The 45,617-nt window shown below is 40.1% G+C and carries 40 protein-coding genes; 7 read left to right on the top strand and 33 right to left on the bottom strand.

The annotated features are described in order from the left end of the window. Positions 1 to 694 precede the first annotated feature (694 nt). From ppiC to L1272_RS16185, 9 genes are all read right to left on the bottom strand, one after another. Positions 695 to 973: a peptidylprolyl isomerase PpiC gene (ppiC, locus tag L1272_RS16225; protein ID WP_055021968.1), complete on the bottom strand. Its 279-nt coding sequence runs from the start codon at positions 971 to 973 to the stop codon at positions 695 to 697. A gap of 70 nt (positions 974 to 1,043) precedes the next feature. Next, a complete protein-coding gene (locus L1272_RS16220; protein ID WP_235373862.1) occupies positions 1,044 to 1,382 on the bottom strand; it encodes a hypothetical protein in 339 nt (112 codons plus the stop codon). Positions 1,383 to 1,430: 48 nt separating this feature from the next. Next, positions 1,431 to 4,481, bottom strand: coding sequence for a S8 family serine peptidase (locus tag L1272_RS16215; protein ID WP_235373861.1), 3,051 nt, complete (start codon positions 4,479 to 4,481; stop codon positions 1,431 to 1,433). 339 nt (positions 4,482 to 4,820) lie between these two features. Then, positions 4,821 to 5,450 (bottom strand): lysoplasmalogenase, encoded by a 630-nt coding sequence (locus L1272_RS16210; protein WP_235373860.1) that lies wholly within the window; start codon positions 5,448 to 5,450, stop codon positions 4,821 to 4,823. Positions 5,451 to 5,508: 58 nt separating this feature from the next. Continuing rightward, complete coding sequence (locus L1272_RS16205) at positions 5,509 to 5,907, bottom strand: thiol-disulfide oxidoreductase DCC family protein (protein ID WP_268841511.1); 399 nt, start codon at positions 5,905 to 5,907, stop codon at positions 5,509 to 5,511. Between the two features lie 2 nt (positions 5,908 to 5,909). Continuing rightward, a complete protein-coding gene (locus tag L1272_RS16200) occupies positions 5,910 to 6,932 on the bottom strand; it encodes a zinc-binding dehydrogenase (RefSeq protein WP_235373858.1) in 1,023 nt (340 codons plus the stop codon). Positions 6,933 to 6,945: 13 nt separating this feature from the next. Next, the gene (locus L1272_RS16195) at positions 6,946 to 8,352 is read right to left on the bottom strand and encodes a TolC family protein (protein WP_235373864.1); all 1,407 of its coding nucleotides are present in this window, start codon (positions 8,350 to 8,352) and stop codon (positions 6,946 to 6,948) included. Next, positions 8,345 to 11,491 carry an efflux RND transporter permease subunit gene (locus L1272_RS16190; protein ID WP_054552138.1) on the bottom strand — a complete coding sequence of 1,049 codons (3,147 nt, stop codon included), beginning with the start codon at positions 11,489 to 11,491 and terminating at the stop codon, positions 8,345 to 8,347. The genes L1272_RS16195 and L1272_RS16190 overlap by 8 nt, the downstream gene beginning before the upstream one ends. 6 nt (positions 11,492 to 11,497) lie before the next feature. Further along, positions 11,498 to 12,664, bottom strand: coding sequence for an efflux RND transporter periplasmic adaptor subunit (locus L1272_RS16185; protein WP_054552137.1), 1,167 nt, complete (start codon positions 12,662 to 12,664; stop codon positions 11,498 to 11,500). Between the two features lie 118 nt (positions 12,665 to 12,782). Here L1272_RS16185 and L1272_RS16180 point away from each other — a divergent pair, with 118 nt between their 5' ends. Continuing rightward, positions 12,783 to 13,727 (top strand): LysR family transcriptional regulator, encoded by a 945-nt coding sequence (locus L1272_RS16180; RefSeq protein ID WP_235373857.1) that lies wholly within the window; start codon positions 12,783 to 12,785, stop codon positions 13,725 to 13,727. Positions 13,728 to 13,738: 11 nt separating this feature from the next. On the opposite strand, the gene L1272_RS16175 is transcribed toward L1272_RS16180, so the two are convergent. Both L1272_RS16175 and L1272_RS16170 read right to left on the bottom strand, forming a co-directional pair. Continuing rightward, a complete protein-coding gene (locus tag L1272_RS16175; RefSeq protein WP_054552135.1) occupies positions 13,739 to 14,782 on the bottom strand; it encodes a GGDEF domain-containing protein in 1,044 nt (347 codons plus the stop codon). Between the two features lie 199 nt (positions 14,783 to 14,981). After that, complete coding sequence (locus tag L1272_RS16170) at positions 14,982 to 15,830, bottom strand: DUF6279 family lipoprotein (RefSeq protein WP_235373856.1); 849 nt, start codon at positions 15,828 to 15,830, stop codon at positions 14,982 to 14,984. 545 nt (positions 15,831 to 16,375) lie between these two features. On the opposite strand from L1272_RS16170, the gene L1272_RS16165 reads away from it, so the two are divergent. Continuing rightward, a complete protein-coding gene (locus tag L1272_RS16165; RefSeq protein WP_054552133.1) occupies positions 16,376 to 17,098 on the top strand; it encodes a tetratricopeptide repeat protein in 723 nt (240 codons plus the stop codon). Positions 17,099 to 17,117: 19 nt separating this feature from the next. Here L1272_RS16165 and L1272_RS16160 read toward each other — a convergent pair whose 3' ends face one another. From L1272_RS16160 to L1272_RS16100, 13 genes are all read right to left on the bottom strand, one after another. Further along, on the bottom strand, positions 17,118 to 18,530 hold the full coding sequence (locus L1272_RS16160; RefSeq protein ID WP_235373855.1) for a coniferyl aldehyde dehydrogenase: 1,413 nt from the start codon (positions 18,528 to 18,530) through the stop codon (positions 17,118 to 17,120). 139 nt (positions 18,531 to 18,669) lie between these two features. Then, positions 18,670 to 20,100, bottom strand: a complete 1,431-nt coding sequence (locus tag L1272_RS16155) for an SLC13 family permease (protein ID WP_235373863.1) — start codon at positions 20,098 to 20,100, stop codon at positions 18,670 to 18,672. 57 nt (positions 20,101 to 20,157) lie between these two features. After that, a complete protein-coding gene (locus L1272_RS16150; RefSeq protein ID WP_235373854.1) occupies positions 20,158 to 21,117 on the bottom strand; it encodes a porin in 960 nt (319 codons plus the stop codon). 213 nt (positions 21,118 to 21,330) lie between these two features. Further along, positions 21,331 to 22,701, bottom strand: a complete 1,371-nt coding sequence (locus tag L1272_RS16145; RefSeq protein WP_054552130.1) for a sigma-54-dependent transcriptional regulator — start codon at positions 22,699 to 22,701, stop codon at positions 21,331 to 21,333. Next, positions 22,698 to 24,437 carry a sensor histidine kinase gene (locus L1272_RS16140; protein ID WP_138617388.1) on the bottom strand — a complete coding sequence of 580 codons (1,740 nt, stop codon included), beginning with the start codon at positions 24,435 to 24,437 and terminating at the stop codon, positions 22,698 to 22,700. Before L1272_RS16140 ends, L1272_RS16145 begins: the two co-directional genes overlap by 4 nt. 22 nt (positions 24,438 to 24,459) lie before the next feature. After that, complete coding sequence (locus tag L1272_RS16135; RefSeq protein ID WP_235373853.1) at positions 24,460 to 26,442, bottom strand: TonB-dependent receptor plug domain-containing protein; 1,983 nt, start codon at positions 26,440 to 26,442, stop codon at positions 24,460 to 24,462. Positions 26,443 to 26,636: 194 nt separating this feature from the next. Then, positions 26,637 to 26,906 (bottom strand): CBU_0592 family membrane protein, encoded by a 270-nt coding sequence (locus tag L1272_RS16130; RefSeq protein ID WP_054552127.1) that lies wholly within the window; start codon positions 26,904 to 26,906, stop codon positions 26,637 to 26,639. A 147-nt stretch (positions 26,907 to 27,053) separates the two neighbouring features. Then, positions 27,054 to 27,305 carry a hypothetical protein gene (locus tag L1272_RS16125; RefSeq protein WP_054552126.1) on the bottom strand — a complete coding sequence of 84 codons (252 nt, stop codon included), beginning with the start codon at positions 27,303 to 27,305 and terminating at the stop codon, positions 27,054 to 27,056. Between the two features lie 38 nt (positions 27,306 to 27,343). Then, on the bottom strand, positions 27,344 to 27,748 hold the full coding sequence (locus L1272_RS16120; RefSeq protein ID WP_054552125.1) for a DUF1761 domain-containing protein: 405 nt from the start codon (positions 27,746 to 27,748) through the stop codon (positions 27,344 to 27,346). A 152-nt stretch (positions 27,749 to 27,900) separates the two neighbouring features. Beyond that, positions 27,901 to 28,434 (bottom strand): response regulator transcription factor, encoded by a 534-nt coding sequence (locus tag L1272_RS16115; protein WP_054552124.1) that lies wholly within the window; start codon positions 28,432 to 28,434, stop codon positions 27,901 to 27,903. Further along, the gene (locus L1272_RS16110) at positions 28,431 to 29,642 is read right to left on the bottom strand and encodes a sensor histidine kinase (RefSeq protein WP_166340917.1); all 1,212 of its coding nucleotides are present in this window, start codon (positions 29,640 to 29,642) and stop codon (positions 28,431 to 28,433) included. Before L1272_RS16110 ends, L1272_RS16115 begins: the two co-directional genes overlap by 4 nt. Before the next feature lie 17 nt (positions 29,643 to 29,659). Then, on the bottom strand, positions 29,660 to 30,064 hold the full coding sequence (locus L1272_RS16105; protein ID WP_054552122.1) for a nuclear transport factor 2 family protein: 405 nt from the start codon (positions 30,062 to 30,064) through the stop codon (positions 29,660 to 29,662). 8 nt (positions 30,065 to 30,072) lie between these two features. Next, positions 30,073 to 31,383, bottom strand: a complete 1,311-nt coding sequence (locus tag L1272_RS16100) for a metal-dependent hydrolase family protein (RefSeq protein ID WP_235373852.1) — start codon at positions 31,381 to 31,383, stop codon at positions 30,073 to 30,075. Between the two features lie 151 nt (positions 31,384 to 31,534). Here L1272_RS16100 and L1272_RS16095 point away from each other — a divergent pair, with 151 nt between their 5' ends. Both L1272_RS16095 and gloA2 read left to right on the top strand, forming a co-directional pair. After that, the gene (locus L1272_RS16095; protein ID WP_235373851.1) at positions 31,535 to 32,608 is read left to right on the top strand and encodes a ketoacyl-ACP synthase III; all 1,074 of its coding nucleotides are present in this window, start codon (positions 31,535 to 31,537) and stop codon (positions 32,606 to 32,608) included. Between the two features lie 68 nt (positions 32,609 to 32,676). After that, complete coding sequence (gene gloA2, locus L1272_RS16090) at positions 32,677 to 33,063, top strand: SMU1112c/YaeR family gloxylase I-like metalloprotein (protein ID WP_209328366.1); 387 nt, start codon at positions 32,677 to 32,679, stop codon at positions 33,061 to 33,063. A 1-nt stretch (position 33,064) separates the two neighbouring features. On the opposite strand, the gene L1272_RS16085 is transcribed toward gloA2, so the two are convergent. Together L1272_RS16085 and L1272_RS16080 are read right to left on the bottom strand one after the other, a co-directional pair. After that, complete coding sequence (locus tag L1272_RS16085; RefSeq protein WP_209328365.1) at positions 33,065 to 34,426, bottom strand: leucyl aminopeptidase family protein; 1,362 nt, start codon at positions 34,424 to 34,426, stop codon at positions 33,065 to 33,067. 86 nt (positions 34,427 to 34,512) lie between these two features. After that, positions 34,513 to 34,923: a hypothetical protein gene (locus L1272_RS16080; RefSeq protein ID WP_054552118.1), complete on the bottom strand. Its 411-nt coding sequence runs from the start codon at positions 34,921 to 34,923 to the stop codon at positions 34,513 to 34,515. A 106-nt stretch (positions 34,924 to 35,029) separates the two neighbouring features. Between L1272_RS16080 and L1272_RS16075 the strand changes: the two genes are divergently transcribed. From L1272_RS16075 to L1272_RS16065, 3 genes are all read left to right on the top strand, one after another. Further along, entirely contained in the window at positions 35,030 to 35,182 is a 153-nt protein-coding gene (locus L1272_RS16075; protein ID WP_082389209.1) for an oxidoreductase-like domain-containing protein, read from the top strand. 297 nt (positions 35,183 to 35,479) lie between these two features. Then, a complete protein-coding gene (locus tag L1272_RS16070) occupies positions 35,480 to 38,065 on the top strand; it encodes a TonB-dependent receptor plug domain-containing protein (protein ID WP_235373850.1) in 2,586 nt (861 codons plus the stop codon). A 145-nt stretch (positions 38,066 to 38,210) separates the two neighbouring features. Beyond that, on the top strand, positions 38,211 to 39,695 hold the full coding sequence (locus tag L1272_RS16065) for a tetratricopeptide repeat-containing sulfotransferase family protein (protein WP_235373849.1): 1,485 nt from the start codon (positions 38,211 to 38,213) through the stop codon (positions 39,693 to 39,695). On the opposite strand, the gene L1272_RS16060 is transcribed toward L1272_RS16065, so the two are convergent. The 7 genes from L1272_RS16060 to L1272_RS16030 form a co-directional block, all read right to left on the bottom strand. Then, positions 39,628 to 40,530, bottom strand: a complete 903-nt coding sequence (locus L1272_RS16060; protein ID WP_187490871.1) for an alpha/beta fold hydrolase — start codon at positions 40,528 to 40,530, stop codon at positions 39,628 to 39,630. The genes L1272_RS16065 and L1272_RS16060 overlap by 68 nt on opposite strands. 435 nt (positions 40,531 to 40,965) lie before the next feature. After that, a complete protein-coding gene (locus tag L1272_RS16055; protein WP_235373848.1) occupies positions 40,966 to 41,928 on the bottom strand; it encodes a hypothetical protein in 963 nt (320 codons plus the stop codon). Positions 41,929 to 42,015: 87 nt separating this feature from the next. Then, on the bottom strand, positions 42,016 to 42,414 hold the full coding sequence (locus L1272_RS16050) for a hypothetical protein (protein WP_235373847.1): 399 nt from the start codon (positions 42,412 to 42,414) through the stop codon (positions 42,016 to 42,018). A gap of 269 nt (positions 42,415 to 42,683) precedes the next feature. Beyond that, positions 42,684 to 43,139, bottom strand: a complete 456-nt coding sequence (locus L1272_RS16045; protein WP_235373846.1) for a hypothetical protein — start codon at positions 43,137 to 43,139, stop codon at positions 42,684 to 42,686. A gap of 117 nt (positions 43,140 to 43,256) precedes the next feature. Beyond that, positions 43,257 to 43,424, bottom strand: coding sequence for a hypothetical protein (locus L1272_RS16040; protein ID WP_165385119.1), 168 nt, complete (start codon positions 43,422 to 43,424; stop codon positions 43,257 to 43,259). Between the two features lie 64 nt (positions 43,425 to 43,488). Continuing rightward, on the bottom strand, positions 43,489 to 43,947 hold the full coding sequence (locus tag L1272_RS16035) for a hypothetical protein (RefSeq protein ID WP_138617418.1): 459 nt from the start codon (positions 43,945 to 43,947) through the stop codon (positions 43,489 to 43,491). A 276-nt stretch (positions 43,948 to 44,223) separates the two neighbouring features. After that, complete coding sequence (locus L1272_RS16030) at positions 44,224 to 45,423, bottom strand: DUF642 domain-containing protein (protein WP_235373845.1); 1,200 nt, start codon at positions 45,421 to 45,423, stop codon at positions 44,224 to 44,226. Positions 45,424 to 45,617: the final 194 nt, after the last annotated feature.

Raw genomic sequence — 45,617 nt, 5'->3', positions numbered from 1 at the left:
ATGCTATGTTTGTTCATGCTAGCCTCTGCTGTTTAGTTATTTGACAAACTAATTATGGCTCTGGCTTTGTCATTAAGCTAACCCACGAAAAGCGGAGGCTAGCACCGTGTGGGAGTCATTATGTCTATATGCCTATGATATTTTTGAGCCGTTCTACAGCTTTGGTGTTTCTTCTTATAAGTTTTATCATGCTATATGGTGTAGGTGAGCGCTTTTTAAGTGCATTATGGATGCTCTATAAGTTTTATGGGAGCAATGGAGAAGGGATTTCGCTTGGTGTCTCAGTGACACTTACTACTTACCTTGTCTCATTTGGTTTAATAGCTGTTTCAAGAGTTCTGTTCACCAAATCTGGTGATAAGGTTGTTTTATCACTATCCAAAGTTACGGGCTACATAGTGTGGTCTGGGCTAATACTTTTAACTATTTTGCTTGTTACACCACTAGCTCACCTTTACTCGAGATAGCGGCATATAACAAAGCAAATTAAAAGTGCGGACAAAAAACAGTTGGCTTTGTTCGTGCCTCACAAATTATAGCCAACTATTTTTAGCCGTTTATTTGCGGCGTTACTGATTAAATACTCTAACGTGTTTTTGTCCAAAAATGAGTTAAAACCACAGGCTTCAACTCACTAAAAATAAATATTTAGGGCTAACGACGTGTCTTATTAGTTTTAAGCTGGCTTTAATTTTTAAGTTCTGTATAGCACTTTAATTACATGCCAACCAAAGCGCGTTTTCACTAGATGTGGTTCTAAGATTTCGCCGCTGAATGCTACTTTGTCAAACTGTGGCACCATTTGCCCGCGTCTGAATTCCCCCAAATCGCCGCCTTTTTTACCCGACGGACAGGTTGAATGTTTTTTAGCTAAAGTCTGAAACTTAGCACCTTTTTTAAGTTGCTTGATAATGTCTTCAGCTTGTTCTTTGTGCTTAACAAGAATGTGCAGTGCGTGCGCTGTATTTGCCATGGAAAATCTCGAAAATTAAAACGCGCGTATAATAACATAAAAAACGCATAATCACTGATATGTTATCTAGTTAATCAACCTGGCTTGCAGGTAAGTAATGAACTCTTTTCACTCCTTTGATACTGCTAAGTGCTTGAATGTGAAATTTTAATAAGTTTGGCTCTATGTTTTTATCGAACTCAATGATTACACGCCCGAGCTCAGGGTCTTCTAATCTTAAATAGCCACTATTCACTTTTGAAAAATCAGCTAACTCAGCAGACTCAACATATTCTTTTGCTACAGACAAAACGAGTACACCACATTCATACTTTAAACCTTCGTAAACGCACTCATTTTGATTTTGCTTACAAGCACTTATAAAGCTCGTAAACATAAGGGTTTGTAAAATAAAAAAACGCTTAAACATTATTGCCCCTAAAAAAGCGGGTATTTACTAAAAATACCCGCTATTACTTTACTCTGCTACAGGAACTGTAATAGGTAGAACAACCCTTCTTAGAACAGCACTTTCATCACCTCTAACCCATAAAATAACTTCATAGTTTAGTGGTTCTATTGATGCACTTTTAACGCCTTGCAATGTTACATCAAAAGTTACTGTGTCACCTGGTTTAGCCGCTTGGATGACTTCTGGTGTGATATTAGCTACCCACTCTTCTCCAGAGATATGTTCAATCGAAATATCAATCTCTTTCAGCGCTTCATCTAATGCTTCAGAGATTCTATCCGCGATTTCATTACTGTCTGTTGATAGCATAAATGATACACCGCCCGTTGCGCTTACAACACGGTTAATATCTTCTGTTGTATCACTGTTACTACCACTTTGAAGTCCAAACACCGTGATGCCGTTATCTTGAAGCTCGCTAATAACTTGTGTAAAACCTGCACCTGGATAGTCAGTTTCGAGATCAGAATCATGGAAAGCGGCATCGGTCGCAAGTAGCACAACTTTTAATGCCCCTTCACGCCAACCAATGCTAGAAGGCGATATTTCACCCGCGTCTGTGTATTGACCGTCGTCGTTAATATCGCGTCCTGCACCTGTTGCTACTTGATAAAGGCCTTCAAGTTGTGACTCTTGATAATCACCACCATAAAAGGTCTCTAAACTAGTAATACCTGATTTCACATCATCAACATTAGTCGTGACTTCTTGAAGTAAATAAAACGCTTCATCACCACTTCCTGCACTACCATAGCCATCAATTGGAAAATCAGAAAATGCCGATACACCAAAGGCTACGTTAATACCCCGACCAGTTAAGTTATCAAGGATTGCATCAGCTTGTGTTTTTAAATTACTAATATCATCGTCATAGCTACCGCTAACATCAATTAGAAACATAATATCTAATGCATTTACAGTTGTTTCTGGTAAAGAAAACTCGATGGTTTTATTAATTTCGGAGCCTTTGCTCAATGAAGTAGCTGCCATAACTTCAAGATCAGAGTCCACTGTTAATTGCGCTGTTTTAACTGCAGAATTAAGGTTTAATAATTTCGTGGGTGTTGTTGTACCTACATCTTTAGACTCATCAGATAAAACAACAGTATTACTTGCAGTTGAAAGTAAAATATCACGAACTTCAGCTGCTTTTAACGATGAGTTGATACCTTTGATCAAACCAGCAGAACCTGTGACTAAAGGCGCAGCATATGATGTACCGCTTCCAACTTCACCATTACCCCAACCTAAATCCACACCAGGCGCGGCAATATTTACCACTTCTCCCATACGTGAAAAAGTAGCATCCATATTACTACTATCAGTCGCAGCAACAATTAGCGCGTTTGTTTTCCACGCATCAGCGCCAATATCATCTTCAGATAGTAAAAGTTGGTGATCAGCTTTTTCGCAGTTGTTACCTGCAGAATATATAAGTAACGCATCTTTTGATTTTGCATATTCAACAAGGTTAGTTTGATTTAATCGCCAGCTGCGACGACTTTGTAACCTTACTTCTGTTGGATCTGAGCACTTACTTGTATCACCCCAAGATAAGTTAACAATACTTGCGCCATTATCGATTGTTGCTTTAGCACCAGCAATTAAGTCAGTTACGAATGTTTTCTCGCCTATGCCAAATGGGCAATCAGCCGCACTTAAAATTCCATCACAACGTCTAAAGTAGACATCGGCATGAATTACATTTGCATACGGGTTAACCCCCGAATAACTTTTACCCTCTGTCATATTATGCGCTGCAACAAAGCTAGTAACCCACAAACCATGCTCTGAATCAGTATCGTCAGTATCTGTGGTTACATAACCTCCGTCTGCTAATATCTGTAATCGAGATAGTCGTGACTCATCTAAACTAGTTTGTGTATCTGAAATACCTGTATCAACAACCCCTACTTTTACTGATTCTAAACTGTCTTCTTCAATAGCTTGCCATGCTTTATCTGCAGCAATGATGCTGTGCCAATAATCCCCTGTGTAAGTCGCTTCATCTTCAACACTTGCTACTTTCTTAGCCATTGTCAGCTGCATCGATTTATTCGATTTTGGCTTTTTAAATTTTATCGGATTTTCACGTAGGCTATCTGGCACTACAATTTCATTTAATCCAGAGTGACGAACCCCTTCTAGGTTTGCTAGGTCATTAATTAATACAGACTCTTCAGCTGTATCTCTTACCCTTACTTGCATTAATTTTAATTTTTTGTCGTAGCTATTTAATGAGCCACCCAATGAATCAATTTTATCGAGCACTGCCTGTTGCTCTTCAAGAGTAATATCTTCTTTTAAATGTACTAGTAGTTCATCTTGAGCTGCTTCGACGCTTCTTCCGTTAACCTCAATGGTTTCTAAGCCTTTAGGTGAACCAAGCGCATCTGTAGGTACATTGACAACAATTACATCAAGCGTTTGAGTAAATGTTTGACCATCGTTGTCAGTAACAAGAAGCTCAAATTGAAGCTCTTCATCAAAGTCTACATCTGGGGCTGTGAACTCAAGGTTAGTGGTTGAACTATCAGCTATTTCTACCTCAACGCCACTTACTTGCGACCAAGCATAAGAGATAATTTCACCATTTGGATCAGATGCCTCAAGATTTAAGGTGGCCGCTGTATTTTCATTGATTTCTTGAGGATCTTTAGCATCAATTACAGGAGCAATTAATACATTCTTAATAGTCAATGTTGTTGTATGTTTAGTCGAAGCACCTTGGTTATCTGTTGCTGTTAATTCAATTTCAACAGTCGTATCTTCATCTACCTCGGGGGCGGTAATTGAAAAAGTAGCGTCAGTCGTATTTGATAAATCCATTTCTGGGCCTGAAAGTTGTGCCCATTGATAACTGCTGATAGTGCCATCAGAATCCATTACTTCAGGTTCAAGAGTTAAAGTTGTAAGTTCATCGAAGCTAACTTGACTCTCTGCGCTTATAACAGGTGCAATATTTTGTTTTTCATCATTACTGTCATTATCGCTACCACATGCTGCTAACAATGAAGTAGCAATTAAGGTAAGCGCAAAATTGCGAGGGTGTTTCATTATTTAATCCTTAAATAATTTAATCGTTATTACGAATAAAAGAACACTTTGGAGATATAAGCCTTTCCATGGTTTATTAACTAGAAATGCTAGGAAATATAACAATGGGCTATATATCCAAAACATAAGCACGCTAACATCTTGTCAGTGCGCTCTAGGTGGGAAAGTTTAATACAAAGGAACTAGAATGCAACAATCACCAAACAACTTTTTTCATTTAAATACAGTGTTTTAACAAATAAAACCCATTTAAACCCACTAATAGCAACAATACAAAAAGACGAACTAAGATCATTTTGTCCGCTAAAAGCTTACTACATAGCTAGTAAAGTCTTGCAGTTACTTATTTGAATAATAATTTAAAAAACCAGTAATTAACAAAAGCTGTGCAATGTAATACGTTGTCATTATTGCAATATCTGCATGCGCTATTTCTAAATAAAAACGGTTAAGGCCAAGAATAGAGTCTGATATAACAAACACAGCTCCACCTAACACTAAAAAGCCGTTCGATTTATCTGTCATCCAAGTAAAGCTTGCCATTATGGTGAGCACCAACATATAGAAAATTACCGGAACAAGCATGTCATTTAAGTTTGGATAGAATAAGCAAAAAACGATGATGGCCAAAAATAGATAAAGAAGTACAACGTCTAGTCGCCAGTTTTTGATTGGCAACATGGTAATGATATAAAAAGCGTGGCTGACAAAAAATGCCGCTAAACCGCCTATAAACAGTTGCCCCGTATCAAGGGCTAGCAACACATCACCTAGTGCTGAAAAACTAAGAGCGAATAATAAAGTGATAAAAGTGCGACTTTGTAACTGACTGCGTGCTTTTAACACCATCACAATCAATAGGCCGATTGGTAATGTTTTAAATAGCGCCAAAAAAGGCTGAGGAAATAATGGTTGTAATAGCAATGAAGCAATGTAGACCGAACTAAAGATTAGAAAGAGGATGTTCATATTCTTATTATTGTTATTTGTTCCCAATAATGAGAATAGCAAGCTTTACTTAAAATGTTTATAAAAAGTGCTGCTTTTGTTCTTCGGTCAGTAACTTACACTGTGTTTGCTTGCCAAAAAACCGATAACGATTACGACCAACCCAATCATATATACGATCGCGATAACCTTTTGGCAGTAGCTTAAACACCTTAGCCAAAGAGAAAGGAAAACCTAATTGTGTCGCGATAAATAACACAGCGTCACTTTGTTTATATAGCTGGTTTTTATCAATTACTAACATGGAGGAAAGTGGATCTTTAACTTTATAAGCCTTTAATAAACGCTCACCTTTATCGCTTTGCATTGGGCATAACTTAAAGGTTATTTGCTTATCAAAGCGAAGAATGAACTGCACACAAAAATGGCACAGATTGCACTGACCATCAAACAGTATGATTGGGCAGTGAGTTTGCAAGATTAACCGCTTACCTGCACAACTTGTTTTCCGGTAAAACCACCAGCAAGTTGTTTATTAAAAGCTGCTGAAACAGCTTCTGCGGTAAAATCAACGGCATGAATTTGTGGCAGTTTTATCTCGCCACGGGCTGCATTATCGAGTAATAAGTTACCCATAAAGCTTAGCTTTTGCTGCGCACATAAGCTATTTGCAAGCCACGCTCCGCCTAACGATACAATGCCAATATTTGGTGCGCGTCTAAACATTAGTTCTTGTTCAAATTTAGGTAATTCATTTAAACAAGCAATACGGCCACAAAAGCGCATTAGCTCAACGTTACGAATAGTGGTATCGCCACCAATACAATCAAGCACCGCATCAAAACCTTGCGGGCCTAATTCACGGCGAATTTTATCTTCAAGTTTTGGGTCTTTGTAATCAAATACAACATCAGCACCTAATTGCTTAAGTAACTTATGATTGTGTTTGCTGGCAGTGGTAAACACGGTTGCACCACGTTGCTTGGCAAATTGAATAGCGAATTGGCCAACGCCGCCTGCACCTGCATCAATAAACAGTGAATCCCCTTCGCTTAGCTGCAACTTATCAAGAGCAATTAATGCCGTCATACCTGAACAAGGTAAGGTTGCAGCGTCTGCAGGTGAAACGTTATCTGGCACAACCGATACTGCATAGTTTGGTACCGTTGTGTATTCAGATAACACACCTTGGTCACCAAGACTGGCGTGCCATACAACACGCGCGCCAACACCAGGGAATACACCTTTATTTGCCTGAACAACCACCCCAACTGCATCATGGCCTAATACATGCGGGTAATGCCATTTACAAAAACCTTGTTTTGCAAAGTTGGCATCACCATGATTTAAGCCCACATATTCAACTTTAATCAAGAGCTCATTGCCTTCAGGGCTCGGTACTGGCACAGAGAGCTCAGATAACGCAATCGCGTCATTTGGCTCAAGCAGTGCGAGCGCGCGCATTGTTGACGGAAGATCTGTAGTTTGTTGAATATGTGACATTGAATACTCTGGGTTAAAGGTTGTTTAGTTCAAAGCTCCAGCGACCATTAAACGCTTGATAAGCACTTACTTTGGCCTGTAATGAAGCAATTGTTGAATCAACAGCGTTCTCTTGCGCTATTAAAACATCCTGTCTCGCATCTAACAACTCTAAGTAAGGAATTTGTCCTTCTTGATACATTGCTTGAGCTTGACCAAATGCTTTATTCGCATAATTAAAACGCTGATCAGCATAACTTAACTGTTGCTGCTGTTTGACTAGCCTTTGTAAAGTAAGTTCACTATCGCTAATGGCTTTTAATACTTTACTTTGATAGTCACTGTAAGCGGCTTCACTTAAAAACTGCTGTGCATCACGCTGCGCTAATAATGCAGGATAGCTGAGTAATGACCATTCAACTTTTGGCGTTACTTGCCATTGTTGCACGGTATCTTCTAAGCCATTGCTGGTTAAGCTCACCACACCTGCAAACCCGGCCAGACTAATATCTGGCAGTAATGCTTTTGAGGCGGCAACACTTAGCGAATAAGCCTGACTAAACTGATACAAAGCACTGGTGATATCTGGTCTGAGTGCCATTGCTTCACTGGCTTTATTAAACGACACGCTAAATTCTTGGCTGAGTAACTCAGGCTCTTCTATCAAGGTTATGTCGCTTGCAAGTCGCCCGGTTAGTACCGCAAGGGTTGCGAGGTCACGATATTGCAAATAACTAAACTCAGGAATAAGCGCTTGTTGCTGCTTTAACTGCGCAAGAGTACGGTTAAGATCAAGCTCATTTGCAACCCCCTCTTCTACTCGCGCTTTGAGCACATCAATACTTTGCTCGAGCGCCTCGATTTGCATTTCAATGATAGCTTGCTTTTGCACATTACCTTGATAGCTTACATAGCCTTGCACCACGGCTGAGACCACTTCAACCTGCAATGCTCTTAACTGCTCTGCTTGGTTTAGCGCGCCCGCATTAGCAGCATCGACAAGTGCGGTAATACGACCAAACAAATCAAGTTGCCAATTAACATTAACACCTGCGTTTGATTGGCGCGTAATAACACCATCTAAACTGCTGCGCTCTGCGCCTACGCTTAGGCTGCCCTGCTGATAATAATCCGCGCGGGCTGCACCTAAACGGGCAATGGCTGCATCAAGCTGAAGTTGACTGGTTTTTAAGTCGTGATTCATTGCTAATGCATCAGTTACTAAATTGTTTAACTGCGGCGAATCTAAACGGCGCCACCAATTATTTTCGCTCGCACCTTCGTTTTGTTCACCAATTTGTGTATCGCTAACAAATTTTGTCAGGCTCACTTGTTGCTCTTGCATATCGACGCTTTGTGCGCAGCCAGCCAGTGCTCCAGCTAACAGCATTGCACTAACTAGTTTGCCGTGTTTAAAGATTGCATGAAGAGGCTTATGCATCATGTTGCTCCTTCTGCGATTTTTTAGTGACTAACATATAAAACACCGGGGTGAACAATAAGCCGAACACGGTTACACCAATCATACCTGAAAACACCGCGTTACCCATGGCATGACGCATCTCTGCACCTGCACCTGTGGCTAAAACAAGAGGTACAACGCCTGCCGTAAAGGCAATTGACGTCATTAAAATTGGGCGAAGTCGTAAGCGACACGCTTTGATGATAGCTTCAAGATGAGACAACCCCGTTTTATGCTGATCTCGTGCAAATTCAACCATCAAGATGGCATTTTTACTTGCCAGTGCAACCAGTACGATTAATGCGATTTGCGTGAAAATGTTGTTGTCATCACCAACAAACCACACACCTAACAGTGCCGAGAAAATCGTCATAGGTACAATCAGAATAATAGCCAGTGGTAATCTTAAGCTCTCGTATTGCGCTGCAAGTACCATAAAAACAAGCAATACAACAAGTGGGAAAACATACACCATGGTATTACCCGCTAATATTTGCTGATAAGTTACTTCTGTCCACTCAAACTCAATACCATTTGGTAATGTATCGGCAAGGATTGCTTCAATCGCATGTTGCGCTTGATCAGAGCTATAACCTGGTGCTGGGCTACCATTTAATTCAGCTGTAGGGTAACCATTGTAGTGCATTACACGATCAGGGCCTGTTGTTGGTGTGACCGTTAATACAGAGCCTAATGGCACCATTTCACCCATGCGGTTACGTACTTTAAGATTCAAGATTTGCTCAGGATCTTGGCGGTAATCAGCATCAGCTTGCGCATTAACCTGGTAAGTACGACCAAACAAGTTAAAGTCATTCACATACACAGAACCTAAGTACACTTGTAATGCATTGAATACTTCATCAAGTGGAATACCTTGGATAAGCGCTTGCTCACGGTCAATGTCGATATCCATTTGCGGTACTTGAATTCTAAAGCTTGAATAAAGCCCCATTAATGCAGGGTCTTGCTGCGCTTTCGCAATGGTTGCTTGTAAACTGTTAAAGAGTGCTTCAAAGCCTTTGTTTGCACGGTCTTCAATTTGCAGTTTAAAGCCGCCCGTTGTACCTAAACCTTGAATTGGCGGTGGCGGGAATACCGCAACAAATGCTTCATCAATACTAGCAAACTTTTGATTTAACTGAGCCGCAATCGCCATTGCCGACATGCTCGGATCTTGACGCTCCTCAAAAGGGGCAAGCGGTGTAAATACAATGCCGCTATTAGGGCTATTTGTAAAACCATTCACCGATAAACCAGGAAACGATACTGTGTTTGCAACACCCGGTACTTGTAATGCAATTTTTTCCATTTCTTGCACGACTTCTTGAGTTCTGTCTAAACTTGCCGCATCAGGCAACTGTGCAACAGCCACTAAATATTGCTTATCTTGCTGTGGGATAAAACCACCTGGTACTGCGTCAAACAATTTTACTGTGCCACCAACAAGTGCAACATAAGCAACTAATACAATCACACTCATACGAATTAGCTTTTGTACCAGCTTTTCGTAGCCATTGGCGCCTTTATCAAATAAGCGGTTAAAAGGTTTAAATAACCAGTTACCAAATACACGGTTTAATAGTTTAGTTAAACGATCTGGTTTTGCATCATGACCTTTTAATAGTAACGCCGATAACGCAGGCGATAGTGTTAACGAGTTAAACGCAGAGATAACCGTCGAAATAGTAATGGTTAAAGCAAATTGCTTATAAAATTGACCAGATAAACCCGTAATAAATGCCGTTGGAATAAATACCGCACACAATACAAGTGCAATGGCGATAATTGGCCCTGTTACTTCTGTCATTGCAACACGGGTTGCTTCAAGTGGTGATAAACCCTGCTCGATATTACGCTCTACGTTCTCAACCACAACAATGGCATCATCAACAACAATACCAATGGCAAGAACCAAACCAAATAGCGATAAGGTATTAATCGAAACCCCCAACCATTGCATAACCGCAAACGTACCAATTAAAGATACCGGTACTGCAATCAGTGGGATTACTGATGCACGCCAAGTTTGTAAGAACACCACAACAACGATTACAACTAATGCGATTGCTTCTAGTAGCGTTTTAATAACAGCATCAATTGAACCGCGTACGAATACAGTTGGGTCATAAACAATGTCGTATTCAACACCTGCCGGAAAGTCTTTTGATAATACTTTCATGGTTTCACGCACTTGATCAGAAAGCTCAATCGCATTTGAACCTGGGCGCTGGAAAATCGGCATTGCAAGTGCAGGTTGACCATCTAACATCGCTCTTAATGCATAGGTGTTTTGGCCTAATTCAAGGCGTGCTACATCACTTAGGCGTGTAAGCTGACCTTGCTCACCTACTTTGATGATCACATTTTCAAATTCTTCTTGTGAGCTTAAGCGCCCTTTTACATTCATCAGAATTTGAAATTGATTACTTTTCGAGGTAGGTTGCGCACCTAAACTACCCGCAGCAACCTGTTGGTTCTGAGCGCGTAATGCATTTACTACGTCCATTGCTGTTAAATCGCGAGCAGAGAGTGCATCAGGGTTAAGCCAAACACGCATTGAATATTGACCCCCACCAAACATTTGCACATCACCCACGCCGCCTAAGCGAGCAATTTGGTCTTTGATATACAAATCAGCATAGTTCGCTAAGTAAGTTGTATCATGCGTTTTTTCAGGTGAATACAAATGCACCACCATGGTTAAATCAGGTGATGATTTTTCGGCTACAACACCTAAACGCTGAACTTCTTGTGGTAAGCGTGGTAGCGCACTGTTAACACGGTTTTGCACTTGAACTTGTGCACGGTCTAAATCAGTACCTAATGCAAAAGTAACTGTTAAAGTCATGCGGCCATCACTGGTTGCTTGTGAAAACATATACAACATGTTTTCTGTACCATTGATTTCTTGCTCAAGTGGCGTTGCCACTGTTTCGGCAATCACCGTTGGGTTAGCACCCGGGTAATTTGCTGTAACTACAACCGTTGGCGGTACAACCTCAGGGTACTCACTCACTGGCAATTGAAATAGCGAAATTGCCCCTGCAATGAGAAATATAAGCGACAGCATCGCTGCGAAGATGGGTCGCTGGATAAAAAAGTGTGAAAATTTCATTTTGACCTACTGTTTAGCAACCAAATCTGAGTGATTATTTGAAAGAGTAAATGCAATTCCGTCGCTATTGATTGTGACTGTGTTTGGTGAAATTGGCATACCAGGGCCAACACGCGCCGGGCCATTCACAGCAATCACATCGTTTTCGTTTAGTCCTGATGTAATCGCACGTAAACTGCCGTAACGCTCACCCACCGTTACTAGCTTGTATTCAAGAACATTGCCTTCACCCACAGTGAGTACAAAGCGATTCTTTAAATCAGTCCCAATTGCACGCTCAGGCACAATGACTTTTTCACTTACTTTATTGGCAGCAAGCTTAATACGTGCAAATGAGCCCGCACGTAATTGTTGTTCATCGTTTTCGAACACCGCACGTACACGAAGAGTGCCGGTAGTTTCATTAATTTGGTTATCAATGAAGTTGATTTTGCCATTGTAGTTAAAGCTGGTTTGACCCACTTTTTGCATCACAACCGCTTGTTCACTTTGCGCTGTCACATCAGTAAAAGACTGATTCCATGTACGCTCATCAATATCAAAATAAGCATACATTTGCTGGTTTGAAACAATGCTTGTTAACACGCTTTGACCAGCAAGCACGTTATTACCTTTGGTAATATTCGCACGCGATACAACGCCATCAATGGGTGAACGCACTTGAGTAAATTCTAAATCAAGCTCTGCGGCCGTAAGTTCAGCCTGTAGCGCTAGCAATTGCGCTTCGCGTTGTCTTAGCGTTGATTTACGAGACTCCGCTTGCTCCGTTGAAATTGCTTTACGCTCAGTTAAGCGCTCTGCACGTTTTGCTTCACTTTTAGCCTGCTCTAATGCGGCCTTGGCGCTCTCTATCTGCGCTTTTAAGCTATCTACTACTGCTGCAAAAGGGCGTGCATCAAGGGTGAAAAGCAAGTCACCTTCTTTAACACTGTCACCTTCTTTAAAGTTAATTTTATCGATCACACCTGAAACACGCGGCATAAGTGCAACCTCTTGCGGTGCCTCTAAACGCGTTGTGTAGGTGTGCCAATTTTGTACTGGCTTTACAAGTACTTGCGCTACATCGATAGGTTGTAATTGTTGCTGTTGCGCTGATTGGCTAGCTTCGCTACCACATCCTGCCAACGTTAAGCTCGCAATGGTCACAGCCACTGCAAGAATAGATTTGTTCATAACGACTCTCCTGTATTTAGATAGGAGACAATGTTACGCAACTAATTAGTGGATAAAAATGATAGATTTTTAAATTCATTAATGCCAGAATTGCACCAATAGAATTTAAGGAACTGCTATGGATACCACCAGCCGCTTATTAATGTTGCTTGAAGTAATTGAACGAGGCTCATTTGCCAAAGCCGCCGAATCTAGAAATATAGATCGCTCAGTTATTTCAAAACAAATTAACCGCCTCGAAGATGAATTAGGTGTGCGTTTACTAAATCGTACTACACGTTCTTTTTCGTTGACTGCCGCTGGTGCTGAAATGGTAAAAAAAGCAGCTGAACTGAGAGATTTGTTATCAGATACCGTCAGACTTGCTGAAAATTACCACCAAGAACCCCGTGGTACGTTAAAAATTACCTCATCAAGTATTATTGGTAAACGCTATATTCAACCAGTCATTAACGACTTTCAAAAACGCTTTCCGCAAGTTGAGGTGGAACTTCGTTTAGACGACAGGCTGATTGATTTAGTATCAGAAGGCTATGATTTAGCGTTTCGTGTTGGCGAACCAAAAGACTCGTCATTTATTGCCCGTAAAATTGCCCGCAACCGTATGTTGCTGTTGGCATCACCGGAATTTATTGAAACTTACGGTATGCCAAAACAGGTTGAGGATTTAAAAGAACTACCTGCCGCTAGCTATTCAAGCCCAAGTAAACGCATCAGTGGAATTCGTTATCGTAATGCCGATGGCGATATTATTGAGCAAAATATTAAAAGCGTCTTTCGTGCGAACGATGCAGAAGTACTTTTAATGAAAGCTATTTCAGGCAATGCGTATGTTTTGGCGCCGGCATTTATTCTTGACGATGAAGTTAAGCGTGGCGATCTGGTGCCCATTTTAACCGATATGGAATTACTCGATTACAGCGCGGTGTATGCAGTTTACCCACACAGAGACTTACCAGTAAGAACGCGTTTATTCTTTGATGCTATGCGTGAATACATAGGCAAAGATATTCCTATTTGGGAGGCAAACATCCCTGATTTCGACACCATGTACAAAAGCTAAATTTATAAACGCTAACTCGCTTTATTATGCTCAATTGACTCTTGGCTCAACTCATAAGCTGTTACAACTTTATTTCGTCCTTGCTGCTTTGCTTGGTATAGCGCATCGTCAGCACGTTTAATAAAGTTTTTCAGGGTTTGATTTGGCATGTAGCAAGCAACACCAATACTAATGGTCAGATTAATTACTTGCTCATCAATATTGTGGATAGTGGTTGATAAGTGCTCGCGCAGCATATCTGCGAATTCATAAGCACTTCTTGGGTCACTACTGGGTAAGAAGATAGCAAACTCCTCACCGCCAATACGAAATACATAGCCTTTACTAATGCGTTGCCTAAAGAAACTGGTTACTTCAATCAAAATGCGATCGCCAACATCATGGCCATACTGATCATTAATATTCTTAAAATAATCAAGGTCGAGCATTAAGATAAACAAGCCATTTTTGTTTTTTAATTCAACTTCAAAATAATGGGTCATTGCCAAGCGGTTCCCCGCGCCAGTCAAAGGGTCGAGCAAGGCTAAGTTTTCAAGTCGCTGTCCATATTCAGCACGACTATTTTCAAAGGTGTGAGATACTGCCCAAATACAGATATATGTAAATGAAAAATTGAGTAAAAAATTAACACTATTGAGAGGTTCAAGACTTGATTTACTAAATAAAATCAGTGCTTGTAATAGTGCAACCATCAAAGACAACACTTGCCCATATTGCTTACCAAGTAATAGATAGAACAATACAGGCAATGAACATGTCCAGATAAAAAGTAAACTCTTTATACTGCTTAAGTAAGTACCTAATGTAATGAGTAAACTTAAAAACAAACACAGAGTAAGTGATTGCCAGAGCTGAGCATTACGTTTTCGGGTATAGAAAAAGATATAAAAACAAAACGAAGCAAAAACGACTTCTAACGCACCTAGAACAACAAAGTCATTTATAAATAGATTAAAAACCGCGAACACGCCCGCTAAAACACCTAGACAAAAGCCCATCCATTTAAGAACGTTATTACGTAAAGCTTGAGTGCCTCTTAGCGCACCAATATCCATTCAGTTTCTCGTTATTATTCTAGTGACTAGATTTTAACTCCAAATTAAAAAATTAGGAACAAATTATTAAGCGAACCCTCATTAAATTACGTTTATTAACATAAAATCTTGAAAAACTGATACTTTCTAACTTTTATTTTAAAAACATAAGCTGCTAGCTGCCATCAATTTCATATCACGTGCAAATACACCTAGCCCATTAATCATCAATCAAGTCACTTACCTCTTCGATTAACTCATCAAACTCATCGCGAACGTTACGACGCTGTTTATCGGTTAATGTAGGTTTTAGTTCCACTAATAAATTAACGTAGTTATCGAGATTTTTATCATCGGCTGCAATTAACTCATCGCTCATAAAAGCCAAGCGATTATTAATGATGACTGTCAACTGGCTATCAAAGTCTGTTGGTTTTTGCTTTTGCATAAATAACGTTTTTAATGCATCTAAACGCTTTTGTTTGTACTGCATCCACATTAAAAATGTACCGACTCGAGAATTTGATGAGCTCTCTATGAGTGTTTTTTGCTGCGCAGTGAGTCTGCTACCGAACCACTCTTTATAATTTTCAAGGTTTTCTTCTAAACGTTCTTTTTTATGTTGCTCAGGTGATTTTTCTTCGTGCTCTTTGTACTCGTCGTTAATGTTTTCTTGCAGTGCAGCAACAAACTCTACGCGCTGCTTATAAGAAAGTGAATTCGCTAAAGCGATAAGTTCAGGCTCAATTTTATTAATCAATGTTTGCCAGTGCTGCTTCGCTTGTACAAAGTGTGCTTTAAGCTCGTTATGGTCAACTTGCTTATCTAACATGGTCTTTAAATTTTCAAGGTCGCGTTTATATAAGGGGAGTTGTGTTTCTCGATGCCAATCTCGGCTGGCTTTGACAATATGCTCAAATTTATCAGCCTGGTCACTGTTAAGGTCAACATAATCATCAATCCAAAACCCTGATAACCAACCTAAATTATTGTAAGTGAAGCTCGGAGAACACCCTGTTGCTGTAAACAATAAACTAAATACTATTAGATACTTTGATAGCTTTTTCATTGTAGTTTTTTCAAATCCTATTTCAAAACAAAGTAAACTTACCACTAAGAACAAAAATGCAGCAACCAAATTAAATGAAATTAATTATCATTTGAGTATTGACGAACGGTTAAACCTAAGTAATAATCGTTATCAACAACTTGGTTCGCTAGACTATTCTCACAGCAACATCATACTGTTAAAGGTTTTGATGCTGTTTTACCAAGTTAGTTCAAGATGTAACTCTTGATTGTCATCTGTTTCCTCGACCCAAACATAGACATAAAACGTTACACTTTACTTGCTACATTGCTCATATCGGTGACGGTAGATATGACACGAAAAAGCCCGCTAAGGGCTTTTTTTATTTCTTTAATTTTTCTGGAAAATCTGTATCTTAAGCCTACTTGTTAATTGCAAAGCTTGCCGCTGTCTATAAATTGGGCATTTGCAGCTGTTGGGGCTAAACTAAAAGTGATGTTTTGCTCTGAGGCTGTTTGGCAAGGCATTTTATCAATAGCTGAATGCTTTGTTATTGATACCTAACACACATTTGGAGGCAGACTATGATCAAGCCTAATTTTAAATCACTATTGCTCGCTAGCACGTTAATCTTGTCACCTTTAGCAAATGCCAGTCTTGAAGATGCCCAATTAGCGGCAAATGAAGGCCGTTTTGAAGAAGCGCTTCATGAATTTAATTACCTTGCAGACAGAGGTTATGCCCCTGCAATGTATGAGCTTGCTAAAATGTACGAAGGTGGCTTTGGTGTGCAACGAGACTATCGTAAAGCAGCAGAGTTGTACGAAAAAGCAGTAAAAAAAGTGCATGCTGATTCAATGTTCGCATTGGGTGTACTTTATCAAGAAGGTAAAGGTGTCAAACTTGATAAAGAAAAAGCCATTTCATTGTATGAAATGGCGTCACAAAAAAACCATCCAGCGGCACAGTTTAATTTGGGGGTTATGTATGCCAATGGCGAAGGGGTAATTCAAGATTACCGTACCGCGCTTAGTTGGTACCAAAAGGCGGCTGCAAATAACTTTACTCTTGCGCAATTCAACATGGCTTTAATGTATTACGAAGGGTTAGGAGTTCCTAAGAATCTCGAAAAATCATACATTTGGAATACCATTGCTGAATACAACGGCAACATGGATGCAAGCCATAGCCGTAAGCTTGATGAGCGAAGTATGATGCCTGCAGAAATTGAAGCTGCTAAAGAAAAAGCAGATGCCATTTATGCAAAAATACAGGCTGGTTTATACGCACCTGACGGGCGTCTATAAATAAACTTCGTACTTGCGCTTAAGGGCGCAAGTACAGCCATTTTAATAGTTTGATCAGCAACTTATTTTGTTTTAGCAATAAACTAGTGCGAGGGTTAAACTTACCGGATACCAAGGTATTTCGTGCATGGCTAAAGGTTTTAAAACCTTCAATGCCATGATAGTGCCCCATCCCTGACTCACCAATACCACCAAACGGTAGCTGATCTGCTGTTACCTGCATCAATACATCATTAATTGCTAATGTACCGCTTCTGATTGATGTGCTTATTTTACTGATTTTCTCTTTATCGTGCCCCAAAATATACAAAGCAAGAGGTAATGAGTCACCATTGATCGTATCAATCACCTGCTGCAATGACTCATAACCGATAATGGGCAGTAAGGGGCCAAAGATCTCGTCTTGCATGACGCGCATATCATCATTCACTTGCGTTAAAATGTGCAAGCCCATACGGTGTTTTAGTTCATCAACTTGATGACCTTCTATCGGCTCAAATACTTGCGCGCCTTTGTCTTTTGCGTCAACTAAATAAGCAGCTAATCGCTGGTATTGACTCTCGGAGATAATTGAAGTCAGGTTTTTACCTTCAACACCTTGTTTAAAATGTTTTCGGTAAATATCACAAAGCTGCATTACCAACTGATGCTCAAGCCGCTTTGGAACAAATACGTAATCAGGAGCAACACAAATTTGCCCTGCATTGTTCAATTTACCAAATAAAATTGTTTTCGCTGCTTCTTTGATATTTGCATCATCAAGAACAATTACTGGCGATTTACCACCTAGCTCTAACGTCACTGGGGTAAGGTTTTTACTAGCACTTTGCATTACTTTACGGCCGACAGCGGTTGAACCAGTAAACAGCATATGAGCAAAAGGAAGTTGGCAAAATTTTGCAGCAAGTTCTGCTTCGCCTTCAATCACGATACAATGCTCTTTCAATTCATCAGCCAAAATCGTTTTTATAACTGCGTTAGTGTGAGGTGTATATTCGCTTAACTTTAGCATTACGCGATTGCCTGCGGCTAATGCGGTTATGGCAGGAACTAACGCAAGTTGAATTGGATAATTCCATGGGGCAATGATGCCTACAACCCCTTTCGGCTGATAACTAATATGTGCAGACGAAGGCCATAAACTAAGTCCAACACCACGAGATTCATTTTTTGCCCACTTTGGCAAACGCTTAATCACATCACTGATTGTTTTGACTGTTGGGAAAATATCGCCTAGTACAGTATCAAAGGCTGTACGGTATCCAAAATCTTTACTTGAAGCATTCACTAAAGCCTGCTCGTTCTCAATAAGCGCAACTTTGACGCGTTTTAGAAGCTTTATTCTAATATCTATTGGTAAGTAAGGTTCAGCTAAAAATGCATCGTTCAGCTGATAATATTGTTCTTGTAATTGTGAATCTAGTTCGACCAAAACGAGTACTCATCAAAAAGGTTTAAACAACTATAACGATGAATAAAATCGAGAGCAAATAAAAACAGCGCCCATAAAGAGCGCTGTGAGTGGTTGGTAAGAGTTGAAACTATTGTTCTGTATTCATTAATTTTTACATTTAAAAAGCAAATACACTCGCTGCTACAGTCATTGTAACTAAGGTGATCATGGCAATAGCTATTAAGTTAAGTGCGAACCCAGAACGGATCATATCGCGCATTTGAATTTGCCCTGATCCAAACACAATCGCGTTTGGTGGTGTCGCGACTGGCATCATAAACGCACAGCTACATGCAATTGCAGCAGGAATGACCCACACAAGCGGTGTACCAAATACTGACTCAGCAACCGGGCCTAATAGTGGTAAGAAACCTGCAGCTGTGGCTGTGTTACTGGTTATTTCTGTTAAGAATGTAATAAGAGCCGTTACCGCTAAAACACTTAAAACTAACGGAATAGCACTTGCGCCCTCGATCATATGGGCAATATATTCAGCAAGGCCAGACGACTTGATTTGTGCAGCTAGTGTTAAACCGCCACCGAATAGTAGCAACACGCCCCACGGCACTTTAGCTGCACTTTCCCAATCAAGGATTCGCTCACCATCGCCTTTATTTGCTGGTAACACAAATAACATCAATGCTGCAGCAATCGCTACGCCGGTATCAGAAATTTTAAGGCCAGAGAAATCAGCAATCATAGGTCTAAAAATCCAGCATACTGCAGCTAAAGCAAATACAACAGCTACGCCTTTTTCAGCGCGCTGCATAGCTCCTAACTCTTGTAACTGTGACAAGAATAAAGATTTAGTGTCTTTGCTTGCACTTTTTGCACATTGTGTATCAACTTTATAAGCAAACTTAGTTAACCACACCCAGCATAAAATAAGCATAACTGTCGCAAGTGGTACACCTACTTTCATCCACTCAGCAAAGCCAATATCAATCTTGTAGCTATCTGATAGGTATGCAGCCATTAATGCGTTTGGCGGCGTACCGATTAAGGTTGCGATACCACCGATGCTAGCACCATAGGCAATTGATAATAACAATGCTTTACCAAATTGGTCATTATCTGGGTTAGACTGTTTAACTAACATAGTAATCGACATTGCAATCGGTAACATCATCACAGCAGTCGCTGTATTTGACATCCACATTGATAAAAATGCCGTTACTAACATCATGGCTAAAATTTGTAGGCTTGGCTTAGTACCAGCACGAAGCATGGTATTAAGTGCAATACGCTTGTGTAAACCCCAACGCTCCATCGCGATTGAGATCAAAAAGCCGCCTAAGAATAAAAAGATCAAAGGGTGTGCATAAGGTGACGCGACCCCTTTGATTGCTGCAATGCCAGCAAGAGGTGATATAACCAGTGGCAATAAAGACGTAGCAGGAATTGGCACAACTTCGCTTACCCACCAAGAAGCCATCCAAAATGCAAGGCCTGCAGTACGTAATGCAGATACACTCATACCCGCTGGTGGATCAATTAAGCAAGTTAATAACATCACTAATGGGCCTAGCAGTAACATCACTGTGCTCATTAATGGGCGTGGCTGTGAGCCATCTTTTGTTTGATTTACTAATGACATACCGACTCCTTAGAACTTGTATTTAAGGCCAAGTGCAACGCTGTTATCTGATTCAAGTTCTAAATCTAAATCAGTATAGAATAAGTAAGCAGTGGTTTGTTTATCGAACACATAGTCAACACCTGCTGTCCATTGTTTACCTTCTTCAGCATGGCGAATCTTTGAGTCGTCTTTAACATATTGCAGTTTAGGTACCCATTTATCGATTGCATAGCTTGCACTAAGTGCATAGCCATTGCCTTCTTTCGTACCGTCGGTAGATTCACTGCGCTGGAATAAACCCGCTAACTGTAGGTTTTCAAGTTTCCATGCGGCAACAACACGGCTTGCCGTCAACTTGTTAAGTGCATCAACATGGCTGATAGCGACATAGTAGTCTTTAGATTTTAATGCACGGTCACCATAAATAACCGTTGCCGCAAAACCATCTTCATCGTTGCTGCTGTCATCTTTTGGAGCATAAGTTAGTGCAAGTGATACGCCACCGTATGTTTTTGAGCTGTAGGTAATGGTATCGCCGATACGGTCTTGACCAGGGATCAGCTGTGCAATATCTGCTTGGGTTTCGTTAAAACCGTCTACTTTACCTTCTGAGTATTTAAAACGCGTGTCGTTACGACCGACAACCACTTCACCAAAATCGCCTGCAAGGCCTAAGTAAGTATTACGAGCTGAAAATGGCTCATTTGTATCATCATGCTCAAAGCCTTTTACTTGCACTTCGTATTTAAATACCGCTTTAAGTGACTCAGTTAGTTTGTGACTACCTTTAATACCAATACGAGAAAAAGGTGCTTCGATTTGCGTACCTTCATCAACATAGCGCATAACGCCTGTATCTGTGTTTGCTATTTGAACTTCTGCTTTACCGTATACCGCGTAGTCTGCTGCCATTGCTGAGCCAGCTGTGCTCGCTAAAATCACAGCCGCTGTTACGCGTGTTTTTGTATGAGTGAATATTGTTGTCATTATGCGCCCCTTATTAGGTTCAAATTGTTGTTCCTAACTAGTAAGGCAAGTTGGTTGCCAACTTAGTTAATTTTAAAAAAGCTGTTAAATAACAGTAAATTAACTTTATTGACGTAAAAGAGGCTATTTTTTATGGGTGGATATCCACACATTTTTAAAAATATGCTGTCACCTGTTCCACCCATTGTGAAGAGTTTAATGTGAGAGAGTTGCTTAGTCTTTAAACATTTCGCGATTAATACCGTATTTGGTCATCTTGTCGTAAAGGGTTTTACGGGCAATTTGTAATGTGACCATGGTGTCTTTTATGCTGCCGTTGTTTCGCTCTAGCGCTTCTTCGATGAGTGACTGCTCATAGAAGCTAATCTTCTCCGCAAGACTTAGATCTTGAGCAAGTTCATTTTGATTATTTGTGTCGCTGTAAGAAGCAAAAGCCAGATCAGAACCTAGCAATACCGCACGTTCAGCCTGATTTCTAAGCTCTCGCACATTTCCCGGCCAATCATACGCAAGGAGTCGTTGTTTAGCTTCACTACTCAATGGCGCAGGCGGCTTATGAAAACGTGTCGCCGCTATCGAGCTGAAGTGTTTAAAAAGCAGTGGAATATCAGCTTTTCTATCACGTAATGCCGGAATACTCACTTTTACTAAATTTAGGCGGTAATATAAATCGGCTCTAAACTCCCCTGCTTCGACTAGTGTCATTAAGTCTACTTTGGTAGCAGCAACTATACGTACATCTAAATCAATGGCGTGGTTATCGCCTACAGGGGTTACTTTGCGCTCTTCAAGCACCCTCAACAACTTTACTTGTAAACTCGCAGGCGTAGACTCTATTTCATCTAAAAAGACAGTGCCGCCTTTGGCAAATTCAAACTTACCTTGGCGAGATTGTGTCGCCCCTGTGTATGCACCACTGGCTGCACCAAAAAGCTCACTTTCAATAAGTTGCTCAGGTATTGCGCCGCAGTTTATAGCAACAAAATTAGCCGCTGAACGATTACTTTGATCGTGTAAATAGCGAGCAACTAACTCTTTACCTGTACCAGTTTCACCTTCTATTAGCACATCTGCTGGCGTATCGATTACCGCATTAAGTAAATGCATCATTTGTTGCATTTGTTCGGTTTCACCCAAAATACGCACACCGGGCGCAGACGTTTTTTCAACAGCAATTTTTAAGGCGCGGTTTTCCATTACTAACGCACGTTTTTCTGAAGCACGAGCAATACAATCTAATAACTGCTCAGTTAGTGGCTTTTCAAATAGATCATAAGCACCAAGCTGCATGGCTTTAACGGCCACAGATACATCAGCAAAGCCGGTAAGAAAAATAACCGGTAGCTCGCTATCAAAGGCTTTAACTTGCTCTAAAAATGCCAAGCCATCCATTTTTGGCATGTTTATGTCGCTTAGTACAATACCTTCGAAGCGACGACTTAATTTTGAAAGTGCCGCTGTAGGCTCACTAAAACACTGAACTTGATAACCTTCAATCTCAAGGAGCTGCTTCAATGAATCACGGATCACCGCTTCGTCATCGATAACGATTACCTGATCACAGGTCGCTGCAACTTCACTCATGATGTTTCCTTGTTAGTTTGTAAAGTTATAATAAATTGTGCTCCGCCCTTAGGGCGGTTATGGGCCGTTAGGCGGCCATTAAATGAGTCGATTATTTGCCTTGAAATAGACAAGCCCAGGCCTAAACCATTGCTGGTTTTAGTGCTATAAAATGGCTCAAAAATATTACCTAATGCATGTTGATCAATACCCGGGCCAGTATCGAGAATTGATAGCTTTACTCGGTCGTCAAACAGTTCAAGCTCAAAGCTCAGTTCGCGTTTGTCAGATTCACTCATTGCTTGGCTGGCATTAGTGATCACGTTAACCAAGACTTGCTCAAACTTAACGCTGTCGACCCATACTGTTATGTTTGCATCAATATCTGCGGCTTTAACTTCGATATCATCTTGCTTTAACTGTGCGCTTGCAATCATTAAGGCATTTTTTAACATACTCGCTAAGCTTTGCTGTCTCAGTTGAGTTTGTGCCGGTTTACTAAAATGCTTTAGCTGTGCAACAATTTTGTGTACACGCTCTATTAACGACTGCACCAAAACTAAATTTTCGCTGGCTTGCTCAATATTTCCTTTGATAAGTAACCTTTTTGCACTCACTAAGTAGGTATTCATGGCACTTAATGGCTGATTGATTTCATGGTTAATGCCTGCACTTAACTGACCAATAGTTGCAAGTTTAGCTGTTTGGATCAGCGCTTTTTGAGCCTTTTCGAGAGCCTGAGTACGTTCTATAACCTCTTGCTCAAGACTGTGCCTAGAAAACAATAGCTTTTTATAACCAGCAAAACGTACCATTGCCGTATGAATAAGTACTACCGCAATAGCATAAAACACACTAAACCAAAGAAGCCTAGGGATTTGTGCAAGCTCGACATTCGTCACATCCACCAACACACTCGCTTTGGCGTTAATGATATCAATGCTTTCAACAGCACTAATAAAGCGCGATTGCTTACCGTTTAATAAAACTTTTTGAAGTATGGTTTGTTCATTTAGAGGTTTATGGGTATAGGGCAGTAAAGTGGGTTTATGTGACAGATATCGGCGCGATTTAACTAATGCAGCCATTTGTTCATTATCAAGGGGCTTAAGTGACTTTAAACGCCAATCAGCTACATCAGACATAACAATAACGTTGTCTTCAAGAGCAATGTAGAAATGTGAAGTGTCTGATGCATTGAGTAGCTGGCGGTCTTGTTCAAATTTTTTGGCATTAACTTTTAGTGCCACTACCGCAACCACCTCGCCTTGATAAAATAACGGCTCAGAAAAATAAAAGCCTCGCTCACTAGAGCGCATACCCAAAGCAAAATAAGCAACTTTTTCACCTTGTTTGGCTAAATAAAAATACGGCCGAAAAGCAAAATTACTTCCTAAGAAAGTATAGTCAACTTGCCAGTTACTACTTGCTAAAACAGTGCCTGACAAATCCATTACGTAAACATCTGAAGCCCCACTCGCTCGTTGAATATCTTCAAGATAATCATTGACCGCATCTCCACCAGCACCTTTTTCGACAATAAATGATTTTACCAAATCATTGGCACTTACTAAGCTAGGTATGGTTTTAAATCGTGCTAATTCACTTGCGATATAATGGCTTAGCTGAGTAGCTTGTGTTTGACTTTGATGCTGAGCTTGTTCGTAATCATGGCTTCTACCGAGATAAAAAACTAATATTAACAGCATTATTAGCAATACACCTGCTGCAATAAATTTTTTACTTAATGACGACATTCAAACCTTACGAACAGGACTACTAGAAATTGAATTGGTAGTGTAACGATAATTCCTCAGTTGTACCAGCGACTGCGCCATTGTCAATGCGAGGATCAAATGCGTTGTATTTTTTTCCTAACAAATTTTCTGCTTTTAGCATTAGTTGGCTGTTGTTGTTTAACTGCCATTTTAAACTGCCACCCAATAAGCTGTAAGCAGATTGTTTAAAGTGAGCACCTGTCTCTGAGCTTACTTCAACTGTATCGCGCCACAATAAGTTTAAGCTCACCTGCCATGAATCAGATAAGTTATAACTACTGATTATGCTTGCAAAGCGCTTAAAGCTCGCATTGATTGGATCTTCAAAGTATTGCGTATAAGTGCCTGTAATCGAAAAGTCTTTACTTGATTGCCAAGTGCTATCAAGCTCGATACCACTGTTTTGAGTGTTGAATGAGTTTGTAAAGGTAAACAATGCATCATCTGATAATGTTGGCTCAATATTTATAAAATCATTAAGTTCATTATAAAAAAGCACTGCATTAGCTTGTAACTCTGAGGTTTTATAATGCCAAACAAGTTCAGTGGTTTTTATCGACTCAGAGCGAAGCGATGGGTTACCTATTGTCACATCATCATTTGAAAAAAGCTCATTGGTAACCGGTGTTCTAAACGATTCACCATATTGCAGCTTAACAGTATGCTCTGAATTTATTTTATAGACACCCGCAAGACGTGGAGAAAGTTTACTGTCGATGTCCTTCACATCGTCATAGCGTGCACCAATAAATAAAGTAAGTGCATCTGAGGATGGTATTTTTAGCTGTCCATAAGCACTCAAGGTTTCGAATGTAAACTTAAGTGACGAAAACTCAGGAAAGTCCATCACAGACACGATCCCTTGCTGTTCAAAGGCAGGGTCGATAATTATTTGCTCTGAATCGAAATCATAATAAGACGTGCGGACTCCTGCTTCAGTTTGCTTAGCTTCTGAGTATTCAATTCCCGCAGCAAGCTGCCATTGGTTATCGAATTGATAACTTAACTCAGTTTCGAATTTACTGTCAGTTGTTTGCCACGCAGGGCCAACGAGAAAGTCTGGAATATCGTCAAATGTAGCGATTAACCCTGCACTTGAAATATTATGCTTTGTGAATGAGTAACTAGAATCTAGCTTTAACTTATCGTTATTGATCCAGTTGTATTTAATTCCCACAAAGGTGTTATCACTGTTATGTTGGTTTTGCTTAGAATATCCAGCGAGGTTTAAAAATTCATCAAGAGAGGTTTCGTTGTAACGAGCACGTAATTGCAGCTTTTTGTAATCAACACCTGCTTCTAGGTAAAGCGCCTCAAGAGGATCTTTTACTCCTTGCGGGTAGCTTTCGCCGTCTTTTTGATCATACGAAAAACTCGCAAAGAGTGATGTATCATCACTTAAAGAGGTATTGAACTGCCCTGTTGCCCCGTAGCGACCATTATTGCCAAGCACAAGTTGCAGTGTATTTCGCTCTTTAGAGGTAACAATATTCATCACCCCTAAAAACGCATTACTGCCATACAGAGCCGAGCCTGGACCGCGAATAAACTCTATTTTTTCGATAACTTCCACAGGTATGTAAGGCAAATAAACAGAAGCCTTACCAAATGATGATTCATTAACTCGCTCACCATTTATCATCACCAAAACATTACCGCTATCTAGATAAACGCCCCGAGCATGATCTTTAGGCACCGCCCCTACCCAATCACCTCGAGTTGATTGCATACCAGGCACAAAATTCATCACTTCGTAGGCGTTATCAACCCCTAATGCTTGAATTTGCTTACGACTAAAAACACTTATTGTAGAAGGGACTGATGACAAAGTTTCGTTGGTTTTACTTGCTATATCGACTTGAACATTAAGTAAGTCTTCAAAACTTAAAGAGAATAAGTCTTGCTCTTCAGCCGCGTTTGCAACCACTGGCGAGGTTGAGGCAACTGCAATAGTAAAAAGTGCTGAACATCTGAAAAGATCCACGGTAAGCGATACCTGTACTTATAGCCCGTGTTGCAAAAGCAACACCATGTTTACACTATTAATACAAAAGATTGGTAAGCTTGCAATGTTTTTATAATTTTAGTTTATAAAGTTTTCTTAAATAGCGACAAAAAAACCCATTTTCAACTGTAAATGGGTTTCTAAAAACGTCTGTTTTAATGAGCCAAGCTTAATTAAGCTGTTTCAACATTTCCAGTACGCTTTGCTTTGATGTACTTATATAATCCAATAAGTGACGCCGCTATCCAGAAAATCTCAATAACAAAACTAGCAAGGTTAAAGTTATAACAAAGACTGATCAGTAACAGAATTGCGCCCGTTAAGTTCATCATGTTATACACAAGGCCGGTTGGCGATGCTTTATTCAGTTGTAGTAAAAAGAAAGCACCAACCACTAAGAATGTGCCTGTCATGCCAATAATATCAAATAAAAGTGCTATCACGTGCGTGAGTCCATTTTGTTCATATGTTTATACCCATACAACTGGCCCAATCCATGGGGAGGGTTGTTTTCATTCATTGAAACAGCAAACCGGTCAATAGTATCAGAGCATGAGTAAGAAACGAGGATAAATGTCCGTATTCTAATTCTATTTATGTGTCACCTTACCACCGATTATTTTTAAAGCTGGAGTACCACGGATCATGGTCTGGCGGGCAAATGGGCGTTGGCAGTCAGGGCAAATACCGGTGTCATTGGTAAAATCTTGGCTAATCCGTTCAACAAAGCATTTAACCAACGCGCCTTTTCCACCTTTACGGTATTTAAATAACTGCGTTTTACATTGTGAACAAAAAATATCGACCGTTTTAGTTGGCCCTTTTTTATTTGGTTTTGCCATTAATCCATTTATTATTTCAAAAAGTGCATGCTATCACGCTATGACCAGAGACCCAAAACCAAGCCAATTAATGAAAATTGTAAAATAGCATAACCTGAATTTACCAAAAACAGTTTTAACGGCCGCTGCTCGAATATGTAGCCTATGCCTATAGCAAGGCTTACCCAACATAAACCAATTATAAAACCTGTACCAACAGCCACCCCAACAGCAACATTGGGCCCAACAAATAATGAAAAGCTAAATGAGATCAAACAGCATAATATTAAACTGCTACCAAAAACTTTAAATGGATTAATTTGTTGCAAATCTAACTCAGTTAGACCACAGCTCTCCATCCAAATACGCTTAAATAACCAAGGTGAATACCAGACAATTCCCAATAAGAATGAAGCAAGACCTGCAAAAAAAATTGCGAAAAAGTTAAGTTGATAAAAATGCATACACCAGACTCATACAACGATTAGGTTTAACATGACTTTAGTTAAGGATCAGCGATGCAGCAAATTTAAAACACGTAATTTTGTACCTATTTAGAATTCAATCCTGTACTGATTTACGCCTTCTAATTATTTTACTTACGTTAATAATCACTTTACTGCTTAACTGGTTTTTTCTGTAATTTACGCTGCAATGTTCTTCTGTGCATATTCAGTTGGCGCGCAGTTTCGGAAATATTACCATCGTTACTGTGCAAAACATGTTGGATATGCTCCCACTCAAGGCGCTCTGGCGACATAATTTTGTTTGGCTTTGATTCTTCAAGTGATAGGTTTACCTCGGCGTCTCCCAAGATTGTTTTTAAAAGTGAATTAAAATCGACAGGTTTTGGTAAATAGTCGTCAGCACCTAATCGTATGGCTTCGACTGCACTGGCAATACTGGCAAACCCAGTGAGTAACACAATACGAGCTGAAGGAAATTGTTCTCTTAAGGGTTTAATTAGCGCAAGGCCGTTATCATCCCCGAGTTTTAAATCCACCAGAAAATGGCTCGCCTCAAAAGTGGTTATATGCTGTAAAGCTTGCTCAGCGTTATGAGCAAGTGAACATGTGAAGCCTTGTTTTGTAAAACGCCTTGCCAGTGTGCTGGCAAGATTTTCATCGTCTTCAATAATTAAAAGTTTCATACAATTTTTAAACTAACCATCGCAATTGCACCTTGCTGTGGGTGATTGCTTAGTGTTAATGAGCCATTTAAGCGCTCTAAAGTCACATTCGAAAGCATAACTGCCATCCCCATACCATTGTTACTTGGCATGAGTTGGCCACCTAATGATGCCATTTGTTGTTCGCTAAAACCTTGACCGAAATCACGTAACGACAATGAAACTGTTTGCTGATCTATGTGCCACTTAGCTTCTACGCAGTATTGCTGATTATGGTTATTCGCCGATACGGCGTTTTGCAGCAAGTTTAAAATAGCCGGTAACAGCATGGCATCACTTAAAATCGAACAATCAGGGGCGTTATTTAGCCACTGTAAGTTTTGCTCTGGAAAATGCAGTGTCATCGCATCTTGAATGGTGCTTTGTAGTGTTTCAGCGCTGATCACTTGCCGTGTTTGACCGGTCCTTAAGGCATTTGAAAGCGACCTAAAATGAGCAAGCTGTTCTTTACACTGGGCTAATGGCTTAGCCATTTCTTGTACAATGGGGTCATCAGCTTGTTGTTCTTTCAGTTCTTCAAATAACAGCTGTAAGTTTGCGATAGGCGTTGCAAGTTGGTGCGTTACTTGTGCAGCAGCGCCATCAAGCGTTAATAATTGCTCATGCCTTAATTGTTGCTCACGAGTTCGTGCAATGGTGGCTTCTCTTGCTCTCAATGTACTGTTTAATGTACCAATAACAAAAGCAATAACAATGGCGCTAATAACAAAGTTAATCCACATACCAATAAAATGATGCGTCATCTGCATTTGGTGCATGGTGTGCTCAGGCATATTTATCAGTAAAAAGCTATAAGCGGCGATTGCCAGCACTGCGGTATAAGCAAGCCCTTTCGCATTAACAGAGACCGCAGCGATCATTATCGGTAACAGTAATAACGACACAAATGCATTGGTAGCCCCGCCACTTAATGACAGCAAAATCGTTAAAAACAGTAAATCGGCTGTCAGCTGCATCAGTACAGCGGCTGGTCTGGCTTTGGTTACTTTTCTATAAGCGAATATACTTAACAGCTGAAAGATTGCTTCAACACAAATAACAGCAAGTAAAGGCAGTAAGGGGATTTGGTATTCAAATAGAAAGTACACCGCAATAACAGCGACAAATTGTACGGCGATTGCGGCGCTTCTTAAAATTAGTAGGCGACTAATCGCCGGATCGGTTTGCATAACGGACTCTTTAAAACTTAATCATCGTCCATTGAAATTGTAAAAACAGCACAAGGCGTTCCTTGATGAAACACCATTTGCCATTGTTTACCATTAAAACGCCACAGTGACATACGAATGGAGTAATTAAACTCTGACCGCGCAGAACGTCTAAAGGCTGCTTGATAGCTCAGCTGTGCAATATCATCACTGAGCATTCGACCTTTAAAGTGTTGATTATAAAACTGCGGTACTACCTCAGTTGGCAGACGGGTTAACACTTGGAACTTATTAAAAGACGTACCATCAGCAGCTATTTCAATAAAATCATCATCAAGTAATGCATCAAGCGCTTCAGCAGATTGCCGAACTTCTGGCTCAAGTAGCTGCCGCTCAGCATCAATTAAATGATTAAATAACGTCTCTTTAATTTTACCGCCCATAGTAACCCTTACTGTTTGAGCACTTTACCGCCCTTCATAACAAACTGAACCTGACTAAGTTCATTAATGTTATCAAGCACATTCATATTAACGCTGATAATATCTGCTTGTTTACCAACACTCAAGTCACCGAGGTTATCACTTTGACCTAATAGTTTAGCAGCTTCAACGGTGGCTGATTTAATTGCTTGTTTTGGTGTCATGCCATATTTAACTAATAACTCGAACTCTTTAGCATTGTCACCATGCTTAGATACGCCTGAATCTGTACCAAAGGCTATTTTAACCTTGTTTTTTAATGCTAATTTAAACGACTCTTCCATTTTTGGCGCCACAAATTCAACCTTCTCAGCAATAGCTTTTGGCATATTAGGGTTATTTAGCACTTCTTCTTTTACTGTCGCGCCAGCGAGTAAGGTTGGAACTAAATACGCGTCTTGCTTTTTAAATAATTTAACTGTGTCTTTATCTAAAAAAGAGCCATGTTCGATTGAATCAACACCCGCTCTGAGAGCTGCTTTTATACCTTCTGTGCCATGAGCATGAGCGGTGACTTTTCGGCCTAAATGATGAGCAGTGTTAACAATGGCACTGAGCTCTTCATCAGTAAATTGCTGATTAACCCCGGCCGCTGTATTACTTAAAACACCCCCTGTTGCCGTAATTTTGATCACATCGGCACCACTTTTAATTACATCGCGTACCGCACGAGTACAATCGTCAGCACCATCACACACACCTAAGCCACCTCCTTCTGTCGCTTTGGTAATATCACGGCGATAGCCATGCATGTCAGCGTGGCCGCCGGTCGGTGTGATCATATCACCTGCTGCAAAAATGCGCGGGCCAACAATGTCGCCACGCTCAACCGCTCGTTTTAATGGGAAGATAACTTGATAGCTGCTACCTAGGTCGCGCACAGAGGTAAAACCCGCATTAACCGTGCGTTTTAAGTATTTTAAAGAACGTAGTGCATAATCTGCTTCGTATTCAGTGACCCATTGATGTGGGTTACGCGTTGCATCTCGCTCAAAGGTAACATGAACGTGCATATCAATTAGACCCGGCAAGACCATCTGATTTTTTAAATCAATAACATCTGCATCATTGAGGTCTAACTGCTGTGTTGTTAAGTAGCCTGCTTTTATTGCAGCAATTTTATTACCTTCAATAACCAATGTTTGCTGCTCTTTAACACTCTGTTCAGTGCCAACAAGTACCTTTCCTGCATGAATAAGGGTGGTTTGTGCATTAACCACAAACGTAGATAACAAAGATAGTACCGATAATGTGCTTATTTTTAGATTTATTTTTTTCATAATCGCCTCTTTTTTATACTAGGTTTAACTTAAATACTGAGTAAATGCCATTATTTACGACATAGCGCGGCAATGAACTAGTGTTAACAAGTGAATTTTGATATAACTTCGGGAAAATTTAACAAGTCTGACCACATAAAGAGAACACATTATGTCTTATGCCCAAATTACTGGCTGGGGTAAATGTATACCACCAGCAAGCATCAGCAATGATGAAATTAGCAATATTGTTGATACCAATGACGAATGGATCACAACACGTACAGGCATCAAATCTCGCCGTGTCAGCCATGTTTCTACTGCCGATTTAGCGACCGTTGCCGCAAAACAAGCGCTTGCTTGTGCTGGTGTTGATGGTAAAGACATTGATCTTGTACTTCTTGCGACTTGTACACCATCAACTATGGTGGCAAATACGGCCTCTTTAGTGCAAAAAAACATTGGCGCGGTTGGCGCTGCAGCAATGGACACAAACGCTGCATGTTCAGGCTTTTTATATGCATTACAAGCAGCAACGGCACAAATTCGTGCTGGTATGATCAAAAAAGCAGTCGTTATTGCCGCTGAACGTATGACGTGGTACATAAACTGGGCACGTCGCGACAGTGCGGTATTATTCGGTGATGGTGCTGGTGCCGTGGTATTAGAAGCCTCAGACACACCATCAGGTTTACTTGCCACTAAAACAGGTTGCGACAGTGAAGATCGCGACATTCTGCATATCGAAAACTTCGGTAGCGATTTAAATAAGTACGAGCCAATTGGCCCTTCTAACTTATTATTCGAAGGTCGCGAAATCTTCAAACGTGCTGTTAAAGGGATGAGCGAAGCTTGTGACGACGTTCTGAACCAAGCGCAGTTAGAGCTTGATGACATTGACGTATTAGTTCCTCACCAAGCCAATTTACGTATTATCCAAGCTATTCAGCAACGTTTGAAAGTAGCTGACGAAAAAGTCATGGTGAACATTGCCGATTACGGTAATACCTCTGCTGCAACAATTGCGATCGCCATTTGTGAAGCGGTTGAGCAAGGGCTTATCAAACCTAACTCAAACATTATGTCAGCAGCCTTTGGTGCTGGTTTAACTTGGGCGGCGAGTTACATTAAATGGGGCGAGCGTGTAACACCTATCTCGGTTTCTGATGCAGCTCTACCTGAGTGTGATAAAACAGGTCTTGAACTGGTTGCACCGGCTGTTGCAGCATGTAAAGCGGCAGAGTAATCCCCCTATCATTTATAGAGAAGCGCGGCTGAGTCCGCGTTTTTTTATGGGCATAAAAGGATTAATTTATGGAACTATTAGGCATACATCATGCTGCAATCATCTGTAGCAACTATGAAAAATCAAAGCATTTTTATAATGAAATATTAAAGCTGCCAATCATTCACGAACAATACCGCGCTGAACGTGACTCGTATAAATTAGATTTAGCACTTCCTGATGGCAGCCAAATAGAGCTTTTTTCGTTTCCTGAAGCGCCACCGAGACCAAGCTATCCAGAAGCACAAGGGCTACGCCATTTGGCGTTTAAAGTCGCCGATATTGCAAAATCTAAGCATTATTTAGAACAACAAGGCATTTCGGTTGAAGAAATAAGAGTGGATGAAATCACCGGGAAGCAATTTACGTTTTTTGCCGATCCCGATGATTTACCGTTAGAGCTTTACCAACTTTAATTTATTGGAAGCGATCTTGTAGGTAGTTGAACACAGCACGAATACCCAGTGCCTCACCGCCTGCAGGACGACCCGGTAATGCACGTAAGTTCCAGGCCATCACATCAAAGTGAACCCATGGCGTACTTGGTTCAATAAACTCTTTTAAGTAAAGTGCCGCGGTGATCGCACCACCAAATGGAGTGGAAGCACAATTAGCAATATCTGCTACGTCACTTTTTAATAATGCTCTGTATTGATCAAATAATGGCAGTTGCCAAACAGGATCATGACAGCTTTCGCCTGCATCCATCAGTTTATTAGCCACTTCACGGTTATTTGCGAAAAAGCCAGGTAATTCTGTACCGAGCGCAACACGGCAAGCACCTGTAAGGGTTGCAAAATCAACGATAAGATCGGGGTTATCATTTTGTGCTTCAGCAAGTGCATCACACAGCACTAAACGGCCCTCAGCGTCCGTGTTATCAATTTCTACTGTGATCCCTTTGCGAGTTTTGATCACATCACCCGGTCTAAATGCATTTCGAGAAACCGCATTTTCAACCGCAGGTACCAGAACACGTAAGCGAATTGGTAAGTTGGCAGCCATAATTAACTGCGCAAGGCCAATAACATGTGCTGCACCGCCCATGTCTTTTTTCATGTTGCGCATACCTGAACTTGGTTTTAAATCTAAACCGCCAGAATCAAAACACACGCCTTTACCGACTAAGGTAATTTGCGGTGCATCTTTTGCGCCCCAACGTAAATCAAGTAAGCGAGGTTTATTCTCAGACGCACGACCAACCATATGAATCGTTGGGTAGTTTTGCTCTAATAATTCATCACCCACCCACTCACAGAACTCACCATCAAAGGTATCAGCTAAATCAGCCATTACTTGTGATAAATGCTGCGGCATCATATCCGCAGCAGGCGTATTCACTAAATCACGCACTAAATTAATTGCACTTGCATACTGCGATAAACGCTTTACTAACGATTCGTCTTTAATGGCAAGGGTAGCGCGTGGCGAAGGTTTTTCTTTATATTCACTAAACTCGTAACCGCCTAACACAAAGCCCAGTGTTACTTGCTCTACAAACTTTTCATCACCTTGTATTTGGTAACAACCTGCAGGCAGTTTTGTTGATAAGTCACCTGCTAACCAAAAGTCTTGTAAATCATTTACCAGACAATAAACATGCTCAAGTGAGCCGGTTTCATTATTAGCAACTAAGGCCATGCCTTTGTTTTTAAAATCACAATTTGTTAGCCAATTTTGTAAGGCTTGCGGCTGCTCGGTTAACCACGTTGATAGGTCAGCTTTAGCAATAAATGACAGGGGAATTCCCGAAGAAGAATGGCGAATTAATGAACTCATTAAACGACTCGATATAAAGAAAAGGTATTTAAGCATACCAATATCTTGATACAAAAGGTATAGGCAAAATCAGATAAAAAACCTAATCAGTCTTTGTTTTGTTTCTCTTTTTCTTCTTTTGCTACTTGTTGATCCAGCTCTTTAATTGACTTATTAATATTGAATGAACTAGGTAGCACATCGACACCAACCCATTGCCCCAGCTTTACAACCAAAGGAATGGTAATAGGTGCAAAGGGTAAAACTGCAAACACACCTAAACCAAGCCCTTTTAAGATATCTAAAAACTGCTCATTAGCAGTATGTAACTCTTCTTTAGTAGCTTGGCCTTGGGTGTATCGTCTATAGATATGAAGCATTTCTTTTGTTTCTTGCTTTTCTTGGGCAAGTGCGATTTTGAGTGCTACCATAGCGCGCTTAAAACGTAATGTTTGACGCTTTTTGGTAATTTTAGCCACTCGAAATGGGGCTCGATGAATAACTTTATATAATCGCATTTAGTTATTTTCACACAGCATGCGACGTTCACAAAGCATAATTTACTTATATTAGATTTTACTTTATCCTTAATACTCTATTCGTAACTATTTTTCAGTATTAAAAATGAACCAACCTAAACAACAAGCTGAGCCAAAACCCAAAAAACCAGCTTCAGATGAGTGTTGTGGAGGTGGTAGCTGTTGCCCATGTGTATGGGATGAATACCGAGAAAAACTGCAACAATGGCGGTTAAGCAATAATTTGCAACAAGCTTAATAGACCGTTCCAAATCAAAAACCGTTCAAAAACCATCCAAAAAAGCCTTCTATCTAATTATTTTTGCATAATTTATATATTTTCTTACGCTAAAATCCAATATCGAGAATAAATTATCCTCTTTACTTTCAATAAGATAATCCACAAAAGAACGACAAAAAACAAAGAAACACCCACAAAACAACATAAAATTAACAATTTGCAAAAATTATTTACAGGATGTATAAGAGATTTACACCAAGTTCTAATACTTTATTTGGTGACATAATCATAACTATTCTAACTGGGGAAGTCGGAATGAAATTCAAAAATAATGCGCTACAACAAGCAATTAAATTTGCTTTAGCGACAACAACAGCAGGCCTGTTTGTGTCGGGTTCGGTTGTTGCTGCAGAGCAAGCAGCTGAAGAGACGAAAGTTAACAAAAATGTAGAGAAAATTGCCGTGGTGGGTACTCGTTCAGCACCACGTTCAATCGGTGATTCACCAGTACCCATTGATATCATTGGTGGTGAAGAGCTAGATAAAGGTGGTAACACCGATATGCTTGAGCTTTTAAAAGGCTCCGTTCCTTCTTTTAACGTTCACCAAAACCCAATTAGTGATGCTGCGTCACTTGTTCGCCCAGCTAACTTACGTGGCCTTCCTTCTGACAGTACTTTAGTACTTGTTAATGGTAAACGCCGTCACCGTGCATCTGTTATCGCTTTCTTAGGCGGTGGTATTAATGATGGTGCTCAAGGTGCCGATATCTCTGTTATTCCAAGTATTGCCTTAAAGCAAGTAGAAGTACTTCGTGATGGTGCTGCTGCACAGTATGGTTCTGATGCAATCGCGGGTGTAATGAACTTTGTATTAAAAGATGCCTCTGAAGGCGGCTCATTCGAAATACGTCAAGGTGAATACTACGAAGGCGATGGAGATACAACGCAAATTTCTGGTAACGTGGGTCTACCATTTACCGATAGTGGTTTTGCTAACTTAAGCTTCCAATATAAAACAGCTGATGCGACTAGCCGCTCAGTACAACGCCCTGATGCAGCCGCACTAGATGCCGCAGGTGTGCCTGAAGTATCTTCGTTAGCACAAGTTTGGGGTGCACCAGAAGTTGATGATGATATTACTATCTTTGGTAACATCGGTCTTGAGTTAAGTAATTCATCTGAATTCTACATGTTTGGTAACTACTCTGAGCGTGATGTACGTGGTGGTTTCTACTATCGTAACCCACACACTCGCCCAGGTGTTTACTCAAATGACGGCGGTGAAACACTGCTTGTTGGTGATTTAACTGGCGATATGAGCGGTAACTGTCCTACCGATATCATGATTGATGATAACGTTTTAGATAACCAAAGATACATCGATGAAGTTGCTAACAACCCAGACTGTTTTGCGTTTAACGAAATGCTTCCGGGCGGTTTTACACCTAACTTCGGTGGTAACATCACTGATACTGCATTAACAATTGGTACTAAAGGTGAAATCACATCTGGTTTCCTTGAAGGTGCATACTATGACTTAAGCGGTACAGTTGGTTACAACGAATCGCGTTACTTCATCTATGACACAATCAATGCGTCATTAGGCCCAGAAAGCCCGCGCGATTTCAGCCCAGGTAAATACTCACAGTTAGAGAAAAACTTTAACGCAGATTTATCAAAAGGTTTTGACTTTGGTTTAGCTTACGATGTAAACGTTGCCGGTGGCCTTGAATGGCACGAAGAAACCTTTACTGTTGTTTCTGGTGATGTAGCGTCTTTCACAGCTGGCCCACTAACTGAACAAGGTTTTGGTATCGGCTCGAACGGTTTCCCTGGTTTCAAACCATCTGATGCTGGCGAATACACTCGTCGTAACTATGCTGCATACGTTGATGTTGAAGCACCATTCACAGAAGACTTCTTAATGGGCTTAGCGCTACGCTATGAAGACTACGACACGTTTGGTTCAACAACTAACTACAAGATAACGGGTCAATACCACGTAACTGAAGACTTGAACATTCGTGGTTCAATCAGTACTGGTTTCCGTGCACCAACTGTTGGTCAAGCAAACGTAAGTAACGTTCAAACTAACCTAAGCAGCGGTGTACTTGTTGACTCGGCACTTTTACCACCAACAAACCCAATTGCAGTGCAATTAGGTGGTACAGAGCTACAACCTGAAGAGTCTCAAAGCTACACGTTTGGTGCAGTATGGACACTTGGCGACTTATTCTTCACAGTTGACTACTACAACATCCAAGTTGATGACCGTATCAGTCAATCAGATAAAATTGAATTAAGTCAAGCAGATAAAGACACACTTGAAGCAGCAGGCGTGCCAAACGTACAAAACTTAGCGCAAGTAAGCTTCTTCACCAATGACTTTGATACAACAACGCAAGGTATTGATGCAGTAGCTAACTACTCAACTGATTTGTTAGGCGGTAGCTCAACATTCAGCTTAGCGTACAACTGGAACGACACTGAAGTAACTAAGTCAACAGACATTACTGGTGAATTTAAAGTAAGCCGTTTAGAAAATGACTTACCAAACCACCGTGCAACACTTAGCTGGGCACAACAATGGGAGAGCTTCTCTGCATTTACACGTGTTAACTACTATGGCGAATACCAAGGTGTTCACGTAGATTACGATGCAACAGCGAAAACAGCTGATGCTGCAGTAACCATTGATGCAGAAGTGACTTACTTCCTAACTGAAGAGCTTAGCTTCTCTGTTGGTGCGACAAACTTATTCGACCAAGAAGCAGAGAAACTTGATTTCTTCGATAGTACTGGCATCCCTAACAATAACTGGGGTGGTAAATACTACGAAACGTCGCCATATGGTATCAACGGCGGCTTCTATTACGTGAAAGCTACCTATACTTTCTAAATAGAACAGCTTTCTAGGTTGAGCAATCAACCTAGAAAGTCGATACCCCGGATTTTTTCTGGATATTTATAGTTAACCAAGGCGAAAGACATTTCGCCTTTTTCGTTTTATAGTAAATAAAAATAACAAATAACCCGCCATTCCTATGCTGTTAGAAAAAGCGAATCAACTACTGAATGAAAACAAGCTTAAAGAGGCCGAATTTCATTTTAAAACCATTCTCGATTCAGATCCTGAAAATGGCGAAGCGTTATTTGGATTGGGCCGCATTGCACTGCGTTTAGAACGTTATGATGCCGCTGTTTACCTTTTACAAAGAGCCTGTGAACGACTACCGCACATGCTTGAACCACTCCATGCCCTTGCCGATGCTTTTAATGGCGTGCATTCACCGCAAGATGCCTTAACTGTACTCGAATATGCTAAATCAATTGCCAGCCATAACCCTGAGCCACATTACTACCTTGCCCAGCATTATTTAACTTATGGTGAGTTAGACAAAGCGTACAGTATTTTAAAGCATGCACTCGGTATGGGAAATTACCCAGTGACGGCGTACATTTTATTTGAACTAGTACAGTTTGGGCGCTTTAACAACGAACAAAATTACATAAATGAGCTACACCAGTTTTTAACTTTGACCAATAACTTGCGCTTAAAAATGGTGTGTTATTATGCCCTTGGTAAAAGCTATGATCAGTTAAATGATACAGAACAAGCTTTTAACTACTTCAGCCTAGCTAATAAGCTACAAACAAAACTCACGCAGTTTAGAACCCGTGATTTAGAGCCATTTTATCAGCGCATTATAGAGCAAAATACGGCCGAGCTAATTGATGCCAGAGACAAAACATTTACAGGTACAATTACTCCCATTTTTATTATTGGCATGCCAAGAAGTGGCTCAACCCTAGTAGAACAAATGCTGGCAAGCCACGATGACTTTGCCAGCCTTGGCGAAGATGCCAGTATCAGTAATCAGGTTGTTGCATACCTTGAACAACAAACGCAACTCCCCTACCCAGATTGCTTAGCAGAGCTAAATCAAGGGCTGATTAACAATGCCCGCAATATTTATATTGAACGAATAAAACAAGCGCCAGTTGTGCGCCCTTTTATGATCAACAAGCTACCTGCTAACTATCAGTCACTTGGATTGATTTACTTACTCTTTCCTAACGCCAAGTTTATTAATATGCAGCGCGAATATGATGCAATTGCGTGGTCGGTGTTTAGCAACTATTTTGCTGAAAACGAACCTTATTTTTGTTCACTCCCAGAGTTTAAACAGTACTTTGATTTGTATCAGCAATTAATGGAACATTGGCAAAATGTGATGTCAGAGGCGGTTTTTGATTTAAGCTATGAAGCACTTATCAGTGACAGCGAACAAACACTAACAGCCCTGTGTAAGTTCTTAAACATCGAGTACAGCACACAGTTCTTAGATTTTTATAAGTCAAAAAAACCGGTGGCAACGCTCAGCAAAACGGCTGTAAGACAGCCGTTAACTGATAAAGCATTAGAAAAATACAAACGCTACGAGAGCGCAATGCACACACTTATGCGTGAGTCTCAAACCAGTTCAACAAGTCAACAAACTGATCAAAACGCGCCTGTGGGTGAGTGAGCATATTAATGTGATCATAATCGACCTTATGGCCAAACTTACGGCCATAAATGGTCATCCTTTGCTTGCCGATGCCCGACTCTTCCATAAATTTTTCAATATCAATCGGCTGGCATAGAGCTTTATCTTTAACACCCGCCACATGCATAATGGGCGGCAGTGCCTTATCAGCTAATGCGTTGGCGTAATCAAAGCCATCGTCAGTATCGACCCAAGGTTTACGCTTAGCCCACTGCATACTTTGATAATGTGACTTACGGGTTTCATCATCACTACCCCATTTCAGCTTTTTAGCCGGCACAAAGCCATGCTTACGGGCAACTAAGGGCGCCAACCCATACCAAATCAAATTACCTTGAATATACTTGCTTGGGTGATGGTTATACAAAGACCGTTTAGAACCAAAATAGCCGCAGGCTTTCACATCATCAATCAACTCAGGAAAACGGGCAAACACACTGTTCATTAAAACCCCACCCCACGAGTGCGCCACCCAATAACGAGCAGGCTCGCCTTCAAGCTGTTTAATTTTATCTAGAAATGCGGGGATATCTTCTAAAATAGCCTCGGTTTGGCCATACTTTGCATGCTTTGAAATCGCAGGTTTACTTTCACCACGACCACGTAAATCAGCCACATAGCAAACATAGCCATGCTCAGCTAAAAATGGCGCCAAGCCTTTATTGCTGTGGGTATAAAAAATTTTGCCATTTTCAACGGCACCATGCATAAAAAACACCGCTGGGCCTTTCGCATCAGTCTTACTGATACGGCGTAAATGTAAGGTTTGGCTTTCGGCGAGTTTAATAAACACCGATTCTTGTTTAATCGTCACGTTTGACCTTTTTATTCTTATAGACTCATCGTACCAGTATTAAGTTACGCCAGTCTATTCAGCAAAGCAAGTTTTGGCGTGGCGATTGCCATTCAAAATGAGAATCTCAGGCACGATGAGATTTTGATTAAATAGTAACACCAATGCAGAGCCATTATTTATCGATGTTAGAAATTCTAGTTACAGAAGCATCTGGCTAAATTTTGATAATTTCTATGTAACGGAATTAAAATATACGGAGGAGACAGCCTTTTGCCATTCGTGGTCTTAAGTTTATCATTAAGTGTGAACAGACGTTGAGCATGATAAATATCTGGACAAAAGCGTGTTGGTGTATTTATTTAGTAACGCTTTGCTAAGCGGCAATAAAATATCTGGCTCAAATGAGGTCGGGGTAGCGCAAGCCAAACGTTTTAAGTCCTTTGAAGTCTCTTCTTATAGCGCGTTTTCACAAAAGCATGATAGGCAAAGACCTGATTTACTATCAATCAGCCTTTCTTCACAACACTCTTCTTCACACATTTTGCTTAAAAGAGTTCCATTGTAATTGTAATTGCAAATGCAGCATTCATACGAGCCCTCGGATTCGGTTAATTGATATGTCTTTGCACAATCATGAATAAACTCGTGATCCCAGAAATCCATTTGCGAAACGACTTGGTAGCAACTTGGGCAATGAAGTGATCTTTTCGTTTTATTGTAGTTAAAGTAAAGCTTAACTTTTGCTGGTGTTAATACTTCCATAACAGTTCTAAATTCGTTTAGTAATGCGTTTAAGGTATATGATTCAGTATTATCTTCTTCAAACATTTGGACTGAATTTACAGGAGTTTTGTCGAGATACTGCTTTCTAGATTCAAACCAACTACCTGTATCAGAAAAATAATGATAAGCAAATAATATAAATTCAATAACTTCCACAGGCTTTACAGTTAACGATTTGTCTACCGTATGCATGACCTTATTTCTAATAACTCGAAGTTTTTCATACCACTGTACAAATTGATCAGTAAATCTTGTTCCACAGACGGTATCATGTACTTTTAGCAAGTCTTGTGCATCAAGAGTTCTAAACAGTGAAAACTCAACATCCTTTTTACTACAACCTTTTGGCCAAGATTGAGGGCTACCAGAAATTAGCAAATAAGGAGAAACATTAGCAATTCTGCCTTTTATATAGAATTCCACAGCCTGTTGCACGAGAGCTGTAGCACTAATTAGTGTTTGTTTGGCTGATCCCCAATATCTCTCACTCTCAACTGAATGTTTTGAATCATCAATTAGGTCGACTATTTTTTCAAACTCACTAATGAGTTCGACAACTGAATCCCAAGAGGAATTTAAATAATCCGTAGCTGCATTGAAAAAATCGTCTTTTGTTGGAAAATCAATAATCAACGCACACTCCTTTTCTCCATTGCGCTATAACGCTTTAAACAGCGGAAAACGCGAGCGTAGAGAGTGGTTTTCCGGTGATTTAACTTGTTAGTTTTCAACTGCCGCTACCAATTTACCGTCAATTGAAAGACTGCCATCGCGAATTAAGACATCTCCAAGCCACACTGAACCGTAAAATTTATTGTCCAAATAAAGTTCTTTACTGTACCGACCAACAATTTCCAATTTATGCTGACTCGATTGTGTGCCAAATATTACGGTATGCCGTAAAGGTGAAGGTGACGTTTTGCCTTCAGTCGAAATAGGCATAAGTTCCTCACTATAGGGTTCTATAATTTTGATGGTTAGCCCTGGGTGATTGACATTATATTCCACCCAATCACCAACTCGCTTACCTGTATCTGCGCCAGTAAATCCAATCAAGTTAGCACAACCTGATACAAAAAATACAACACCTAACATGCTCAATTTGAAAAACGTACTCATAGAATCCTCTAAAAAACTAACAATTTCATAGTGCGCGCGACACGCACCTTTCTCCCGATGTCACGCTCATGTATTAATAATTCTATTATTAACAAATAACGTAAGGCATCGGCAACTCGTATTTTAAATTAGTCCTAAAGGTATTCAGAAAAAGAAAATGCGCTCGTCGCTCATTTTCTTGAATATGGGAGCGAAATATCTATGCAGTGTATTTTTACAGCGACCGATATTGGTACCACACAAAACGTCTCATCTGCATTTTAATTCATCTAGTCATGTGGTGACTTACACAATTCATGATGCCTTAGGCGGTTACCAAACAACGAAGTGAGTCTATCTGTACCACCTGTTTTTTCATAAAACTCTTGTACTGTTATTTCTTTTTGTTCGTAGCTCATTAGCTGCCAAAAACCGTAAAAGCCTCTAAACCAAAAATAATAGAACACAGCTCCTACGCCTAAAAAAAGATATACCGCTTTACCTGCTTTTTGTTTGTATTTTATGGCGCAATAAAAAAACCAGATACAACTTAGTACAGCGACAATGGAAAACCCTAAAAAAGGTGTCACTACAGAGTTGGCATTATCCCAAAGTGAGCTTAGACAGGTTGAATGCCAATTTAACTGCATAGAAAAAATTAACGTAATTTTAAAAAGGAAGTACAATAAAACGGTTGTAAATACAGCATATAAGATACCACTTTCCTTGCTTTGTTCTTTTTTCAATTCTTTCCCTTTATGTTATTAAAAGCCCTGCATGATTATTTTACTGTTGAGTGGTTAGGTTGCTGTTTAAACCAAGTATGATAATTTCAGGTGTACTATTTGTTTTACTAATCTCGATTAGTCTTTACACTCAAAACCTTTAGAGTCGACTTTAGCGATGTTGTCTTTATTGCCACACTCTTTAATTGCCATCTCTGTGTGATTGTGCTCATTGTATTGTTTAGCAATTGCGCCAAGGCTTAGCACAATTACTACAGCTATCACTATTTTTTTAATTTTAGACATAAACATTCCTTTGAAAATAAACTATTTAAATACAACCAGTTGCGCGCACTATTTTTGATAAAACTTAATCAATAAGCGCCATCGAATTTAAATTGAAGTTATAAATAGAGAATGACTCACCTTCTTCTTTTAACGTGACGGTTATTTGTGCGTCTCCATTAGTATATGAAGCTGGAATTAAATAAGTAACATAAGTACCAGAACCACCTCCGGTAACAGCATTAGAGCTAACATTTATAAATTCAAATTCACCTAGTTCTTTTAATTCGCCCAACTTTGAGAATGCACGCATGATTTTAGAAATATCTTCATCTGTGGCATTTTCAATTGATGATGGGGTCATATAGTTTTTGAGAATTTGAGGGTCCCATTTAGAGATATCTGTAATTGCTGAATTTAGGTAAGGAATAGCAGTTTCTTTGTAAGCAGAGGATTTATTCGCAGTCCAAATTGCTAAAAGTACAAATAAGCTAATTAACACTAAAAATGTTATACCAATTCCTTTAAGTATCTTTTTAACCATGATTTTTATTATTCTTTCCTTAATTGAATCACTTACGAATTTATCAGCTTTAGGTGTTTTATGGTAGTACCCAATGTGACCCAATTTGAGTAGAAATTTTTAAACACTAATTTTAGTTGCTTGTATCATGGCCAATATACCCGATCTTTCGCTCTTAACCTCAAGTAGCCCATACTTTAAGCAAAGCAACCTATCAGTTATCAAATAATTTTGCTTACCATATTTAATAGACTAAATAAAATAGCCAGAACCACTGGCTATTTTTATAAACACCGCCTATTCGCAGTAGTTATCTACGAAAGTTAAATCATTAATGTGCTCTGGTGCATCCATAACGTAACTAGAGTCAGCCGTTTGAGGATTAACACTGTAAATCTTCGCATTTTCGCCTGCTTTTCTTCCTGAAACATACAACGTTCCATCATCAGCAATCGCTAATCCTGAAGCCCAATTAATGCCGTGTTCACCAACTAAGGTTAACTCCATCGAACCATCATCAATGGTATAGAGTGATTGACCTGTTAATACGTAAAGTACATTATTATCAGCAGAATATGCTACATCACCATGTGAGAAAGAATCTCCCGAATAGCGCATCTTGCCTAGTACTGTTTTTTCTCCAGTTTGCAAGTTGTAGTCATACATATAAGTTTTACTTGTCGCACGTAAAGATTGTCCGTCTGCCGTGACTGCTGAACGATAAATTGGCCAAGATGTAGCATCAGCCTCAGCAACTTGAGCGCCCGTTTCTAAATCTAACGACCAAAGTTTTGACGCTTTCGTGCCCGACTCAAGTTGTTCCATAAAATAAAGTTTGCCATCATAACTTGCAATGTTTGAAGCCGTATTTTGCGCTCCTGCGACCACACTGTAAGTATTTGTCTCTAGGTCAAATTTATAAACATAACCCGTTTCAGAAGAACCAAAATTGTTAATACCAAATATACCAGAATGACAAGCCTGCTTTTGAGTGACAACAACGTTATCAATAAAACCGCCTAGACTATCACTCGCACCTGCGCCGCTAAAACGAATTTCTGAAGAGTTTGAATCTGCTTCTACAGATAATGTAAATGATTGCCAGCCTCTTTGCGTCGCATTTACGTTTAGTACTGTTGTTCCATTCCACTTCACATCAACTTTATTTGTATCATTGTTACCGTTAATACGAGGCGAGTAGTAAAATGAAACTTCATAAGTTTTTCCAGCCTCAGTTGCGACTGTTTGAAAGATGCTGTAATTAGAAGTAGAGTCTAGCTCGACATATTGATTACCTTGCTGAGCAGAAATAAGACCTAGACGCGATGTTTGAATTTCAAATCTTGCACCTTCACTTTGCCATCCGTTAACTTCATCTAACAATGTCCATGTTGAATTTACGACATCCAGTTCAAATGAGCCGTTTGCAATTAAATTGTCTGCAATTGCAATTTGCGAAGCAAAAAGTGAAGACATTGCTAAAATAGATAACTTCATATAATAATTCCCCAAGATTAGTTGTATTCACTGCATTGTGAAAAAACAAACCACCTCAATCATTAAACCGCGAATTCAAGTCCGAAGTGCACCACTCGCTAAATTAGGCTGCTTTGCGTAATTCATCGAATATTACCGCTGGTTGCCTAAACCCTAGACATTTTCTCGGCCTCGCATTGAGCGCCTTTTCTATG

Origin of the sequence: Pseudoalteromonas sp. PAST1 (assembly GCF_021532515.1) — a bacterium.
Classification (GTDB): Bacteria; Pseudomonadota; Gammaproteobacteria; order Enterobacterales; family Alteromonadaceae; genus Pseudoalteromonas; species Pseudoalteromonas simplex.
The sequence above is the reverse complement of the archived record's forward strand: the minus strand, read 5'-3'. Positions and strand labels throughout refer to the sequence as shown.

Coding starts and splice junctions, on each gene's coding strand:
- ppiC (WP_055021968.1), bottom strand. CDS start 973: ATGGCAAATACAGCGCACGCACTGCACATTCTTGTTAAGCACAAAGAA.
- L1272_RS16220 (WP_235373862.1), bottom strand. CDS start 1,382: ATGTTTAAGCGTTTTTTTATTTTACAAACCCTTATGTTTACGAGCTTT.
- L1272_RS16215 (WP_235373861.1), bottom strand. CDS start 4,481: ATGAAACACCCTCGCAATTTTGCGCTTACCTTAATTGCTACTTCATTG.
- L1272_RS16210 (WP_235373860.1), bottom strand. CDS start 5,450: ATGAACATCCTCTTTCTAATCTTTAGTTCGGTCTACATTGCTTCATTG.
- L1272_RS16200 (WP_235373858.1), bottom strand. CDS start 6,932: ATGTCACATATTCAACAAACTACAGATCTTCCGTCAACAATGCGCGCG.
- L1272_RS16195 (WP_235373864.1), bottom strand. CDS start 8,352: ATGCATAAGCCTCTTCATGCAATCTTTAAACACGGCAAACTAGTTAGT.
- L1272_RS16190 (WP_054552138.1), bottom strand. CDS start 11,491: ATGAAATTTTCACACTTTTTTATCCAGCGACCCATCTTCGCAGCGATG.
- L1272_RS16185 (WP_054552137.1), bottom strand. CDS start 12,664: ATGAACAAATCTATTCTTGCAGTGGCTGTGACCATTGCGAGCTTAACG.
- L1272_RS16180 (WP_235373857.1), top strand. CDS start 12,783: ATGGATACCACCAGCCGCTTATTAATGTTGCTTGAAGTAATTGAACGA.
- L1272_RS16175 (WP_054552135.1), bottom strand. CDS start 14,782: ATGGATATTGGTGCGCTAAGAGGCACTCAAGCTTTACGTAATAACGTT.
- L1272_RS16170 (WP_235373856.1), bottom strand. CDS start 15,830: ATGAAAAAGCTATCAAAGTATCTAATAGTATTTAGTTTATTGTTTACA.
- L1272_RS16165 (WP_054552133.1), top strand. CDS start 16,376: ATGATCAAGCCTAATTTTAAATCACTATTGCTCGCTAGCACGTTAATC.
- L1272_RS16155 (WP_235373863.1), bottom strand. CDS start 20,100: ATGAGCACAGTGATGTTACTGCTAGGCCCATTAGTGATGTTATTAACT.
- L1272_RS16150 (WP_235373854.1), bottom strand. CDS start 21,117: ATGACAACAATATTCACTCATACAAAAACACGCGTAACAGCGGCTGTG.
- L1272_RS16145 (WP_054552130.1), bottom strand. CDS start 22,701: ATGAGTGAAGTTGCAGCGACCTGTGATCAGGTAATCGTTATCGATGAC.
- L1272_RS16140 (WP_138617388.1), bottom strand. CDS start 24,437: ATGTCGTCATTAAGTAAAAAATTTATTGCAGCAGGTGTATTGCTAATA.
- L1272_RS16125 (WP_054552126.1), bottom strand. CDS start 27,305: ATGGCAAAACCAAATAAAAAAGGGCCAACTAAAACGGTCGATATTTTT.
- L1272_RS16120 (WP_054552125.1), bottom strand. CDS start 27,748: ATGCATTTTTATCAACTTAACTTTTTCGCAATTTTTTTTGCAGGTCTT.
- L1272_RS16115 (WP_054552124.1), bottom strand. CDS start 28,434: ATGAAACTTTTAATTATTGAAGACGATGAAAATCTTGCCAGCACACTG.
- L1272_RS16110 (WP_166340917.1), bottom strand. CDS start 29,642: ATGCAAACCGATCCGGCGATTAGTCGCCTACTAATTTTAAGAAGCGCC.
- L1272_RS16105 (WP_054552122.1), bottom strand. CDS start 30,064: ATGGGCGGTAAAATTAAAGAGACGTTATTTAATCATTTAATTGATGCT.
- L1272_RS16100 (WP_235373852.1), bottom strand. CDS start 31,383: ATGAAAAAAATAAATCTAAAAATAAGCACATTATCGGTACTATCTTTG.
- L1272_RS16095 (WP_235373851.1), top strand. CDS start 31,535: ATGTCTTATGCCCAAATTACTGGCTGGGGTAAATGTATACCACCAGCA.
- gloA2 (WP_209328366.1), top strand. CDS start 32,677: ATGGAACTATTAGGCATACATCATGCTGCAATCATCTGTAGCAACTAT.
- L1272_RS16085 (WP_209328365.1), bottom strand. CDS start 34,426: ATGAGTTCATTAATTCGCCATTCTTCTTCGGGAATTCCCCTGTCATTT.
- L1272_RS16080 (WP_054552118.1), bottom strand. CDS start 34,923: ATGCGATTATATAAAGTTATTCATCGAGCCCCATTTCGAGTGGCTAAA.
- L1272_RS16075 (WP_082389209.1), top strand. CDS start 35,030: ATGAACCAACCTAAACAACAAGCTGAGCCAAAACCCAAAAAACCAGCT.
- L1272_RS16070 (WP_235373850.1), top strand. CDS start 35,480: ATGAAATTCAAAAATAATGCGCTACAACAAGCAATTAAATTTGCTTTA.
- L1272_RS16065 (WP_235373849.1), top strand. CDS start 38,211: ATGCTGTTAGAAAAAGCGAATCAACTACTGAATGAAAACAAGCTTAAA.
- L1272_RS16050 (WP_235373847.1), bottom strand. CDS start 42,414: ATGAGTACGTTTTTCAAATTGAGCATGTTAGGTGTTGTATTTTTTGTA.
- L1272_RS16040 (WP_165385119.1), bottom strand. CDS start 43,424: ATGTCTAAAATTAAAAAAATAGTGATAGCTGTAGTAATTGTGCTAAGC.
- L1272_RS16035 (WP_138617418.1), bottom strand. CDS start 43,947: ATGGTTAAAAAGATACTTAAAGGAATTGGTATAACATTTTTAGTGTTA.
- L1272_RS16030 (WP_235373845.1), bottom strand. CDS start 45,423: ATGAAGTTATCTATTTTAGCAATGTCTTCACTTTTTGCTTCGCAAATT.